49 protein-coding genes, 2 pseudogenes and 1 riboswitch are annotated in these 50,822 nt (G+C 39.1%); of the genes and pseudogenes, 20 read left to right on the top strand and 31 right to left on the bottom strand.

The window, feature by feature from the left end:
* Window positions 1–104 precede the first annotated feature (104 nt).
* The 6 genes and pseudogenes from murB to J416_RS10175 all read right to left on the bottom strand — a co-directional run bounded on the left by murB (window position 105) and on the right by J416_RS10175 (window position 9,223).
* Window positions 105–1,022: a UDP-N-acetylmuramate dehydrogenase gene (murB, locus tag J416_RS10200; protein ID WP_003470188.1), complete on the bottom strand. Its 918-nt coding sequence runs from the start codon at window positions 1,020–1,022 to the stop codon at window positions 105–107.
* A 135-nt stretch (window positions 1,023–1,157) separates the two neighbouring features.
* Window positions 1,158–2,092: pseudogene (argF, locus tag J416_RS10195) on the bottom strand (ornithine carbamoyltransferase).
* Window positions 2,089–5,325 carry a carbamoyl-phosphate synthase (glutamine-hydrolyzing) large subunit gene (carB, locus tag J416_RS10190; protein ID WP_003470186.1) on the bottom strand — a complete coding sequence of 1,079 codons (3,237 nt, stop codon included), beginning with the start codon at window positions 5,323–5,325 and terminating at the stop codon, window positions 2,089–2,091. Before carB ends, argF begins: the two are co-directional and overlap by 4 nt.
* Window positions 5,318–6,412: a carbamoyl phosphate synthase small subunit gene (locus J416_RS10185; RefSeq protein WP_003470179.1), complete on the bottom strand. Its 1,095-nt coding sequence runs from the start codon at window positions 6,410–6,412 to the stop codon at window positions 5,318–5,320. The genes carB and J416_RS10185 overlap by 8 nt, the downstream gene beginning before the upstream one ends.
* A 127-nt stretch (window positions 6,413–6,539) precedes the next feature.
* The gene (gene argH, locus J416_RS10180) at window positions 6,540–7,967 is read right to left on the bottom strand and encodes an argininosuccinate lyase (RefSeq protein ID WP_003470177.1); all 1,428 of its coding nucleotides are present in this window, start codon (window positions 7,965–7,967) and stop codon (window positions 6,540–6,542) included.
* Window positions 7,964–9,223 carry an argininosuccinate synthase gene (locus J416_RS10175; RefSeq protein ID WP_003470174.1) on the bottom strand — a complete coding sequence of 420 codons (1,260 nt, stop codon included), beginning with the start codon at window positions 9,221–9,223 and terminating at the stop codon, window positions 7,964–7,966. The genes argH and J416_RS10175 overlap by 4 nt, the downstream gene beginning before the upstream one ends.
* Before the next feature lie 277 nt (window positions 9,224–9,500).
* Here J416_RS10175 and J416_RS10170 point away from each other — a divergent pair, with 277 nt between their 5' ends.
* On the top strand, window positions 9,501–10,430 hold the full coding sequence (locus J416_RS10170; RefSeq protein WP_003470172.1) for a DUF4349 domain-containing protein: 930 nt from the start codon (window positions 9,501–9,503) through the stop codon (window positions 10,428–10,430).
* Window positions 10,431–10,496: 66 nt separating this feature from the next.
* Here J416_RS10170 and J416_RS10165 read toward each other — a convergent pair whose 3' ends face one another.
* The 10 genes from J416_RS10165 to lepB form a co-directional block, all read right to left on the bottom strand.
* Window positions 10,497–10,928: a DUF4064 domain-containing protein gene (locus tag J416_RS10165; protein WP_003470170.1), complete on the bottom strand. Its 432-nt coding sequence runs from the start codon at window positions 10,926–10,928 to the stop codon at window positions 10,497–10,499.
* A gap of 25 nt (window positions 10,929–10,953) precedes the next feature.
* Window positions 10,954–11,901: an ABC transporter permease gene (locus tag J416_RS10160; protein WP_003470141.1), complete on the bottom strand. Its 948-nt coding sequence runs from the start codon at window positions 11,899–11,901 to the stop codon at window positions 10,954–10,956.
* Entirely contained in the window at window positions 11,894–12,826 is a 933-nt protein-coding gene (locus J416_RS10155; protein WP_003470139.1) for an ABC transporter ATP-binding protein, read from the bottom strand. The genes J416_RS10160 and J416_RS10155 overlap by 8 nt, the downstream gene beginning before the upstream one ends.
* Before the next feature lie 224 nt (window positions 12,827–13,050).
* Window positions 13,051–13,842 (bottom strand): bifunctional hydroxymethylpyrimidine kinase/phosphomethylpyrimidine kinase, encoded by a 792-nt coding sequence (gene thiD / locus J416_RS10150; protein ID WP_003470136.1) that lies wholly within the window; start codon window positions 13,840–13,842, stop codon window positions 13,051–13,053.
* Window positions 13,843–13,858: 16 nt separating this feature from the next.
* Window positions 13,859–14,335 carry a DUF456 domain-containing protein gene (locus J416_RS10145; RefSeq protein ID WP_003470133.1) on the bottom strand — a complete coding sequence of 159 codons (477 nt, stop codon included), beginning with the start codon at window positions 14,333–14,335 and terminating at the stop codon, window positions 13,859–13,861.
* Between the two features lie 94 nt (window positions 14,336–14,429).
* Complete coding sequence (locus J416_RS10140) at window positions 14,430–14,951, bottom strand: type 1 glutamine amidotransferase domain-containing protein (protein ID WP_003470131.1); 522 nt, start codon at window positions 14,949–14,951, stop codon at window positions 14,430–14,432.
* A 41-nt stretch (window positions 14,952–14,992) separates the two neighbouring features.
* Window positions 14,993–15,640 (bottom strand): thiamine phosphate synthase, encoded by a 648-nt coding sequence (gene thiE / locus J416_RS10135; protein ID WP_003470128.1) that lies wholly within the window; start codon window positions 15,638–15,640, stop codon window positions 14,993–14,995.
* Complete coding sequence (gene thiM, locus J416_RS10130; protein ID WP_003470125.1) at window positions 15,637–16,431, bottom strand: hydroxyethylthiazole kinase; 795 nt, start codon at window positions 16,429–16,431, stop codon at window positions 15,637–15,639. The genes thiE and thiM overlap by 4 nt, the downstream gene beginning before the upstream one ends.
* The gene (gene thiD / locus J416_RS10125; RefSeq protein WP_003470123.1) at window positions 16,424–17,251 is read right to left on the bottom strand and encodes a bifunctional hydroxymethylpyrimidine kinase/phosphomethylpyrimidine kinase; all 828 of its coding nucleotides are present in this window, start codon (window positions 17,249–17,251) and stop codon (window positions 16,424–16,426) included. Before thiD (J416_RS10125) ends, thiM begins: the two co-directional genes overlap by 8 nt.
* A 118-nt stretch (window positions 17,252–17,369) precedes the next feature.
* Window positions 17,370–17,480, bottom strand: a riboswitch (TPP riboswitch).
* Window positions 17,481–17,532: 52 nt separating this feature from the next.
* On the bottom strand, window positions 17,533–18,081 hold the full coding sequence (lepB, locus tag J416_RS10120; protein ID WP_003470121.1) for a signal peptidase I: 549 nt from the start codon (window positions 18,079–18,081) through the stop codon (window positions 17,533–17,535).
* A 167-nt stretch (window positions 18,082–18,248) separates the two neighbouring features.
* Between lepB and J416_RS10115 the strand changes: the two genes are divergently transcribed.
* Both J416_RS10115 and J416_RS10110 read left to right on the top strand, forming a co-directional pair.
* On the top strand, window positions 18,249–19,445 hold the full coding sequence (locus tag J416_RS10115) for a CynX/NimT family MFS transporter (protein WP_003470119.1): 1,197 nt from the start codon (window positions 18,249–18,251) through the stop codon (window positions 19,443–19,445).
* Between the two features lie 83 nt (window positions 19,446–19,528).
* Window positions 19,529–19,840 carry a hypothetical protein gene (locus J416_RS10110; RefSeq protein WP_003470117.1) on the top strand — a complete coding sequence of 104 codons (312 nt, stop codon included), beginning with the start codon at window positions 19,529–19,531 and terminating at the stop codon, window positions 19,838–19,840.
* A gap of 204 nt (window positions 19,841–20,044) precedes the next feature.
* Here the strand turns inward: J416_RS10110 and J416_RS10105 are convergent, their stop codons facing one another.
* On the bottom strand, window positions 20,045–20,458 hold the full coding sequence (locus J416_RS10105; protein WP_003470115.1) for an organic hydroperoxide resistance protein: 414 nt from the start codon (window positions 20,456–20,458) through the stop codon (window positions 20,045–20,047).
* A 206-nt stretch (window positions 20,459–20,664) separates the two neighbouring features.
* On the opposite strand from J416_RS10105, the gene J416_RS10100 reads away from it, so the two are divergent.
* Window positions 20,665–21,831, top strand: a complete 1,167-nt coding sequence (locus J416_RS10100; protein ID WP_003470113.1) for an iron-containing alcohol dehydrogenase — start codon at window positions 20,665–20,667, stop codon at window positions 21,829–21,831.
* A 60-nt stretch (window positions 21,832–21,891) separates the two neighbouring features.
* On the opposite strand, the gene ytzI is transcribed toward J416_RS10100, so the two are convergent.
* From ytzI to J416_RS10085, 4 genes are all read right to left on the bottom strand, one after another.
* A complete protein-coding gene (ytzI, locus tag J416_RS15795) occupies window positions 21,892–22,047 on the bottom strand; it encodes a YtzI protein (protein ID WP_003470111.1) in 156 nt (51 codons plus the stop codon).
* 12 nt (window positions 22,048–22,059) lie between these two features.
* A complete protein-coding gene (locus tag J416_RS10095; RefSeq protein WP_040513352.1) occupies window positions 22,060–22,746 on the bottom strand; it encodes a lysozyme family protein in 687 nt (228 codons plus the stop codon).
* A 303-nt stretch (window positions 22,747–23,049) separates the two neighbouring features.
* Window positions 23,050–23,397 (bottom strand): DUF1360 domain-containing protein, encoded by a 348-nt coding sequence (locus tag J416_RS10090; protein ID WP_003470098.1) that lies wholly within the window; start codon window positions 23,395–23,397, stop codon window positions 23,050–23,052.
* Between the two features lie 88 nt (window positions 23,398–23,485).
* A complete protein-coding gene (locus tag J416_RS10085; protein WP_003470097.1) occupies window positions 23,486–24,262 on the bottom strand; it encodes an ABC transporter ATP-binding protein in 777 nt (258 codons plus the stop codon).
* A 403-nt stretch (window positions 24,263–24,665) separates the two neighbouring features.
* Here J416_RS10085 and J416_RS10080 point away from each other — a divergent pair, with 403 nt between their 5' ends.
* The 5 genes from J416_RS10080 (at window position 24,666) to J416_RS10060 (ending at window position 29,416) form a co-directional block, all read left to right on the top strand.
* Window positions 24,666–26,135, top strand: coding sequence for a catalase (locus J416_RS10080; protein ID WP_003470096.1), 1,470 nt, complete (start codon window positions 24,666–24,668; stop codon window positions 26,133–26,135).
* A gap of 380 nt (window positions 26,136–26,515) precedes the next feature.
* Complete coding sequence (ectA, locus tag J416_RS10075; RefSeq protein ID WP_003470094.1) at window positions 26,516–27,031, top strand: diaminobutyrate acetyltransferase; 516 nt, start codon at window positions 26,516–26,518, stop codon at window positions 27,029–27,031.
* Window positions 27,032–27,109: 78 nt separating this feature from the next.
* Window positions 27,110–28,378: a diaminobutyrate--2-oxoglutarate transaminase gene (gene ectB, locus J416_RS10070; RefSeq protein ID WP_003470091.1), complete on the top strand. Its 1,269-nt coding sequence runs from the start codon at window positions 27,110–27,112 to the stop codon at window positions 28,376–28,378.
* Window positions 28,379–28,421: 43 nt separating this feature from the next.
* Complete coding sequence (locus J416_RS10065; RefSeq protein ID WP_003470088.1) at window positions 28,422–28,808, top strand: ectoine synthase; 387 nt, start codon at window positions 28,422–28,424, stop codon at window positions 28,806–28,808.
* A gap of 173 nt (window positions 28,809–28,981) precedes the next feature.
* Window positions 28,982–29,416: a YueI family protein gene (locus tag J416_RS10060; RefSeq protein WP_003470085.1), complete on the top strand. Its 435-nt coding sequence runs from the start codon at window positions 28,982–28,984 to the stop codon at window positions 29,414–29,416.
* A gap of 88 nt (window positions 29,417–29,504) precedes the next feature.
* Here J416_RS10060 and J416_RS10055 read toward each other — a convergent pair whose 3' ends face one another.
* From J416_RS10055 to ilvD, 5 genes are all read right to left on the bottom strand, one after another.
* On the bottom strand, window positions 29,505–30,692 hold the full coding sequence (locus J416_RS10055) for an aminotransferase-like domain-containing protein (RefSeq protein WP_003470083.1): 1,188 nt from the start codon (window positions 30,690–30,692) through the stop codon (window positions 29,505–29,507).
* Between the two features lie 152 nt (window positions 30,693–30,844).
* Window positions 30,845–31,639, bottom strand: coding sequence for an ABC transporter ATP-binding protein (locus J416_RS10050; protein WP_003470081.1), 795 nt, complete (start codon window positions 31,637–31,639; stop codon window positions 30,845–30,847).
* Complete coding sequence (locus tag J416_RS10045) at window positions 31,632–32,633, bottom strand: ABC transporter permease (protein WP_003470079.1); 1,002 nt, start codon at window positions 32,631–32,633, stop codon at window positions 31,632–31,634. Before J416_RS10045 ends, J416_RS10050 begins: the two co-directional genes overlap by 8 nt.
* Window positions 32,634–32,716: 83 nt before the next feature.
* Window positions 32,717–33,739, bottom strand: a complete 1,023-nt coding sequence (locus J416_RS10040; RefSeq protein WP_003470077.1) for an ABC transporter substrate-binding protein — start codon at window positions 33,737–33,739, stop codon at window positions 32,717–32,719.
* A gap of 582 nt (window positions 33,740–34,321) precedes the next feature.
* A complete protein-coding gene (gene ilvD, locus J416_RS10035) occupies window positions 34,322–36,013 on the bottom strand; it encodes a dihydroxy-acid dehydratase (protein WP_003470075.1) in 1,692 nt (563 codons plus the stop codon).
* A 156-nt stretch (window positions 36,014–36,169) separates the two neighbouring features.
* On the opposite strand from ilvD, the gene J416_RS10030 reads away from it, so the two are divergent.
* Window positions 36,170–36,706 (top strand): M15 family metallopeptidase, encoded by a 537-nt coding sequence (locus tag J416_RS10030; protein ID WP_003470073.1) that lies wholly within the window; start codon window positions 36,170–36,172, stop codon window positions 36,704–36,706.
* A gap of 5 nt (window positions 36,707–36,711) precedes the next feature.
* Here the strand turns inward: J416_RS10030 and J416_RS10025 are convergent, their stop codons facing one another.
* Both J416_RS10025 and fni read right to left on the bottom strand, forming a co-directional pair.
* A complete protein-coding gene (locus J416_RS10025; RefSeq protein ID WP_003470072.1) occupies window positions 36,712–37,707 on the bottom strand; it encodes an NAD(P)/FAD-dependent oxidoreductase in 996 nt (331 codons plus the stop codon).
* A gap of 20 nt (window positions 37,708–37,727) precedes the next feature.
* Complete coding sequence (gene fni / locus J416_RS10020) at window positions 37,728–38,753, bottom strand: type 2 isopentenyl-diphosphate Delta-isomerase (RefSeq protein WP_003470071.1); 1,026 nt, start codon at window positions 38,751–38,753, stop codon at window positions 37,728–37,730.
* 157 nt (window positions 38,754–38,910) lie between these two features.
* Here fni and J416_RS16710 point away from each other — a divergent pair.
* The 8 genes and pseudogenes from J416_RS16710 to J416_RS09985 all read left to right on the top strand — a co-directional run.
* Window positions 38,911–39,057 (top strand): annotated as a pseudogene (locus tag J416_RS16710) (TetR/AcrR family transcriptional regulator); the annotation flags it as partial.
* 3 nt (window positions 39,058–39,060) lie between these two features.
* Window positions 39,061–39,735, top strand: a complete 675-nt coding sequence (locus tag J416_RS10015; RefSeq protein WP_003470070.1) for a hypothetical protein — start codon at window positions 39,061–39,063, stop codon at window positions 39,733–39,735.
* Complete coding sequence (locus J416_RS10010) at window positions 39,736–41,199, top strand: MDR family MFS transporter (protein WP_003470069.1); 1,464 nt, start codon at window positions 39,736–39,738, stop codon at window positions 41,197–41,199.
* 143 nt (window positions 41,200–41,342) lie between these two features.
* A complete protein-coding gene (locus tag J416_RS10005; protein WP_003470068.1) occupies window positions 41,343–42,245 on the top strand; it encodes a hypothetical protein in 903 nt (300 codons plus the stop codon).
* A gap of 12 nt (window positions 42,246–42,257) precedes the next feature.
* Window positions 42,258–42,926 (top strand): DUF4129 domain-containing protein, encoded by a 669-nt coding sequence (locus J416_RS10000; RefSeq protein WP_003470067.1) that lies wholly within the window; start codon window positions 42,258–42,260, stop codon window positions 42,924–42,926.
* Window positions 42,919–44,055, top strand: a complete 1,137-nt coding sequence (locus tag J416_RS09995; RefSeq protein WP_003470066.1) for a DUF4350 domain-containing protein — start codon at window positions 42,919–42,921, stop codon at window positions 44,053–44,055. Before J416_RS10000 ends, J416_RS09995 begins: the two co-directional genes overlap by 8 nt.
* Window positions 44,052–44,981 (top strand): AAA family ATPase, encoded by a 930-nt coding sequence (locus J416_RS09990; RefSeq protein WP_003470065.1) that lies wholly within the window; start codon window positions 44,052–44,054, stop codon window positions 44,979–44,981. The genes J416_RS09995 and J416_RS09990 overlap by 4 nt, the downstream gene beginning before the upstream one ends.
* Window positions 44,935–46,290 (top strand): DUF58 domain-containing protein, encoded by a 1,356-nt coding sequence (locus J416_RS09985; RefSeq protein WP_083875572.1) that lies wholly within the window; start codon window positions 44,935–44,937, stop codon window positions 46,288–46,290. Before J416_RS09990 ends, J416_RS09985 begins: the two co-directional genes overlap by 47 nt.
* On the opposite strand, the gene J416_RS09980 is transcribed toward J416_RS09985, so the two are convergent.
* Window positions 46,270–47,238 carry a stage II sporulation protein M gene (locus J416_RS09980; RefSeq protein WP_003470062.1) on the bottom strand — a complete coding sequence of 323 codons (969 nt, stop codon included), beginning with the start codon at window positions 47,236–47,238 and terminating at the stop codon, window positions 46,270–46,272. The genes J416_RS09985 and J416_RS09980 overlap by 21 nt on opposite strands.
* A gap of 100 nt (window positions 47,239–47,338) precedes the next feature.
* Between J416_RS09980 and J416_RS09975 the strand changes: the two genes are divergently transcribed.
* Window positions 47,339–48,118 carry an RDD family protein gene (locus J416_RS09975; RefSeq protein ID WP_003470059.1) on the top strand — a complete coding sequence of 260 codons (780 nt, stop codon included), beginning with the start codon at window positions 47,339–47,341 and terminating at the stop codon, window positions 48,116–48,118.
* 194 nt (window positions 48,119–48,312) lie between these two features.
* Window positions 48,313–49,041 (top strand): MerR family transcriptional regulator, encoded by a 729-nt coding sequence (locus tag J416_RS09970; protein ID WP_003470057.1) that lies wholly within the window; start codon window positions 48,313–48,315, stop codon window positions 49,039–49,041.
* Here J416_RS09970 and J416_RS09965 read toward each other — a convergent pair.
* Together J416_RS09965 and J416_RS15790 are read right to left on the bottom strand one after the other, a co-directional pair.
* Window positions 49,025–49,729 (bottom strand): CPBP family intramembrane glutamic endopeptidase, encoded by a 705-nt coding sequence (locus tag J416_RS09965; RefSeq protein ID WP_003470055.1) that lies wholly within the window; start codon window positions 49,727–49,729, stop codon window positions 49,025–49,027. The two genes, J416_RS09970 and J416_RS09965, sit on opposite strands and share 17 nt — an antisense overlap.
* A 276-nt stretch (window positions 49,730–50,005) precedes the next feature.
* On the bottom strand, window positions 50,006–50,182 hold the full coding sequence (locus J416_RS15790) for a hypothetical protein (RefSeq protein ID WP_156809571.1): 177 nt from the start codon (window positions 50,180–50,182) through the stop codon (window positions 50,006–50,008).
* Window positions 50,183–50,822: the final 640 nt, after the last annotated feature.

Here is a 50,822-nt window from a genome sequence, read left to right as displayed (position 1 = left end):
TTTTTCCGGCTTCAAGATCATTTTTCTACCTTCATGATGCTAATGATGACACTTCTTCCGGCTTCAAGATCGATTTTCTGCCTTCATTACATCATTATCAAAAATCATTTCTCATCTTCACCTAAAATTCTGACCTCTCGCTCAAGTGCAACGCCGAATTTCTCTTTCACTGTTCGCTGAACCATTTCGATGACAGAAATGTATTCAGTCGCTGTCGCATCACTTTTATTAACGATAAAACCAGCATGCTTCGTTGACACTTCCGCACCACCAACGCCCTTGCCTTGTAAGTCGCTATCTTGAATAAGTTTTCCAGCGAAGTATCCTGGAGGGCGCTTAAATACACTACCACACGAAGGATATTCGAGTGGTTGCTTCGATTCACGTCGGTTCGTTAAATCATCCATCATCGCTTTTATTTCTCTCGCATCTCCAGGTTCTAATTGAAACGTAGCTTCCAAAACAATATAACCTTTTTCCGCAATGTTGCTCGTTCGATACGCCAAATCGAACCCTTCGGCTGCGATGCGATGAACTTCACCGAAACGATCGACAACTAATGCATGCGCTAAACAATCTTTCACTTCACCACCATAAGCACCCGCATTCATATAGAGGGCACCACCGACCGTTCCGGGAATCCCACATGCAAATTCTAATCCAGTTAACGACTCATTTAGCGCGAAACGTGATGCATCAATAATTCTCGCACCACTTTGCGCTATCACTTTATTCCCATCTCGTTGAATGGTAGCAAATTTCTTCAAACTTAAAACAATACCGCGTATGCCACCATCACGAATAATCACATTCGATCCATTGCCAAGTAGTGTAAAAGGAATGTCATGCGCATTGGCGTATTTTATCACTTGTTGCACTTCATCTATCGTATCTGGTGTGACAAAAACATCCGCTTTTCCACCGAGTTTTGTATACGTATGATCTTTTAGTAATTCATCCACTGAAAAATTGGTTTCTTTTATAACATCATGCAAGTCTCTTATCACTTGTTGCTTATCCATTTGGAATCCATCCCTTATTAAGCGAATCATCTACACAATTAATCTTTATTATAGCAATAGACAAGCAAGAAGGGCAATCTCCACTCTTACACAAAAAAGCTGGACTTCTACTGTTAGAGTCCAGCGTTCCATCTTTTATCCCATTAAAGCAACCATTAATGCCTTTTGTGCATGAAGGCGATTTTCTGCTTCCTGAAAGACAACCGATTGTGGGCCATCAATAATTTCGGCAGTTACTTCTTCTCCGCGGTGAGCAGGGAGACAATGCATAAAAATCGCATCCGCTTTTGCATATACAAACAATTCTTTGTTCACTTGATAATTCCAGAATGCTCCTTCGCGTTGACTTTGTTCACTTTCTTGACCCATACTTGCCCAAACATCGGAATAAATCACATCAGCATCTTTCACAGCTTCAGTCACTTCATCTGTCACGATCACTTCGGTTCCTTCTGCAACGTCTTTTGCAACTGAGGTAATCTCAGGATTTGGCTGGTATCCTTTAGGGGCCGCAATTGAAACATCAATTCCCATCTTGCAGCACCGATCATGAGTGAATGCGCCATGTTATTACCATCGCCAATGTAGGCAAGCTTCAATCCTTCCAGTTTGCCTTTTTCTTCTTTTATCGTTTGTAAATCGGCTAACACCTGGCATGGATGGTAATCATCTGTTAACCCGTTAATCACTGGAATCGATGCATTGTCAGCCAATTCCTCTACATCTTGTTGAGAAAAGGTACGAATCATGATTCCGTCTAAATAGCCAGACAACACTTTTGCCGTGTCAGAAATCGGCTCACCACGACCTAGCTGAATATCATTAGCGCTTAAAAATAGTCCTGAACCACCTAGCTGATAGATGCCTGTTTCAAAAGATACGCGTGTACGTGTCGAAGACTTTTCAAAAATCATGCCTAGTGTTTTTCCTTTTAATGGTTCATAGACTTCGCCATTCTTGCGCTTTTGTTTGATTTGATCAGCTAATTCGAGTACATACGTTATTTCTTGTTTTGAGAAGTCTGCTAGTGTTAGCAGGCTTCTCCCCTTTAAATTTTCTTTCACACTCACCGTACGACACGCTCCTTTTGATTAACTGGGCTTTGACTTTCCCGATATTGTTGCATCGACTGCGGGAATTCAATGTCTTGATCCATGACTTGTAAATAAGATTTGAAAGTATCATTTGACGTGAAACATTTTGTATCTGACTTTAATGCCGCTTCTCGTAACTCGACATGTTGATCGCGTTCACCACTTCGATGCGTATCACATATCAATGCATAAGCCTCATCCATACACTTTTGTTTCGCTTCTGATAAGGAGACACGATTGATATTTGAGATTCCTCGATTAGCTAACTGATCGGTGGTTGCTTCGTCTGTATCAACCGTTACTGATAAGTCTTTCAATTGATCAATAACGGATGCTGTCAGCGAATCGAATGAAACAAAAATAGTATCATCTTTCGTTAGTGCCTTCATACTATTTTCTGCCCATCCGAATGCTTTCGCCATCGCTTGATCTACCGTTGACCCCATTCCAATTGCTTCACCCGTTGATTTCATCTCTGGACCTAACACAGGATCAACACCTGGCAACTTATTCGATGAGAAAATCGGCATCTTCACAGCATAATAAGGGACATCTTCATGTAAACCGAGCTTCCATCCTTGATCATCTAATGATTCACCCATTTGTACTCGTGTCGCTAGATCCACCATAGGTACACCCGTTACTTTACTCGCAATCGGAACCGTTCTTGAAGCTCGCGGATTTACCTCTAATACATACACCGTCTGTCGATCTTCACTAAGGACAAATTGGATATTCATAATTCCTTTGACATTCAATTGAGAAGAGATTTTTTGTGTATACGCTTCGATCGTTTGTTTGTGACCATCTGTCAGATTCGGCGCAGGAAAAGTAGCTACACTGTCACCTGAGTGAACACCTGCTTTTTCAGTATGTTCAAAAATGCCAGGGATTAACACATCTTTACCATCACAAATCGCATCGACTTCCACTTCGTATCCTTCAATAAACCGATCAATTAACAATGGAAAAATTCGATCATCATGGACACTCGTTTGCAGTTCAGATAAATAGTCTACAAGCTGCTGTTCATTGTACAAAATCACCATTCCTTGCCCACCGATTACATATGATGGACGCAACAAGATCGGATAACCAATTTTTTCTGCGACTGCTTTTGCGTCTTCGGTAGCCATCACAGTATCCCCTGGAATATGTGGGATATCCAAGCTTGATAGTAGCTGGTAAAATTGCTCACGGTCTTCCACAGCTGAGATAGCCTCTAATTCTGTTCCCGTGATGGAAACCCCTGCTTGTTGTAATCCTTCAGCTAAATTAATTGCTGTTTGTCCGCCAAACTGTACAAGTACACCTTGCGCTTTTTCTTTCTTTACGATGTGCAAGACGTCTTCAACGGTTAATGGTTCAAAATACAAGTGATCCGCCGTATTAAAATCCGTACTGACTGTCTCCGGATTGTTATTTACAACCACCGCATCAACGCCTTGTGCCTGCAGGGACTTAGCAGCATGAACAGAACAATAATCAAATTCTACTCCTTGTCCGATACGTATCGGTCCAGAGCCCAATACAACCATGCGTTTGTTTCCTTTTAGCGATTCGACTTCATCAAATTCATTCCAAGAACTATAAAAATAAGGGGTCTCTGCAGAGAATTCAGCCGCACAAGTATCCACCATTTTATACGAAGGGGCTAGTTTAGCTTCACTTTGTTTCTGTCGAATTTGATCCTCCGTTACATCTAACAAATTAGCTAACGTCGAATCCGCTAATCCAAATTCCTTAGCCTCTTTTAATTCGTTCGCAGTAAGATCTTGCCACTTTGTTTTCGCAATTTGTTTTTCCTTCTCTACCATCGCATGTAATTCATGTAAGAAATATTGATTAATTTGCGTAATGGAAAAAATGTCCTCCACGCTCATGCCACGTCTTAGTGCTTCTGCTACAGCAAAGATTCGTTCATCGGTCGCTTGCACTAACGCAGTTTGCAATTCTTGATCCGATTGGTTCTCTATACCTGGTAGATGAAGAGAATCAAGACCAATTTCAAGGGAACGAACGGCTTTATTAATGGCAGCAGGAAGATTTCTTGCTAACGCCATAACCTCACCCGTTGCCTTCATCTGTGTTCCAAGTAAACGATCAGCCTGAGTAAATTTATCAAACGGCCAACGAGGGATTTTTGCAGCAATATAATCAATCGCAGGTTCAAAGCTTGCATACGTATCGCCGGTAATAGGATTTTTCACCTCGTCTAGATGATAGCCTAATGCTAATTTCGCAGCGATACGGGCAATCGGATATCCTGTAGCCTTCGATGCAAGCGCACTTGAACGGCTGACACGCGGATTCACTTCAATGATAATATATTCATCACTCTCTGGATTCAAGGCAAATTGAATGTTACAGCCACCAATCACACCTAACTCGCGAATGACTCGGCAGGATGATGTACGCAACATTTGATATTGTCGATCGGTGAGCGTCTGTGACGGTGCGACAACGATACTGTCACCAGTATGCACACCAACTGGGTCGAAATTCTCCATATTGCAGACGATAATGCACGTATCATTTTCATCGCGCATAACCTCATATTCTACTTCTTTCCAACCTTTTACGCTTTGTTCAATCAAAACCTGGTTAATAGGACTGTAATGCAGTCCATTTTTGACAATGGTACGTAACTCATCTTCATTGTTTGCAATTCCGCCACCTGCACCACCTAGTGTATAGGCTGGACGTACAATCAGCGAATATCCCACTTGATTGGCAAAATCGATCGCCTCGTCAATGGAGCTTACCGATAAACTCTCAGCAATTGGCTCATTGATGTCTTTCATCATGGATTTAAAGATTTCACGGTCTTCCCCTTTTTGAATCGTTTCAAGTGGTGTACCGAGTAATGTGACGTCATATTTTTCGAGTACGCCTGCTTCATCAAGCAATACCGCCATATTTAAACCCGTTTGCCCGCCAAGGGTTGGCAAAATACCATCAGGTTGTTCTTTCTCGATAATATTCGTTATTGATTCACAGGTAAGTGGTTCTAAATATACTTTATCCGCAATATTTTCATCGGTCATGATCGTTGCAGGATTATTATTTACAAGGACCACTTCCACACCATCTTCTTTTAATGCGAGACAGGCTTGGGTTCCGGCATAATCGAATTCCGCTGCTTGCCCGATAATGATGGGACCTGATCCAATAACAAGTACTTTTTGTAACTGGTCAATCTTAGGCATGCTGCTTCTCTCCCTTAGTAATAAATTGCTGGATAAAATCTACGAATAAATGATGGGTATCAATTGGCCCCGGGTGTGCTTCCGGATGAAATTGTACGGTCATTAACGGTTTGGATTGGTGTTTTAAACCTTCGACTGATTGATCATTCACATTCACATGCGAAACATACCAATCTTTCATATTGACAGAATCATAGTCGACGACGTACCCATGATTTTGTGACGTAATCATGACTTTCCCTGATTGCAAATCTTTTACAGGATGGTTGCTTCCACGATGACCATATGGAAGTCGTTTGGTAGTTGCGCCATGAGCTAAGGCTACCAATTGATGGCCTAAACAAATGCCAAGTGTCGGATATTCCTCTGAAATATGTTTAATATTCGGTAATAAATCTGATAATGCTTTTGGATCACCAGGGCCATTGGATAGTAAAACTCCATCTGGATCAAGTGATTGAATTTCAATATATGATGTATGATAAGGAACCACTGTGACATCGCAGCCTAACGCTAATAATGATTGAGCAATTGAATGCTTATATCCAAAGTCCATGAGTACGACATGTGGCGTTGGATCATTGGCTGGCTGATCTGTTTTGAATACTTGCTTTTGTGTAACGGATACGGTCGAAACGATATCTGGATTCACAGAAGACATGTCAGGTTGATCATAAGGATCTGCAGTAATCTTGCCGTAAACCTCGCCATGTTCACGAATAATACGTGTAAGTGCCCGTGTATCAATATCTGATAATGCAGGAATCTTATGTTCATCCAGCAATTTCTGTAACGTTTGTTTTGATTCATAGTGCTCTGGATTATGACTCGCTGTCGATACAATAAAACCAGCTAAATACGGTTTTAAACTCTCATAATCAATGTCATTGCACCCATAATTTCCAATGAGTGGATATGTCATGGTCACAATTTGATCCGCATATGAGGGATCAGTCATGACTTCTTGATAACCCGTCATTGCCGTGTTAAAAACAAGTTCTCCTTCCGTTGAACGGACAGAACTTAACCATTTTCCTTCTAATACATCTCCCGTATTTAAAACAAGGTAAGCCATTTCGTCTTGCATGTTTATCCTCCTTATCTGTCAACAAGGCTATTTGTTACAGCACAATCTTTATTAATAATTATACTATATAATTTATATTTATGCACTTGTTTCGAAAAGAAAAACTTGGTCTCCCAAGTTTTTCTTTTTAGTTCTTTTTGAGTACATTTACTTTGTCGACATGCGTTTGTATCCAATGGTGTCGTTCTGATAATCGTGATTCAGCTTGATGGATTTGTTCTTCAACACGGTTTTCAGCTGTACCACCAACCACGTCACGAGCATTCACAACAGCTTTAGGTGACAGCACATCATAAATATCTTCTTCAATGGATGTTGAAAATTGTTGAAACTCTTCCATCGTTAGATCCAATAAGTATTGATTTTCTTCAATACAGTGAAGAACGACTTGACCGACAACTGCATGTGCTTCACGGAATGGAACGTCTTTGTTCACTAGATAATCCGCTAAGTCTGTCGCATTGGAAAAGTCTTCAGCGACAGCTTGATACATATTTTCCTTATGAACATGCATCGATTCAATCATTGGTGCAAATAAGGCGAGTGCCCCTTTTAACGTTTCGACTGTATCAAACATGCCTTCTTTGTCCTCTTGCATATCCTTGTTATACGCTATTGGTAATCCTTTTAATGTCGTTAGCATCGCCGTTAAATTACCATAGACACGCCCAGTTTTGCCACGGACTAATTCAGCAACATCTGGATTCTTTTTCTGTGGCATCATGCTACTTCCTGTACAAAACGCATCATCCAGCTCGATAAAATTGAATTCAGCACTTGACCATTGCACAAGTTCTTCACTTAAACGTGACATGTGCATAATCAATAAGGAAGCATTAGAGAGAAATTCAACCACAAAATCTCGATCACTAACGGCGTCTAAACTATTTTCGACAACACCATCAAAGTTTAGCTTTTCTGCTACATAATGACGATCGATTGGAAATGTTGTTCCTGCTAAAGCACCCGCTCCAAGCGGAGAACGATTGATCCGCTTGAAACTATCAATAAGTCGATCGGCATCTCTTTCAAACATCGATACATATGCCATCATATGGTGAGCGAATAAAACTGGCTGAGCACGCTGCAAATGCGTATACCCCGGCAAGATCGTATCTAAGTTTTGCTTTGCTTGTTGTTGCAACGCCTCTTGCAATTTGGAGACAAGTTCCACCAACGATACAACGGCATCTCTCAAATACAAGCGCATATCTAATGCAATTTGGTCATTGCGGCTTCTGCCAGTATGCAATTTACCACCAACAGCTCCGATTTCATCAATCAACAGCTTCTCAACATTCATATGAATATCTTCGTTGGCTTGTGTGAGTTCTGCTTCGCCTGCTTCAATTTTTTGCGCAACAACTTCCAAGCCATGCTTAATCGTTTCAGCATCTGCTTCTGGGATGATAGCACACTTGGCGAGCATCTCCACGTGTGCTAGACTCCCTTGAATATCATATTGTGCTAATTTTTGATCAAAGCTGATCGATGCGGTATATTCATCGACGAGCTCATTCGTTGGTTTTGTAAATCGTCCGCCCCAAAGTTTCATTGTTTTACAGATTCCTTTTTATCAATTTTTGTTTTTTCCATAATTGTTGCTTTATCAGCATGCACATCGTTTACAGTAGAATGTACTTTTGTCGGTAAGCCCCAAAGCTTGATAAATCCTAGTGCGGCTTCATGATCAAATTGATCCCCTTTATTATATGTGGCTAGATCAAGATCATATAATGAATTATCGGATTTACGTCCGACAACAAATGCCTGCCCTTTGTATAGTTGAACTTTCGCTACACCATTCACATAAGTTTGTGTTTCTTTAATAAATGCTTTTAGCGCATCAGTTAACTGGCTGTACCATAAGCCATCATAAATCGTTTGTTCTAACTGTTGTTCAACAATTGGTTTGAACTTACTCACTTCTCTTGGTAATGTGATTGATTCGATTTCTTTATGTGCATTGATCAATGTTATTGCTGCAGGTGCTTCATAGATTTCACGTGACTTAATACCTACTAAACGATTCTCCACATGATCAATTCTTCCAACACCATGTTTTCCAGCGATTTGGTTTAATTCAAGAATCAGCTCATCTAACGCATATGGTGTACCATTCAATGCAACTGGCTTCCCTTGTTTAAATTCAATTTCGACAACTTCTGGCTCGTTTGGTGCCTCCACTGGATCTTGCGTTAATTCGAATGCATCTTTTGGCGCTTCTGCCCACGGATCTTCTAAAATGCCACACTCATTACTACGTCCCCATAAATTTTGGTCAACACTATATGGACTATCTAAATCAATTGGAATCGGAATGCCGTTCTCTTGCGCATATTTAATTTCTTCGTCTCTTGTCATTTGCCATTCACGAACAGGTGCTACAATTTGCATATTAGGATTTAGCGCAGTAAACGCAACATCAAACCGAACTTGATCATTACCTTTACCCGTACAGCCGTGCGCTACTGCTACAGCTCCTTCTTTTTCAGCAATATCGATTAACACTTTCGAGATCAACGGACGAGAAAGCGCTGAAACTAATGGATATTTCCCTTCATACATTACATTCGCTTGCAATGCAGGGAGAACAAATTCTTCAGCAAATAGTTCTTTTGCATCTACAGAATAAGATTTAATGGCACCTACATCTAATGCTTTGTTTTTAACAAATTCTAAATCCTTACCTTCTCCCACATCTAAACCAACAGCAATGACATCAAAATTATATTTATCTTGTAGCCACTTAATGGCAACTGAAGTATCGAGTCCCCCAGAATATGCTAATACTACTTTTTCTTTACTCATATCGTTATCTCTCCTTAGTAAAATTCTCATTCGAATCTGTCTCATGGATTATTTATGTATTATTATGCACTAAAAAGTATATTAATTCAATAGTTAGGGATAAATTTTTTTAAATTTTTTTCAAAAACACCTTTTGTTCTATTTGTTATCACAAATCTAACAACTGCTATTATAGGGTTCTTTGTTTCTATTCGTTACAATGAATAAATATAAATTTGTAACCTTCTTTCCACTTACACGTCTACCTCAGTAAGAAAAGGAAAATGGAGGGAAATGAATGATGAGAAAATGGCTATTATTTTTTGTCGTCTCTTGTTTTATCGGTATAACGGCATGCTCTAATGCAGACTCTAACAAAGCAGATGAATCAACATCTGAGGATAGAGCCGCTGCGGAGAATGAACAATCAGGGTTTCAGGAAAGTAACAGTAGTAACTCGAATTCACAGGCATTAAATAACAATCAAATGGAGGAAGAAGCAGCATCAGACACAGAATCATCGAACACAGAAGAAATGAATGTGTCCGATCGAAAAATTGTCTATAATGCTTCACTGCAATTAGAAACCGAAAGCTATTCAGATACCGTTTCGTTTATTGAAGAACAAACCAATCAATCAAATGGTTATATCGTATCATCGAACTCGACATCGCATGAAGAAGATCAAAAACGAGGATCGATGACAGTACGTGTTCCATCTAATAAATTTCAGCCATTTTTACAAGTGATTGAAGATGGCGATATCCGTGTCGTTAATCAATCCACAAGTGGTGAGGATGTCACGGAGGAATACGTTGATTTAGAGAGTCGTCTTGAAGCAAAAAAGGTCGTCGAAGAACGATTACTAGCCTTCATGGAAGAAGCAGATGATACAGAGAATTTGCTTAACATTTCTTCTGACCTTGCAGATGTACAAGAGGAAATCGAACAGTTGACCGGAAAATTAAATTACTTAGATAATCAAGCATCTTATGCCACCGTCACCTTTTCAATTACGGAGAAAAATATTGAAGTAACCAATGTACAAGATGAATCATTAAGCACATGGGAAAGGACTAAAGAACAGTTCACAAAAAGTATTAATGCACTACTCTCTGGGGCATCAGGTATCTTCATCTTTTTTGTCGGTAACGCGCCCATCTTCTTGTTAATTATTTTTGTGGGAGGACTTGCTTACTGGATCATCCGTCGCCGATTGAAAAAATAACACATTAAAATCCCAGTAACCTCCTTTTCTATGGAGGACTGGGATTTTAACATGGATATCGATGATTTAGTAGTTTTCTAGTGCTGCTTCTGGTTTTTTCTTACGCACAAGTCCCATAATTCCAGCGATTACATAGAAAATACCTGCAAAGATAGCACCACCAAAAGTAATCACTGTCGTCAAAGCACCGACGATAATCAAAATGATGCTAGCCGGCTTTGGCTTATTATCACCTTTAAATAGTACCATTGCCACAATACCAAGCGCCACGCAAATTAACGAGCCAACAATTATGATTGTGCCACCAACACCCATAAATTGCATAAACAAATCTGGGTCAATGGTTTGACCACCTTCAATAGCCGGGTTATTTTGTAAAGATTGTTCAATAAACTCCTCATTATTTTGAAGTATTAAGAACATGACACCAAAAAATCCGAATAATCCATAAACAAATGCACCAATAATCGCAAGTACCACTTCTGCTGTTCTCTTCATTTTATACCTCTCCTTTTTTCGTCATTTAGTGTCCAGCTACATCTCGTTTCGTGAAAGCAAACCAAGATGCCAATAAAAACACCACATAGTAAGTCAGCAACACGATCACTGAAAAAGTAAGCGTCATTCCTTCAATCATCGGTTGACCTGGCCCGAAATATGGCTGTAAATCAATATTTGCAAATAAAATAAACTTCGCCCAATCGTATTCCGAAAGATATATTACAACCGAGGCCCCCGCAAACATAAGGAAAATTGTGAGTCCAATGGCCATGGCGCTATTACGAAACAATGAGGAAATCATAAATGCTAACGTAGCCATTATGACTAACTCTACCAAAATTAAACCATATTGTGAAAGGATTTCTTTGACAATATTCACTTGCTCCCATTCATTCCCACTCAATTGTACCATTGATGGAGATAAGCCATTAATACCAAATAGTAAAGAGCCTAAGATCATCGCAAAGAGGAACATGAATACAAACATAGATAACGTCGTGATCATAATCGTTATATATTTCGACAGCCAGATTTTCGTCCGCGATATCGGTCGAATGAATAATAATTTAATCGTTCCCCATCGAAATTCTCCAGCAATGAGTCCAGAAGCTATGATTACCATAAACAAACTAAGCATGAAACCTAGCATAGAGAATTCTGAAGTAAATGCCCAAGCATCATAAGGCTGTGGTTTAATATCTTGTTCTAAATAGTAATTATTCTTATTAATGGAATTCTCATGAATAGCAAATTCGCTTTCTTCCATCTCAGCTTGTAATTGCTCATTTTCAGCTTGCAATTCCGCTCGCCAATCATTACCATACCCTTCTGTATCTACATCACCGAAAATGGCGGTGATCATTCCAGCTAATATGATAATACTCGCAAGAATGATATACATCGACCAAGTAGAGAATCGTGAATAAAGTTTGACTTGTTCATTTTTTAGTAACGATAAAAAGTTAAGCAATGGTATTCTCTCCAATCACATCAAAGAATTTATCTTCTAAACTAGATGATTTCGTCGTCACTTCATACACATTCACTTGGTCTTGCACTAAACCTTTCACAATCTCTGGAATAGTTTCCTTGGTTACTGACATAGATAACTTATCATGATGAACAACTACCTCAAGTTCATGGTGTTTTTCGATAACCGCTTTGGCTTTATCTACTGGCTCTACTTCTAGCCATACTTCCACACGTTCGTCTTTTTCAGTTGAGTTTTGTACTTCTTCTACGGTAACAAGCTCACCATTTTTTATAATACTGATTCGGTCACACATCAGTTCAATTTCTGACAATAAGTGACTCGAAACGATCACAGCGACTTGTTCTTGTTCGGCTAACCGTCGAATATATTGTCTGATTTCACGAATCCCAGCTGGGTCTAATCCGTTCGTCGGTTCATCTAAAATTAATACGGATGGCCTATGTAATAACGCTTGCGCAATCCCCATCCGCTGACGCATACCTAATGAATATTTACCAACCTTCTCCTTCATTGCCTTTTCGAGACCGACTAACGAAACTACTTCACGTATCCGCTCATCCGTTATCCCATTCATCATGCGCGCATAATGTTTTAAATTTTTCCACCCATTCATAAATGGATACATTTCTGGATTTTCCACAATGGCGCCAACGTGTTGAATCGCTCCTTTGAAGTCGTTTTTTACACTGGTTCCATTAATCTTAACGTCTCCACTCGTAATTTTCATTAACCCGACCATCATACGAATCGTTGTCGTTTTCCCTGCGCCATTAGGACCTAAAAACCCAAACACTTCACCAGGATAAATTGAAAAGCTTAAATTCTTAATGATTTGCTTCTTACCAATACTTTTGTATAAATTGACCAACTCCATGGCTGGTTGCATAACTTCCACCTCCATTTTTTTATCCCCTTCTTATTACGTAGAAAAATATGGAGAAGTTTCATTTTTTGCTTGATTTTTTTATCATTTTCCATTACGATAAAATACATAACAACTTATGTCATAAAACTTTACATAAGTGGACGTAAAGTAGTTTAAGTACTACTATAGTTGTTATCTATCTTATTTGTTCTTTCTTTATTTTAGCGATTGCAGATGATGCAATCGCTCTTTTTTTATTCTTATGAGTACATTCTCTTCGCTGCATGATTCACTGATCCAATACCCTCGCCAAAATTAAGTGCATATTGAATGGCATACCATACATATGATTTGCTAATATCCACAGCTTCCGAGATTGTCTTTCCTTTCGCAAGTTCCGCCGCTAGACATGAAGCAAAACTACACCCCGCACCACTAGTGTGAATGGTATGTACCGGAGAAGAGTGAAACAGTTGCACTCGTTCACCATCGTATAATACATCAATGGCCTCATCCTCGATTCGACCACCTTTCACAATTACATAAGTCGAACCAAACTGGTATAGCGCTTTTGCATCTTCAATCAATTCTGCTTTTGTTTGAGACGGATGTTTATCTAACAATTTCGCCGCCTCATATCGATTCGGCGTCATAATGGTCGCTCTTGGCAGTAACAGTTGTTTCATCGTTTGAATTGCCTCATTTTCTAACAACTGCGACCCCATTTTTCCAATCATGACCGGATCGACGACGACATGAGGTACTGGATAATGATCGATTAGTTGAACAACCTTTTCGATAATGTCGGCCGAAAATAACATACCCGTTTTAATCGTATCGACGCCTACCATCTCCGTTGCCGCATAAAATTGTGCCTCAATCTCTTCTAATGGCCGTAGGAAAATGCCTTGCTCTGTTGTTTGGTTATTCGCCACGGTCGCCGTTATGACACTCATTCCGTAGACGTTACGTTCTTGAAATGTTTTTAAATCTGCTTGGATTCCAGCACTACCCTGACTGGCAGCACCAGCTATCGTTAATAAACGCTTCACGAACAACACCTCGATGTTAAATTACGATCAAAAACCAAATAATCATGATCAATTGAATAATGATTTTGGCGAATGTTCCACCTAAAAATCCTAACAATGAGCCAAAAGCGGCTCGAATGGCTTGATCGCTTGTTTTCTTCTGCAATAACTCAGTCACACAAACAAAAATGAAGGGAACAATAATAATCCCTACTGGCGGCATCATAAATGAGCCAATAATCACCCCTAGAGCCGCCATCCATTCCCCTTTTTTGCTGCCACCAAATTTTTTAACGAAATAACTATTCGCAATGATATCAGCCAAAATGACGATAACTGTTAATATGCCCATTGCTATCCAAAAGGACCAACCAATCGATGAAGTCGCTAATAAAAATTGGTAAATAAAAAACCCAATCCAAATAACGAGCACCGACGGAATAATAGGAAAGACGACACCGACAAAAGCAAGTACAAAACAAACAACAATCAATAGCCACCACAATATATCCATGCTTAACCTCCTATTTTGGATTCCAGTGCAATCACAATCAAACTTCCAAACAAGAAAAAGCACCTTGTGTGATGTGACAAGATGCTTCTGAATATTATTCCGCTAATTGGTCCGCAAAAGCCTTCACATATGGTGGTAAATCAGGCGGACGACGACTCGAGATGATGTGACCATCCGTAACAACGGCTTCATCACTCCACATTGCACCAGCATTCGTCATGTCATCTTTAATACCTGGCGTGCTCGTGACTTTCTTTCCACGTAAAATACCTGCTGAAATTAACACCCAGCCAGCATGACAAATTTGTCCGATCGGCTTTTGTGTTTCATTCATGTGGCGAACCATATCAAGAACTTCCGGATAGCGGCGTAATTTATCTGGTGCCCAGCCTCCTGGTACTAAAATCGCATCATAATCACTGGCTTGTATATCACCAAAAGCGTAATCCGATTCAGCTGGTACACCATATTTTCCGTCATACTTTTTGTTTGCTTCTTTGCCAACAAGATGAACGGTAGCACCTTCTTCTTGTAAACGTAGTATCGGGTACCACAATTCAAGATCTTCAAAATCTTCTTCGACTAAGGCAATCACTTTTTTATTCGATAGACGCAAGGATCATACCTCCTTCATTAGGTTATTCCTAGTGTATCAAATTACATTCCCTGATGAAAATACGATGCATGCCGCGCAAAAGCTTGTGTCGCTTGCATCGGTTTTTCTGACTGACTAATCGCAGAAATGATTGATACACCGTCAGCTCCTACCTTCATTAAAGGGATGACATCAGTCAGTTGTATTCCACCAATCGCCACAATGGGGATACTTGGTGCCACAGCACGAATCTGTTTAACTCCGCTAAGACCAATCGGGCGCTTGGCATCTTTTTTTGTATTTGTGCCAAAGATCGGACCTACACCAATATAATCCGCTCCATCTGCAACCGCCTTCTCTGCCTCAGATTGATTTGTCGCCGACACACCAACAATCCAATCTTCTGGGCACCGTTTCTTAATATCGGTGATTGACATATCATCTTGACCTACATGAACGCCATCTGCACCAATATCTAAAGCAAGCGATACATCATCATTAACGATAAAAGGCACGTTATAACGATGGCATAATTCCTTCATCTGTTGAGCTAATGTTACTTTCACATCGGCTTGTAAGGCATGATCACCTTTTTCCCGAAATTGGAATAGTGTCACACCACCTTGTAACGCTTCCTCTAAAACAATGAGCGGATCTCGATCAGTATTATTACTTCCTAAAATAAAATATACTTGTAGTAACTCTTTCATACATGATCACCTTGACCGATGAATTGCTTTGAAAGCCTTATATGCTTTTCGACATCTTGCCCAGACACTTGATGCAATTGGTCGAGTAACGCGATTTGAAATTGACCTGGATGTCGGGCTTGCTCAGTTGCGCGTTCTGCTGCTATTCCATAAAATCCAACTGCATTTGCTGCAGAAAATAGTGTTTGTTCAACTGCTAAGAATGATGCAATGACAGATGATAGTAAGCAACCTGACCCTGTCACTTTCGTCAGCATTGCATCTCCATTTGAGATAGTCATTTTTTCATGATCATCAATTAACACATCTGTTTCTCCAGTGATTGCCAATGGCACGTTCAATATCTCATATGCCTTGGAAGCTAGAGCTACGCCATCCACTCCTTCTGCACCATCAACACCTTTAACATCCATTGTAATACCAGCTAAACTTGCGACCTCTCCTGCATTGCCTCGAATCATTTGTATATCGACTTCATCTAAAATTCTTCGAGCAGATTCCGTTCGAAACGAAGTAGCACCAACACCTACTGGGTCTAACACGATGGGTGTGCCTGCGCGATTTGCAGCTTTTCCTGCTATAATCATCGCTTCAATTTGTTCAGCGGTTAATGTCCCAATATTCAATACGAGCGCATTCGCTACAGTAGCCATCTCTTCTACCTCTTCTTTCGCATGCGCCATGACGGGTGCAGCACCAAGTGCATATAAGCCATTCGCCGTAAAATTCATCACCACTTGATTCGTAATATGATGAACTAATGGCTGTTTTTTACGTACAGATTCAATCATGTAAAGACCTCCTTTGTCCAGGTACATCTAATAAGCGATAGCCCCAATGGTTCGTTGGTCCATTTCCTTTGCCCAATTCCAAAGAATATTCAATCGCATCGGTAATATATTGCTTCGCTAAAGCAACAGACTCTTTAACAGACTTTCCTTTTGCCAGCTCGGCTGTAATCACCGCAGAAAACGTGCAACCAGTGCCATGTGTGTGTTTCGTATCAATACGCTTTGACTTAAAATAGTCAAAAGAATTCCCATCATACAACACATCTAGCGCTTCACCATCTAAATGCCCGCCTTTGACAACAGCAGCACCCGCTCCTAATTCAGTAACAATCGTGTTTGCCGCCTTTTCAGCATCGTTCGTATGACGAATGGGAAAACCGACTAAAAACTCCGCTTCAGGCACGTTAGGGGTAACTACCGCCGATAATGGAAGCAATACGTCACGAACCATTGCACGAGAGGATTCTTCCATTAACGTATCACCACTTTTGGCTACCATTACTGGATCGATCACGTAAGGAACAGAGGAATGTTCAAGTTTACGAGCAAGCAATTCCATCATTTCAACCGTTGCGATCATTCCTGTTTTTATCGCCTGCGGATGAATATCTTCCCACACCGCATCGAATTGTTTTTCTATAAAATGGACTGGTAAATTCTCTACGTCTTTCACACCTAAAGTATTTTGTGCTACAACAGACGTAATCACACTCATTCCATAAACTTCTCTCTCCTGAAACGTTTTTAAATCGGCTTGGATACCAGCTCCTCCTGAAGGATCCGTTCCGGCAATTGTTAAAGCTGTCGGTATCGATTTCACTAGCGATCTCCCCTCTCTCAGAAATTGACTGTTTTAAAACAAAAAACCGCTTCACTTATTAAAAGTGGAGCGGTTGTCGCTACATAGATTAATGACTCATGGTCATGTGTAAACATGTACTATTCAACCTCCACTTTCCTCCGCTGGTATTAACCAGTTCAGGTTCAAAGGGACCAAGAATCAAATACTAATTCTTATCTCAGCCTTTTCGGCGCCCCTAGCGGACTATTTATCATTGTTATGTTCACTAAAACACGAATTTTGAGAAAAGTCAAAGAAAATCAGTCAATCATGCCAAATGTATCTAATGGCCAAATGCGGAATTTCACATCACCAATAATCGCTTCTTGGTCAATATAACCAAACTTTCGACTATCCTTGCTCACTCGTCGATTATCACCTAATACAAAATACTTTCCCTCTGGTACAACTTCGTGCTGTGTAACATCATCTAATTCAAAATCTCTTGTTAAAACTTGTCCCTCTGGAATATGACTTTTCAATTCTTGCAAATACGGTTCTTCATATGTCTCACCATTAATATAAAGTTGATCGTTTCTCATCTCAACACGATCACCTGGTACACCAATCACTCGTTTCACATAATTATCATTGGTATCTGGTGCCTTAAAAGCAATCTCATCAAAACGGTTAATTTCACTGATTTTACTTAAGATAATCCGATCGCCATCTTCTAAATTCGGCATCATCGATTCTCCTTTGACAATCGATGGGGTAATAAGAAATTGACGGCAGATAAGCACGATAATAAGCGCTACAGCAAGTGCTTTTAACCATGAAAAAAGTTCAGCTAAAAATTTATTCTTCATTCAGTTTCAGTCCTTATTATAGTGTCATTTTGCGGATTTCACTTTCATTTCTATTATGTTAATCTAATATGGGTATTCAGTATGTATATGTCGATGTCACTTACTTATTTTAACATATTATACGATGGATATGTCAGATAAAAATAAAGAAAATAGGGTGAAAATATATGGTAACAAGCAAGAAAACCACTCAACTTTCAATCTTTATATTTATTTTGGGGATTATCTTACTCGCTTTTAATTTACGACCAGCCATTACAGCTGTAGGTCCAATTATTGCAACCATTCGAGATGACTTAGCCCTCGACAACTGGAATGCCGGTCTTATTACTAGTCTCCCGTTACTTGCATTTAGTTTCATGTCACCGATTGCTCCGCGGATTGCGAATCGATTGGGAAATGAGCGAACATTATTATTTGGACTATTGATCCTCTTAGCTGGAATTGTGATTCGACTTGTTACGAGCTTGTTCTTTCTTTACATGGGAACAATTTTTGCAGGAATTGGAATCGCGATTATCAATGTGATTTTGCCGAGTTTAATCAAGGCTAATTTCCCTAACAAAATCGGCTTGATGACAGGTATGTACACAACGAGTATGTCTATTCTTGCTGCCACAGCTTCTGGCCTTAGCGTTCCTTTGACGAATTTGTTTCATCATCATTGGGAATGGTCACTCGGTAGTTGGGGACTGTTAACCGTTCTTGGAATTATTGTATGGACGATAGCTATGAGATATGCTCCTGCCAAAAATGACGTTACATTATTTGAACCAAGTGCAAAGAAAATGTTCTGTTCAAAAGTTGCATGGCAAGTGACGTTATTTATGGGATTACAGTCATTTTTATTTTACGTGACGATCTCTTGGCTGCCCGAAATCTTACAAGCAGATGGTTTTTCAGCGAACACAGCTGGGTGGTTTGTTGCTTATATGCAATTTATTAGCCTTCCAGCTACGTTTATCACACCGATTATTGCTGGTAAATTACCGAATCAACAACCTGTCGTCTTCGTCTTCGGATTGGTAGGAGTGATCGGATATACAGGCTTACTTTTTTCACACGGTTGGCTTATCACAGTGATTTTAGTAACATTGATCGGTTTTACGTTAGGTGCCAGCATCAGTCTCGCTTTAGCATTGTTAGGATTACGCACAACAAATGCACGACAAGCCGCAGAATTATCCGGCATGGCTCAATCATTCGGCTATTTACTGGCTTCAGTTGGCCCTATGTTGATCGGCTTTTTGTTTGATATAACATCAACTTGGCAATCTTCCATTGTGACGATTATTTTCATTACCTGCACAATGACTCTTTTTGGACTTGCTGCTGGCAGAAATAAATATGTAATCCATTCGTAACGTCATCATATTTTCAATCTCTTTTCATAGAATGAATGGAAGAGTATAATGAATATTGTAGGTTATAGAAGGGGGATGATGCATTGAAACGAAACATTGTCCTTCTCGTTTTGATTACGAGTATTTTTTCTTTTCATCTGTTGTCAGAAAATCATATGATACAGGCCAATCCTATTGATCACTCTGTCATGGAGTTATCTATAGGCAATGAAAACTTAACGACAGATGGCGACGGAAAAGATACAGGAGATGTCTTGAACGAGTTTCTGACTGGATTATCGTTTGTTAGTTTATGTTTATCTTCACTTTTTCTAACGTTTATACCCATTATATATCGTTATCTCGTCCCTATTTTTTATCAGTCGAGTTATCTCATTTCACCTTCTTATTCTTAGAAAAATAATAGAATAAGGAGGGAGAAGCTTATGTTATGGATTCGAATGATTATGATTGGCATGTTTTCGGCTACAGCATCAGTCTATCTATTTTTCAAGGCATAGAACTATTCCACGCATTTACTGATTATTTCCACAATAAACAATCATGACGAATAGCCATGAAAAAAGCACACCGAAATATTCGGTGTGCTTTTTATCGCTTTATACTGCTTTTGGTTTTAATTCAACTTCAATATTTCCTCTTGTCGCTTTGGAGTATGGGCAGAAGTCGTGTGCATCATTTGCTAGTTCTTCCGCTTCTTCTTGAGAAACGCCCTTAATTTCGATATTTAAAACAACGCCAAGTTTAAAGCCATTGTCGCTCTCGTCTTTGATCAAGCTTACTTCAGCTGTTGTTGTTGATTCGATGTCTTTCTTTTTCTTAGATGCCATTAAATTTAGCGCGCCATCATAGCAAGCTGAATAGCCTGCAGCAAACAGTTGCTCTGGGTTCGAACCAGATTCTTTGCTGGCACCATCAACTAAGTTTACATCAACCAATCCGTCATCTGACTTTACATGACCTTCGCGGCCACCTTGTGCAGTTGCTTTCGATGTGAAAATTACGTTGCTCATGAAATCCACTCCTTTTTCCTAAATATAAACCTATTTGTGACTCTATATTATATTCTATCAATACTATTCCTTTTCTTCCAAATAATTAAACCTCATTTAGGTAAAAATAATTCTACGTTCTGCTACAAACAGATTGCTTTACACATGTATCAATTCTTGCCATATTTAAATAGGACGTTATTTTAATGAAAATAGGAGGTTTTCTCATGGAGAACTTTGCTTTTTATAATCCAACGAAACTCTACTTTGGTTCGGATCAAATTGAACAATTAAAACATGAAATTGAACAATATGGACAAAATATTTTGATGGTCTATGGTGGCGGAAGCATCAAGCGGAATGGATTGTATGATGAAGTCACTAACATCTTAAAAGACGCTGGTAAACATATTTTTGAATTAAGCGGTGTGGAACCAAATCCGCGTGTGACAACTGCACGTAAAGGAATTGAGCTATGCAAAAGTGAGAATATTGACTTTATTTTAGCCGTAGGTGGTGGTAGTACGATTGATTGTACGAAGGCCATTGCAGCCGGTGCCGTAACAGATGCTGATATTTGGGACATTGTAACGAAAAAAGAACAAGCAACTGGTTCTTTACCATTTGGCACGATCTTAACACTTGCGGCCACTGGATCAGAAATGAACGCTGGATCGGTAATCACAAATTGGGAAACAAAAGAAAAACATGGATGGGGCAGTCCTTACTCCTTCCCAGCTTTCTCAATTTTAGATCCAGCTTATACAAAATCAGTGCCTGAACACCAAACGGTTTACGGCATGGTCGATATTATGTCTCATGCGCTCGAACATTATTTCCATCATGAAGAAAATACTTTATTACAAGACCGCATGGTAGAAGGAATACTGCAAACCGTTATTGAAACAGCACCAAAACTACTCGAAGATTTAGAAAACGAAACACACCGTGCTACGATTCTTTACAACGGAACAATGGCTTTAAATGGCATGGTGAATATGGGATATAAAGGCGATTGGGCGACACATAACCTTGAACATGCCGTATCAGCCGTACATGACATCCCTCACGGCGGCGGTTTAGCCATCCTATTCCCACATTGGATGGAATATGCCATCGATGAAAACGTGGATCGTTTTAAACAACTAGCTGTTCGCGTGTTTGATGTGGATACAGAAGGAAAATCAGATAAAGAAATCGGCCTTGAAGGTATTCAAAAACTTCGCGATTTTTGGAACAGTCTTGGTGCGCCTTCATCACTCGGCGATTATGACATCACAGAAGATTCCATTCCTGAAATGGCAGACCGAACCGTGATCGCCAGAGACCAATTTGGCAACTTTAAGTCCTTGAATCGAGAGGATGCCGTCGCTATTTATCAAAAAGCACTTTAAATTGAGCATTCAAATCAAAAGCCTTTACAAGACTCCGAATCGATCTTGTAAAGGCTTTTGTTATTTGTCTTCGTCTTTCTTCTTTTCCTCTTCGTTCTGTTCATCTGGGTGTGGATCCACCGTCTGGTTAAAACTATAACCTTTATTTATTGTAAATAATGTGGCTCCTAACACAAAAATGATTACAGCAAGACAAACGATAAAAATGACCCACATACGAATCACACCTCAATTCTCTTCGGGTATTTTTGGTATTCGAATCGGACGAACATCCTCATCCACTGCTTTCTTTGCTTCTGGATAATAATCGAGTACAGATTGCACATACAAAATATCACCATAACAAGCTCGGTACGGTTCTGCTTCTTCGCGAATGCAACTGTAGTTTCCCGTATCTTTCACATCTTGATATTTTTCCTGAGAAAATGCAATGGCTAATTCTTTTGTATAATTCCCACCACGTTCTTGAACATAATCAATAAAACCAGCGCCAAAATTGTACGATTGTAAGGTTAATAGTACATCTTCATTTGTTTTCTCAAGTACGTTAACAAAATAACGAACGCCTTGTTCAATGGATAATGAAGGATCATCTATACAACCGACTTCCCCACAATAACTTTCAGACGCTTGCATCGGATCATTTCCTCTACCGGCCGATTCCTGCATCATGAGTGCCAAAATTACACCCGTATACTCCTCGCGATCATAACTTTTTAATGCCGCTTGCACATCTTCTTTATATTGCAAGACATTCTCCGTTAACCGCTTTTCATCTGGCATGATTGTCGTTTGCCATTGATGATGATAGAACCAAACAATCAATACGAGCACACCAGCTATAAGTACACCGATCTTGATGATGGTAAAAATCACATCTAACCCTTTCGTTTGCTTCTTCCGCAATCGGAACATTCCCCTTTAAATGATATCTGCCCGAACCTTGTAACGAATATAGCATAACATAGACTAACCCTTTTATCATTTCGTATACAACACATAACTACATTCATCGATATCATCTTTTGAAACAAGGGACAGTTCCGCTTTACGTAAATATAAAATCGGTGCTCATACACCGATTAAACTGGGATATTCTATAAAGGAGCGATCGAGATGCAAGCACATGAGCATACGAAGAAAAAAGTAAAAAAAACAAGAAGAAAGAAATCCTGCGGTTGTGGTAAAAAAGCGAAGTTACGAGAGCTAAGTTAATACCTAGAGAAAATAACCGACCATGACCTCGATGATGGAAGCAACAGCGGCAATCGCAAGTACCAATATAATAGGAAGAAAAATGACTGGAACATAATAAAAACCAGCTAATAGTAATAGCGACATCCACATCCCAAAGCACCAGTGGCATGTCAACAGTTCTCCAACCCAGCGCTTCCATCCTTTTTCTCTTACATATATCGTCTCTTCGATACTTCCGTCAGCTAGTGTTTGTTCTTCTACTTCAATAAATGGCGTACGAATGAAAGCCGTAATTTTATCGTAAAGCACTAGCCGTGTCAGTCGAAACGTAGCTAGACACAATAATACAAACGAAAACACCGGTATCACGTCACCACTCCCTCTCTCATCATTTATTTTATGAAAGAGAGATGAAAAACATGCTGATGTTTGACTCTTTATATCTTTTCAGTATAGCCTATGTTCGCCGTAAAACAGGGCGCTGATGTTGCCATGATACATCTACATCTTTTTCAAAAAATTGACTCAATCGTTTCGCATGTATCATTTCCTCACGCTGCCCTTTAGCAAACACTTTCCCATTCTTTAATAATAATATCTTATGATAGATCGGAATCACTTCTTCCACGTGATGCGTTACAAATATAACTGCCGGAGCTTGTTCACTGTTCGCAATCCGTTCCATCGCTTCTAGTAGTTCTTCCCTTGCAATAAAATCTAACCCGTTTGTTGGCTCATCCAATATTAATAATTTTGGATCTCCCATTAAAGCCCTTGCAATCAATGTTCGTTGCTTCTCACCCTGTGATAAAGTTCGAAAGGGACGATTCCCATATTCCCAACAACCGAGTTCTTTTAACAAGTCTTGCGCCCGATTTCTCATTTCATCTGTCGGTGTCTGATATAAGCCAATCGATGAGAAGCCACCACTCAACACCACATGATAAGCGGTGTCTGATCCACTCATTCGTTCCTTTAATGACGCTGAAACAAACCCAATTTGTTGCCGTAAACGTTCACCTAATACATCACGGCCAAATTTTTTATCAACCACTTCCACTTCACCTGTGGTTGGGAAATAATACGCATTAAGCATATGTAATAATGCAGATTTGCCTGCACCATTTAATCCTAATAACGCCCAATGCTCTCCATGATGTATCTTCCAATTGATATCGCGTAATAACCAATTGCCATCCTTTTTTAAGCTAACATTTTCTAGATTTACGATCATAAGCGTCACCCCTCGTTCATAGTATACCTTTTTTCTATAATAAGAAAAAAGGAACAAATTTTCATTTATGTATTGAAAATGATTCTCATTATCATTATAATAAAGATAGCACATAACGATGTGCACCAAAGCATTCCCTATTCTCTATCTTTTGTTACCCCCAATCAACAAAAGTAGAATCTTTCATGAGAGAGAAGTCGACTTCTCTCTCTATTTTTTGTGATATCTAATGGCAGATCAAAGGAAGCTTTCACTATATGCTTAGCAAAAGTCTTCTTTTCTTTTTCACAAATTTTATTTAAAATTATTATAAATAAATATTGATTTTTATAAAACTTGTATTATAATAGCAGATGTAGGATTTTTAAGAGAAAACTACATGTAAAGGAGAGGTGCATTGTAAATGAGTAATGAAAAAAAATATTTGACCACCGCATCTGGCGCTCCAGTTGGGGATAACCAAAACTCAATTACAGCCGGTCAACGTGGCCCAACATTAATTCAAGACGTACATTTATTAGAAAAATTAGCTCACTTTAACCGCGAGCGTGTACCAGAGCGTGTTGTTCACGCGAAAGGTGCGGGTGCTCATGGTTATTTTGAAGTAACAAACGACGTATCAAAATATACAAAAGCAGATTTTCTTTCTGAAGTTGGAAAACAAACACCAATGTTCATTCGCTTCTCTACTGTTGCTGGTGAATTAGGTTCTGCCGATACGGTACGTGACCCTCGCGGTTTTGCCGTGAAGTTCTATACAGATGAAGGAAATTACGATTTAGTCGGAAATAACACGCCTGTATTCTTTATTCGTGATGCGATTAAGTTCCCAGACTTTATCCATACACAAAAGCGTAATCCGCAAACTCATTTGAAAGATAAAAACGCCGTATGGGATTTCTGGAGTCTATCACCAGAGTCATTACATCAAATTACTTGGTTACACTCTGATCGTGGTATTCCAGCTACATTACGCCATACAAATGGTTACGGAAGTCACACCTTTAAATGGGTGAACAAAGACGGCGAAGAATTTTATGTCAAATATCATTTCAAAACAGATCAAGGCATTAAAAACTTAGATCCGAAAGTAGCTGATGAATTAGCTGGTACAAATCCAGATTATCATACCGAAGATCTATTTAACGCAATTGAAGAGGGCAACTATCCTTCTTGGACATTAAAAGTACAAATTATGCCAAAAGAAGAGGCGAAAGATTATCGTTACGATCCATTCGACGTAACAAAAGTTTGGCCACATGCTGATTACCCATTAATTGAAGTCGGTAAAATGGTATTAAACAAAAACCCTGAGAACTATTTCGCTGAAGTTGAACAAGCTGCATTCTCACCTGCTCACTTTGTTCCTGGTATTGAAGCATCTCCAGACAAGATGTTACAAGGTCGCTTGTTCTCTTATTCTGATGCACACCGTTATCGTATCGGTGCCAATCATGAATCGCTACCGATTAACCGCCCAGTATCACCGGTTAACAATTATCAGCGCGATGGTTTCATGAGTCATGACAGTAATGGTGGAAGTGCCATCAACTATGAGCCAAATAGTTATGATGAAGCACCGAAAGAAACACCAGAAAACAAAACAACACCATTTGAGGTAGAAGGCTTCGCTGACAGTGTACCTTATGACAGTGATGACCATTATTCTCAGCCAAGAGCACTGTTCCGTGACGTTATGGATGATGGTGAGCGTGATCGCCTCATGCAAAACTTTGCTGACCATATGAGTGCTGTTACGCGCGAAGGCATCATTGAACGTCAACTTGAAAACTTCTATCACGTAGCCCCTGAACTAGCAGAAGGTGTGGCTAAAAAATTAGGTGTAGAAGTTCCAGCTCATCTGAAAAAATAACCTTTATTATGAACCCGAGTGTCCTTTATCGCACGCTCGGGTTTTTTATATTTTCATTTATAAAGTTTGAAATATTCTATAATTTGATAATACTTACATTTCACTGATGAGATGACTAGGTAAAATATACAGGCAAATTTTGCTCATTTGAAAGAATACCTAACAATATCGAAGGATTTATAATCTGCTCTCTATTGTTTGTCTCTCAGCATAACTGAGCGACAATAAAACAGATTAATCAAGCTAAAAGCGGTTTGCGGTTCTTGTCTGTTTTATTTATTATTATAAATGTGCTCATAATCATGAGAAACGTAATAGAAATCGCTTCATCATTGTATATAAATACAACTATTACGGTTCAAACGAGAAAGGAGACAAACGTGATTACTACGAAAAACAACGATTCGCCAACCGAAGATGTTGTTTTGTCACATCCGACGAAGGAAGACGGAGCAGGTATGTGGGAACTAGTGATGGAATCAACGCTAGATACCAACTCTCCATACAAGTACATCTTACTTAGTGAATACTTTCAAGATACTTGTGTGGTGGCAAAACAAAATAACAAAGTGGTTGGGTTTATTACCGCTTTTATCCCTCCCCAAAAACCCAATACAGTTTTCGTATGGCAAGTAGGCGTCGATGCCTCACAACGAGGGAAAGGCATCGCATCAAAAATGTTAAACTATTTGCTCGAAAGTCATGCATGCAAAAACGTCAACTATTGTGAGGCCACGATTACACCTTCAAATCGTGCATCTCAGTCATTATTCCAGAAATTAGCACGAGATTATGATACAGACTTTACATCCGCTGAATTTTTTACCGAGGATGTTTTTCCAGGTGAAGGACATGAAGAGGAATTATTATTCACCATTGGACCACTGAATAAGTAAAGAAAGAACAAGTAAGTTAGATAGATTACGTGAAATATGAGTTTGATATACAATAAATTTCTAGGAGGAACAAAATACATGAGTAAAGATTTGGATATGATTAGTCAACATGAATCGGTGGTAGCCAGCTATATTCGCAGTTTCCCTACCGTATTTACAAAGACAAAGAAACATAAGATGTGGGACGAAAACGGGAAAGAATATATTGACTTCTTCTCAGGAGCAGGCGCACTGAATTACGGCCATAATGATGACCATATGAAACAAAAACTAATTGACTATATTACCAACGACGGAATCACTCACTCCTTAGATATGGCTTCTGATGCAAAAGCTGACTTCTTGAAAAAATTTGATGATGTCATTTTGAAACCACGTGATTTGGATTATAAAGTAATGTTTCCTGGACCAACTGGAACAAACACAGTTGAAAGTGCCTTAAAACTTGCACGTAAAGTAACAGGACGTACAGATATTATCAGTTTCACGGGCGGTTTCCATGGCATGACCATTGGTTCACTATCCGTTACCGGTAACTCCATGAAACGTCAAGGTGCCGGTATCCCGCTACAAAATACAGTAACGATGGCATATGACAATTACGTTGATCAAGATACCGTTGAATATCTTGAACGTTTTCTAGAAGATAACGGAAGTGGTGTTGCCATTCCAGCAGCAATGATTGTTGAAACGGTACAAGGCGAAGGCGGAATTAATGCAGCTCGTTTTGAATGGTTGAAAAAGATCGAGCAAGTTTGTAAACGTTGGGGCATTCTGCTTATTATTGATGATGTGCAAGCAGGTATCGGACGTACTGGCTCATTCTTTAGCTTTGAAGCAGCTGGTATTAAACCAGATATCATTTGCCTTTCCAAATCATTAAGTGGTTATGGCTTACCATTAGCGGTTACACTGATTAAACCTGAATTAGACATTTGGAAGCCAGGCGAGCATAATGGTACTTTCCGTGGCAATAATCACGCATTTGTTACAGCTACCGCAGCGTTAGACTATTGGAAAGATGATTCATTTGAAAAAGAAATCCATGAAAAATCAGAAATCACTTATAATTTCTTGCAACGTCTCGTATCAGAATATCCTGAGCTTAAAGGTGAAGTTCGAGGCCGTGGACTAATGGTCGGTATCGCTTCTGAAGCAGATGGTTTATCTGAGCAGATTGCGGAAGAATGCTTTAACCGTGGTCTAATTATGGAAACAGCAGGGCCAAATGATGAAGTATTTAAATTATTCCCTGCATTAAACATTCCAAAAGACGACCTTCAAAAAGGTTTAAATATTATTGAAGAAAGCATTAAAGCTCTTGTTAAAAATCCAGTAACAAACTAATAATCGATACAACTTTATACCATGTCATAGGAGGAGAAACAGAATGAAAGTCGTTAAACTAGAAGACGTACTAGGAACTGAACATGACGTAGACGGAGGAAATTGGGTCAGTCGCCGTCTCATTATGAAAAAAGATCAGATGGGCTACTCTGTCAATGATACAATTATTAAAGCAGGAACAGAAACCCATATTTGGTATAAGAATCATTTGGAATCTGTATATTGCATCGAAGGCGAAGGTGAAGTAGTCACACTAAGTGATAATAAAGTATGGCCGATCACAAAAGACACGCTTTATGCATTAGATGAACACGATGAGCACTTACTTCGCGCCAAGACAGACATGCGTATGATTTGCGTATTTAACCCGCCTCTATCTGGTAAAGAAGTACACGATGAAAATGGTGTATACCCAGTTGATGAGGACTAATGACACTTAGGCTTTGATAACAACCCCATTATCAATAGCCCTGCATAACATTTCTTATCCTGAAAGCTCTCGGCATTGCTGGGAGCTTTTTTATATGCGCTTCTTTCGCATGAACAAGCTTTCATCATGTATACTACACAATAGATGAGCATCCAAAGATTGAGGTGGAATGAATGGCCAAAAAAGAAATCGATGATTATTTACAAGAAGGGATTTATGGACGTAGAGAATTAAATCCAGATGAACGAAAAGCTTATCTCGGTACGCTTCGTGAAAGAATTGTGCTCGTTCTAAAACAATCAGAAGTGCGCGGTAAAAAAGGTCTCCGCGCGATAGAGCAAACCCTACAACAACATCCTAATGCTCGAATGCTTATGAATGGGCATATGAGTTTTCGTTTCTTTAAACCCTATCGAAACATAGCCAACCAATATAACATCTCCTACACATCGGTTTCGAACCAAGAAGCAAAAAGCGATTACGGCATTGTAATCACATTAGACAGCGCCATTGAAAAAGAAAATATTTTCCTCAATGAAGACAAGCCAAGAACACGACGGAACTCCGAAGAAAAAAAGTCTTGGTGGAAAAAATTACTTGGTTTCTAAACGTACACAACATGTTAATCATATTCATCTGTTACAATCGTCCATACAACAGAAACTCCACTTCAAACAAAATGAAGTGGAGCAATTTTTATGCATGGACCTTATAATCTTCTAATACTTGAACGAATTTTCTCATTCCTTCTTCGATTACATCTGGTGTAGCATTCGTAAAGTTTAACCGTAATGTATTTTGCTTCGGATGATTTACATAAAACGGAGCACCAGGAACAAATGCGACCCCTGCTTCTACCGCTTTATCTAATAGTTGAGTTGTATTGATTTCTTCTGGTAATGTAACCCAGAAAAACATTCCGCCTTTTGGTTCAATATACGTTAAACCTTCCATATCAACTTCATCAAGTAAACGTTTCATAACAAGCATCCGTTGATAATAGGTATCGCGAATTAATTGAATATGAGCTTCTAAGTCAAAGTCTTCTAATAAATGAACGAAAGCATGTTGGCTAATGGAATTCGTATGCAAATCAGTCGCTTGCTTAGCTTGTGCCATTATGCGGATAATCTGATGTGGTCCAACAATCCAACCCATTCGAACAGCGGGTACAACTGTTTTGGAAAATGTACTAGTATATAAAACGAGATCTTGATCATCCATCGATGCAATTGAAGGTGGCGCTCCTTCTTGATCAAATTGAAGCTCGCCATATGGATCATCTTCAAATATGACGACATGATATTTTTGTGCTAATGCTAATAGCTGCTTACGTCGTTTTAGCGACCATACTTTTCCTGTAGGATTGGAGTACGTTGGGACTACATAGATACATTTTGGGCGAAGTCTTTGAATTTTCTCTTCTAAATCGGCAATCACCATGCCATCTTCATCAGCATCGACTGGAACGACATCTGTTTCATATGTTTCGAACACTTGTAGTGCAGCCAAGTAAGTTGGATTTTCCGTTAAAATGACATCTCCTTGATTAAACATGACATTAGAAAATAGATCAATGGCCTGCTGACTCCCTGATGTAATTAAAATATCTTCAATTGGTCGGTCAAGGCCTTTCTGTTTCATACGTTCTGCTATTGCTTTCCGCAAGGCAGGGACACCTTCTGTTTCTCCATATTGCAACGTTTTTGGATTCGTTGTAATGGCTTTATGGAAAGCTTGATCAACAGCTTCTACAGGAAATAACTTCTCTTCTGGCAAGCCACCGGCAAAAGAGATGATATTACCTTGGTTAATCACCTTTAAAATATCACGAACAGCTGACGACTTTAGATACTTTACTCGTTCAGAAAAACCATATTTCATTTCACTTCGACCCTTTCGTCCAATATTCTTTCTTAAGAAAGGCTGTTTTCCATCGCCTATATGCTCATCATCTATTGCGTCAAATAATAACCACTTTTTAGAAAGCAGCGTTAGGAAAAGACAGTTGCTCTTTCAAGCAACTGCCTCACGTTTTACCCAAGTACTGCTCGATCATTCGCCATTTGTTTTCCTCGTATACGTTGAAATTCATGTAATAATTGCTCAATTGTTAATTCTTTTTTCTTCTCTCCCGACACTTCTAAAATGATTTGTCCCTTATCCATCATGATCAGCCGGTTACCTAGATCTAACGCCTGTTGCATATTGTGCGTCACCATTAATGTTGTTAAGTCAAACTGCTCAACTACTTGTTTTGTGATATTTGTAATCAATTCCGCTCGTGAAGGATCGAGTGCAGCAGTGTGCTCATCTAATAATAAAATATTTGGTTCCGTAAATGTCGCCATTAATAAAGACAAAGCTTGGCGTTCACCGCCTGATAATAAACCAACTTGTGCATTTAAACGATTTTCTAAGCCAAGTTGCAAGGTCTCCAAATGTTCTTTAAACAATGATTTTCGACTTTTACTAACCCCTTTTTTCAACGTACGCTTCTTATTACGCGCGTATGCCATGGCTAAGTTCTCTTCAATCGTCATTGACGGAGCCGTCCCCGCTACAGGATCCTGAAACACACGCCCAATATATTGCGAACGTTTATATTCCGGTAACATCGTCACATCTTGATCCGCAACCGTAATGGAACCCACATCAGGCTTCAACGTACCAGATATAATATTCATTAATGTTGATTTTCCTGCACCGTTACTGCCAATGACAGTGACAAAATCACCTTTATCTAATTGCAAATCAACTTGTTGTAATGCGTTTTTCTCATCTAATGTCCCTTCATTAAACGTCAAGGTGGCATCTTGTATGTTAAGCATTGTTTGCCCCCTTTCTTCTTGCCAGTTCGGCTTGTTTCCTCCGTTTTCGTCTTGCTTCTCGTTGTGAAATGATGATTTTCGGTGCAATAAGTGCAATAATTACTAATAGGGCTGTAATTAATTTCATATCACCTGTTTCTAAAAAGTCAGCACGTAAAGCAAATGTTACAACAATGCGATATAGGACCGCACCAATAATCACAGCAAGTGTTGTTCTGAAAATCGTTTTCGTTCCAATCAGCGCTTCGCCGATAATAACGGAAGCTAAGCCGATGACAATCATACCGATGCCCATACTCACATCTGCAAATCCGGTATACTGTGAAACGAGTGCTCCTGAGAGCGCGACAAAAGCATTGGATATACCTACCCCTAGTATTGTTAGAGTGTCAGTATTAGCAGAAAAGCTACGAATCATCTTTTCATTATCACCCGTCGCTCGCAAAGCTAAGCCAACTTCAGTTTTCAAGAAATAATCGGTTATAAATTTAATACAAAACGTTACGATCGTCATTATGATTAATACGGCCCATGTACTCGGTACAGATTCCAAGCCTAACCATGTTAAAATACTGTTCAATGCTTGATCAATACCAAGATTTCCCCAAAAACCTTCCACTTGGTTAAACACGGTAGATTCGTTTAATAAGGCGACGTTGGGTTTTCCCATAATACGTAAATTTAATGAATATAACGCAATCATCATTAATATTCCTGATAATAAAGGATTAATCTTCCCTTTCGTATTTAAAATTCCCGTCACAATACCTGCTAGAAAACCTGCAAGTATAGCAAAGCATGTAGCGAATACTGGCGGAACACCATTCACAATTGAAATCGCTGCAACGCCACCACCTGTTACAAAACTCCCGTCAACTGTTAAGTCAGGGAAATCTAAAATACGAAACGTAAGATAAACGCCTAAAGCCATTAGTGCGTAGATAATACCTGATTCTAATGCACCAAAAAGTGAGATAAAAAAACCATCAAACATATACGTTCTCCCTTTCTTCTACCTTTCCTTGTGAGAAAACCTCGACATTTTCAACATGCGAAATAATGTCGAGGTTTATCCTGTTATTCTCCTGTTGTCTCTACTATTTCTGCTTCTTCTTCCCAAGATTCATCCCATTCAATTCCTTGGGCTTCAGCAGCATCTTGATTTATATACAGATTGATTTCTGGTGGATATTCTACTGCAATATCAGCTGGATTTGAGTCTCCAGTTAAAATTTCAACAGCCATTTCTCCTGTCCGATAACCAATATCATAGTATTCAAAACCGTAGGCGAGGAAACCACCCCGTTCAACGGAGTCAGGCTCACCAACAAACAATGGCATTCCTTGTTCTTCTGCAGTACCAATCACGGCTTCTAGCCCCGAAACAACGGTGTTATCTGTAATAATATAGAAAACATCCGCTTCACCTACAAGCGAAGAGGCTGCTTGGTTAACTTCAGCAGAGTTTGATACGGTACGTTCTGCTGTGCTAAGACTCGTGCCTTCTACGGCTTCATTCACAATATCGATTTGTGTTACCGAGTTGGCCTCACCCGCACTGTAAATTAAACCAATCGTTGACCCTTCAAAATTTTCATCGATAAAATCAACTGTTTGACGAATCGCATCTGGATGCAAGTCTCTCACACCGGTAACGTTTCCGCCTGGATTCTCCATGGATTCTACTAATTCAGTTTTGACCGGATCTGTTACGGATGTAAATAGAATTGGGATATCACTTGTTGCTTGTAACGCACTTTGCGCACTTGGTGTTGAATTTGCAAAAATCAAGTCCACACCATCAGCAACAAAATTATTAGCAATTGTGCTGGCGTTATTTTGATCGTTTTGTGCGTTTTGGAAATCATATTCTACATTCAATCCTGCTTCATCAATCGCTGCTTGAAAGCCTTCATAAGCAGCATCAAGTGATGGATGTTCAACAATTTGTGTTGCACCAATGGTATACGTTTCTTCAGATGTAGCATCCCCATCAGTTGAGTCACTCGAATTTCCTGCTTCTTCTCCGGATGAACCACAAGCCATAAGGATGGCACCTAAGAGAACGAAGGATAATAAAAATAAAAAATGCTTTCTCATATTGAAACCCCCAAATTATTTTTTTATTCCAAATTTTCAAACATTTACGTTACATTATAGCATATGTTCTCAAGCATCGGTATATCTTTTTACCGATTTTCTAGACATACGAAAGTGATGGAAACTCTTAAACGAAAAGGCGCTGATACTTTGCAAGCAATTAGGATAAGGGGCGCCATTACTGAGAAATCTGTCGTTCGTGATGTCAGGATTTTCTGGTAAATCACATATTACTGGGAAATCACCATGCCATTATAGTGAGGTTTCCCGGTAATTCGCATATTACTGGGAAATCAGTATATCATTATGATGAGATTTCCTGGTAATTCGCATATTACTGGGAAATCAGCATGTCATTATAGCGAGGTTTCCCAGTAATATGCAGATCAATTTATTTTTCATGCAAACAAACGCTCTTCCCCCCTCTTGTTTGACGTCAATCATTCTCCATCATTCCATTGACAAAGCAATTCCACGCTCAACGCCAGCACAATAAAAAATACAAACAATTATCTTACATACTAATGGAGTGTAACCAAAAAAAGGTTGTCCCTATGTAGGAGACAACCTTTTCTTGATTATTTATTGATCGTTACGATTGATGTAGTCGGTGACCGCACCTTGAGAAGAGCAAGATACGTTATGCGCATATTTGCCAAGAACACCTTTTTTATAAAGCGCTGGCGCTTCCCAATTCTGACGTCTTCTTTCCATTTCTTCATCCGATACATCCATCGACAGTTCCTTCTGTTCGGAATCAATGGTTACTAAGTCGCCTTCTTCTAAGAACGCAATGGGACCACCCACTTGTGCTTCTGGTGCGATATGGCCAACAACTAAGCCATGAGTACCGCCAGAGAAACGACCGTCTGTCAGTAATGCTACTTTTTCGCCTAAGCCTTTCCCTACTAAAATTGAGGATATGGACAACATTTCTGGCATTCCTGGTCCACCTTTTGGCCCGACGTGGCGAATTACGAGCACATCACCTTCATTAATTTCATTATTCATTACAGCATTCGTTGCGTCTTCTTCTGTATTGAATACACGAGCTGGTCCCGTATGGCGCTTCACTTTAATACCAGATACTTTTGCCACCGAACCATTTGGAGATAAGTTACCTTTTAAGACAACCAACGGGCCATCTTCACGATATGGGTTACTGAATGGACGAATGACTTCTTGTCCTTCTTCAAGTCCTTCAACATCCGCATAGTTTTCTGCAATCGTCTTACCTGTAACAGTTAAACAATCACCGTGTAAGTAACCATGGTCAAGCAATAATTTCATAACAGCTGGAACGCCGCCTACTTTGTGCAAGTCTTCCATCACATATTTTCCGCTTGGCTTTAGGTCTGCAAGATGCGGTACTTTTTCTTGTAGACGGTTAAAATCATCCATCGTCACATCTACTTGAGCAGCATTAGCAATCGCTAATAAGTGAAGAATCGCATTTGTCGATCCACCTAGAGCCATGACAACAGTAATCGCATTTTCAAACGCTTCTTTAGTTAAGATATCTTTTGGATAGATTCCCTGTTCTAACAAACGATAAGCTGCTTCACCTGCTTCACGGCAGTCGTCTGCTTTTGAAGGAGATTCGGCTGGATTCGATGAACTTCCTGGTAAACTCATACCTAGTGCTTCAACAGCAGTCGCCATCGTGTTTGCCGTGTACATACCACCGCAAGAGCCAGCACCAGGGCAAGCCGCACATTCAATACCATGAAGTTCTTTATCACTAATTACATCGTTATTATGTTTTCCAACACCTTCGAAAACGGACACGATGTCTAATTTTTCACCATTTCGATAACCTGGTGCAATCGTACCACCGTAAACGAATACCGCTGGCACGTCTGAACGAGCGATCGAAATTAAACAACCAGGAATATTTTTGTCACAGCCACCAATCGCCACATAAGCGTCAAGGTTTTCTGCGCCTACTACTGTTTCAATTGAGTCAGCAATCACATCGCGACTTGGCAGTGAATAACGCATACCTGAAGTCCCCATTGAAATACCATCTGATACAGTGATTGTATTGAAAATCAATGGTACACCACCAGCTTCTTCAGCACCATTTTTCGCATTAATGGCAAGATCGTCTAAGTGTACGTTACAAGGGGTGACTTCACTCCACGTGCTTGCTACCCCAATCATTGGTTTTTTAAAATCTTCATCTGTTACACCAACAGCACGCAACATGGCACGGTTCGGTGCACGCTTTGGATCATCAAATACATTACTTTTTATCCGAAGATCTTTCCCCATTGCATATGCCTCCCTATTCTTGTCCCATTTTAAAAATTTATAATTTTCTGTACATTTTGGATTAAGAAATCGAAAAATTTCTTTCTTAATATGCATATAGTATCATAGATTATAAAAATACGGAATCATTCTTGCTCGTTTGAAAGGATAAAAATCATGAAACGTCATCCAATACTGTTTATCATCATTATTGTAATTGCATCCGTCCTCTTCTATCAATGGATGTTGCATCAAAAATACGCTGAACGACCAATGCCTACAGAATTACATCCAAAAGTTGGACAAGCGACTGAAAAACTGATCAAACAATCTGAAGATATTGGTATCTCCATTATTATTACCGATGGCCTTCGCTCAGTGGAAGAGCAAAATGCGATTTATGAGCAAGGTCGGTCACAAGAAGGAAAAATCGTTACTTATGCGAAAGGTGGCGAATCCTATCACAACTATGGTCTGGCTGTCGATTTTGCGCTTGAACCTTCTGACGGTCAAGTAATTTGGGATACCGAATATGATGGCAACAGTAATGGTCAAAGTGACTGGATGGAAGTCGTTGACATCGCAAAATCACTCGGTTTTAGCTGGGGTGGTGATTTTTCCCGTTTTAAAGATTACCCCCATTTGCAAATGGATTTCGGATTAAGTATACGAGAATTGCAAAAAGGAAAACGCCCCAAAGATGTGATGGACTAAAGACGTCAGTTTCGATAAATAACGGTGCTATATAATTGCTCAGTCGCTTTTGGATCGATCGATTGATGTGCTCGATTGACGGCTGTAATCGCCTCAGTATAGCCTGAAGCAATAAGATTTGTTTTCCCTTCATACTGGACAATATCACCAGCCGCAAAGATACCAGCTACGTTCGTAGCCATATCTCCTTTTACAGGGATACGCCCTTTTTCGATTGTAACGCCCCAATCAGCAAATGGTGTCTGCTGTAATTCAAGGCCATGAAATGTTACGATTTCATCAGCTTCGATCGTAACGATTTGTTGATCTTTATCAAGCAATTGTACGTATTCCAATTGCTCATCGACAACCTGTAAGTCCGTTAACGAGGATTGAAAATAAACCGTCACATGACTATCGAGTAATGCTTGAAGATCTGCATCTTTTACTTGATGGAATGTCTCATTCGGGTTAACGACTGTCACTGAAGATGCCTGATCCTTCAAATACAAAGCCCAACCGACGCCCACTTTATTATCTGATGCGATCACAACTCGTTTATTATGATAACGTTCTTTATGCATCAAATGGCTCGCTACTTGCTGACGGAATGTGGGATGAGGTAATGCTTCCCATTCTGGTGCTGTTTTCGTATGAAATGTACCATTTCCTGTCGCTAACAACACCGCTTTCGAGTAATGATCTCTACCTTCACTTGATCGCAGTCGAAAATCATCTGTGCGCTTTTCAATGTTTTCGATCCATTCCCCTGTTATCATCACTGGTTCATGCCGTCTCGCTTGATCAATCATACGGTAGACGAGGGATTCACCAAAGATATCAGGGAAACCTCCCACATCATAAATACGTTTTTCCGGGAAGAACTGCATCACTTTTCCACCAAATTCGGATTGAGACTCAATGACTTTCACACTCATACCACGCATCGAAGCATAATAAGTCGCGAAAAGTCCGGTGGTCCCGCCACCAATCACCGTTAAATCAAAAATATCTTCTGCCATTGTCTATCCTCTCCCTTATTCTACCCTAACAAACGGTCAGTTGTTTGTAATTGCTGAATGGTTCCGGCACCAATGCCAAACATAATCATACGTAGTTCCCATTCTCTTATTTCCATCCACTCTAGAAGGGCATCATAAGAATGCATCGATTGTTTTAACACCGAACGAGCAAATCCGACATGATCAGCACCTAATGCCAGCGCTTTAGCTGCATCCAGTCCATCTCGAATCCCGCCGCTTGCCATCACCTTCTGATTCGGAACACTTCGATTCGCTTCCACAATACAAGAGGCCGTGGGGTTTCCCCAACTTGCGAGCGCTTCTGCTGCTTGTTTTTTTATTCTTTCTTTTGAACGTAATTTTTCGACTTGGCTCCATGAAGTGCCACCAGCCCCTGCAACGTCAATAAATGAAACGCCAACATCAGTTAGCTTCTTGGCAATTTCACCATCAATCCCGAAACCTACTTCTTTTACGCCAACAGGAACATCAAGTGCTTGGCATAATTGTTCGATTTTCAGTAACAAATGTGCGAAATTCGTATCTCCTTCTGGTTGAATAACTTCTTGAATGGAGTTCAAATGTAACACAAACGCATCTGCTTCCGTCCACTCTAAAATTTGTTTACACTGATCAACAGTAAATCCGTAATTGAGTTGAACAGCCCCGATGTTCGCAATAATTGGAATACTAGGAGCGTATGTACGAATTTGAAAAGACGAGCGAAAATGCTCACTTTCCATCATCACTCTAGTTGACCCCAGCGCAAAAATCCACCCTCTCTCCTCAGCCGCTTGAGCAAGATGACGGTTAATCGTTTCCGCCAAAGCTGCACCACCTGTCATGGAACTAATAAGAAACGGTGTCTTGATGTCACGTTGTAAAAAGGTTGTCGTTAGATCGATTTGCTGAAAGTCAAGCTCAGGTAATGCGTTATGACGAAATTGATAGCGTTCCAAACCATTCGTGACTTGATCACCTTCTACTTCATCTGTTAAACACCATTCGATATGTTCTGCCTTTCTGCGATGGATTGAATCGGACATGTTTTCACCTCTTTAATTATCCATTATATCGTGTTCAAGAAGAAAATGCATGTGTTGATAAACAGTCATTTATCGTTGACTTTTATCTGGTTATTTTATAGAATATTTACCTGTGACCAATTAGTCAAATTTATATACCGTTTAGTCAGAAGGTGGTATTATTTCGAAAAAAGATGAAATTATTCGCGTAGCTTTACAATTATTTTCAGAAAAAGGCTATAAAGAAACATCTGTTCAGCAAATAGCCGATGCAGCAGACGTATCTAAAGGAGGTTTTTACACTTATTTTCCATCTAAAACAGCTCTAATGACTGAAATGCTTAAAGCTTATCAAAATCATATCGTCGAGCAATCACAGCAAATATACGAATTAAACAATCCAAGTTTAGCTAGTTATATTCAATTTGAGCTCGAGGCTTGGATGGAACACCAATCATTCTTTAATGTATTTTTGAAAGAATTTCCACCGAAAGAAAATGAGGAGATCACTTCTTTAATGAAACAAATGCAATCACATCTGTCAGATATTCATAAAGAAATGTTTTATCGTGTATACGGCGAAAAGATTACTCCTTATTTAACAGATCTGAAAATTATGTTCGAAGGCATCATGAAGGAATATCATATATATTTCGCTGTCCATAACAAAGAAATCGAACCTACATTAATCAGTCATTGGATTGCTGATAATTTCGATGCGATGGTTCAACAACTAGAGGGAAAAGATCCATTGCTTTCACCGGAACATCCAGAGAAAATCGATGACATCTTCAGTCGCATCCAGACATTAATCCATGACAATTTAAAAGGAAAAGAACAAACCGAACAATTCGAAGCACTCCAGCTACTCAAGGACGAGTACAACAAAGCACAACCGAATCGTGTCTGTTTAGAGGCATTGCTACAATTTATGAAAAAGCACAAGCTGATTCAAATAGAACTGATCAAATTAGAACGCCTATTCCAACGGGAGGGAATATAATTGGAAGAAACAAATCATTTCGAAAAAGTAAAAAAAGGTCCGATGCTTGCGATTATGCTCGTCGGTGCATTCATGGGACTCTTAAATGAAACATTACTAGCAACAGCATTACCAAGTATTATGGATTATTTTGATATCCAACGTAACGAGGTACAATGGCTTACGACAGCATTTCTATTAACTAACGGCGTCATGATACCGATATCTGCCTTTTTAATTGAACGATTTTCGACAAGACAATTATTTATTACAGCGTTAAGTATTTTTGCCACAGGGACATTGGTAGCTACCCTTTCAAACACATTCTGGTTATTACTGATCGCAAGGGTCATACAGGCTGGTGGTTCAGGGATCATGTTACCATTACTTATGACAGTGATGCTTACAGTGATTCCTATTGAACGACGCGGTGCGGCAATGGGGACAGTTGGTATCGTCATTTCCTTCGCACCAGCTATTGGACCAACACTTTCTGGTTGGTTGCTCGAATTTGTGGAATGGAGAGGGCTTTTCTATGTCGTATTACCAATCGCTGCGATTGCGATTATTGGTGCTTCTATCTTCACAAAGAATGTCACGAAGCTCACTTATCCAAAGATCGATATTCTGTCAATCATTCTATCTTCCTTAGGATTTGGTGGGCTATTGTATGGATTTAGTAGCTTTGGCGGAGGTCACAGTGCAGAAGCAACAAGTGATTTTAGTTGGTTATCAGTAGGTATCATCGCTGCTAGTGCGATTATCTTAACCCTATTTATTCTCCGTCAAATGAAAATGGAACACCCGATGCTTGAATTTCGCGTGTTTAAAAACCCCATTTTCACTTTAGCCATCATTATTACAATGATTGTACTCATGGCATTAATTGGTGCTGAAACCATGTTGCCATTATATATGCAAGACACACGCGGGTTTAGTGCATTAGAATCTGGTTTAATGTTACTCCCTGGTGCAGTCGTTATGGGGATTATGTCACCAATTACAGGTGCGTTATTTGACAAATTCGGTGCTAAGTGGCTCGCATTCTCTGGTTTAGCGATTGTTTCTGTCACAACTTTTTTCTTTACCAACTTATCCATGGATACACCATACGCATTTCTCGTCGTGATTTATGCTATACGCATGTTCGGTTTATCCTTAACGATGATGCCTGTCATGACCGCTGGGCTTAACCAATTACCTGAGTCATGGCACCCACACGGCTCAGCAATGGCGAATACCATGCAACAAGTATCAGCTTCAATCGGTACTGCGATATTAGTCGCCGTCATGACAAGTCGGGCAAGTTCACAGATGGAAGGTGTAAATCCGGCTCAGATAACGACTGAAGTGGTCAATCAAGCGAATCTATCAGGTTATAATACAGCATTTTGGCTGGCTACCTTATTATCAGTCGCAGGTTTAGTATTATCATTATTTTTAACGACGAAAGCATCTGAAAAAGCGAAACAAGAAGCCGCCTAACAGGCTAGATTTTCACCCCTGTCCCATCACCAATCCATCGTTGGGACAGGGATTTTATTTGAATTGAAATTTTTTACACAAAACCTCCCAAAACATGTTAAAATGACCTATGTATGCACAATTTTATACAGGAGGATACCTTTATGAAAACGACACAGCCTTTAGACTTTGGTGAAATTTTAGATCAGACATTTCGAATAACCAAAAATCATTTCGGGCGCTTATTTATGATTGCCTTTTTGCTGATGTTTCCGGTGTATGTGATTCAAGCGGTGGCATCCTATATTGGTGGCAGAAGCATTATCATGAGCGCAGATCCATCAGACAGTTTGATCAACCAAATTACACAAAATATCGATTCTTTGGGAGCAGCCACTTCGCAACAAAATATAAATGTCATCATCTCATCGTTATTATCGATCATCGTTATCCCTATTGTAGTTGGCGCAACGGTATATGCCGTCAAACATGCGAGAGAAGGCGAACCCTTTACCGTAAAAGGGATGATCAAAAAAGCATTGCCCCGGTATTGGCCGATGTTTTTTAGCTTACTCTTAGTTTCTCTCATTCTTACTGGTATTTTGATCGTCTATATGTTGCTTATCGTCGGCGTCATACTAGGAAATCCTACCAATCCTCTCGCTGGTGTATTTTTTGCTTTTTTCTTTGGTATAGGATTGATCTTCGGTCTTGGTTTATTGTTTACACGATGGAGCATGTTCCTGCCTGCCGTATTGTTTGAAAAAGTGGCTCCAGGTTTTACGAAAAGCTGGCGCTTGACCAAAAAACAAACGTGGAAGTTCTTTGGTTTATTTATTATTTTAGCATTAATCACCTATTTCATTAGTTCTATCTTAACCATTCCTATCGTATTTTTAGGAAATAGTGTATTATCCAATTTTTTAAGCAACCTTCTTACGATGATTACGAACATTATCTTGACTGTCGGATTTGCAGTGATGTTCTTTGATGCGCGCTTGCGTCAAGAAGCCACTGATCTACAAGAAATGATTAATCAATATGATACGAAAGAACAACCAAATTAGAGGAGATTGTGAATGAGCAATGACAATGCAAAAGAAAAGTTAATCGAGATTACCGAGCGCGAGGAATACCAAGTCTATTATGAAGATCATCGCAGTTTTCTAGAACGGATTTGGAATCAAGTGACTTCTTGGTTAAATAACCTTTTGTCTCAAATGTTCGACTCATTTGAAGCAGGTTCTACTGCGGGATCGACCATCGTCTATACCATTATTGGCGTATTGGTACTTGCTTTCATGATTGGACTTGTTCTTCTCACCACGAACATCATTCGTAAACAACAAGTGAGGCGTCAACGGCCTTTTCAATCAACAGCCGAACTAGAATGGGACTATAAAAAGCATTTACATGCAGGCAAAGAAGCCATGGACAACGAAAGATATCGTGTAGCTACCCGCCATTTCTTTTTGGCGTTGTTATTACAATTAGATACTAAACAGCTGGTAAAAGCGAAGAAATGGAAGACAAATTGGGACTATTTTGATGAAATTCGTCACACCAATCAAACATTAGCAGATGATTTCGATCAATTGGCCCTATTTTTTGACCGGGTGACATATGGTGAACAATCGACTACCTTATCTTCCATTCAAGACTATTACGAGAAAATCTTAAATAAAATAGAAGAAATCGACCGTATTCGTGAACCGAAAGGCAATGAAGGAGGAATCACCAATGACTAACTTATTCAAAAAAAACGGGTGGTTATGGATATTATTCCTCTTTCTTTTTATCATATTTATTAGCCTATTTTCGACAAGTTCACCACCGAAAGAATATCCGGCATATATGACTGAATCTCCATCCCCAACTGGAACGAAAGCAATCTATACGTATTTAAAAGAAGAAAATATAACAGCGACCATTGAAGAAACGTCGCCACTCCATCTGGCAAATACAGATCAAAACCAATTACGTATATTAATTGATCCACCGATCTTAACCAATGAGGATGAGTTAGACGGATACAAGGAATATATACAAGCCGGAAATCAATTAGTCGTCTTAAAGGAAAATCCAGATGGTTGGATGAATATCAACGCATCTCCTTTTCAAAGTTTTGAGATGCAAGCAGAAGAAACGTATGAACTACAAGGAAATAATGAGAAATACGAAGCGATCAGCTATTCAAACATTCGTCTCGAACATCATGAGACTGATACCATTTTATTAAAAGACGAATACGGGACCATTGGGCTGAAACGGGCCATAGGTGAAGGTAGCTTAATTGTCATCACCGAACCACAATGGAGTATGAATCAACATATTACAAAAACAGATCATGCTGAAATACTTTTAGATACGATTCACTTTCAATCAGCAGAACAAGTGATTTTTGATCAATATAAGCACGTACAGAGTCCCCTTTCATCAGTATCCGTATATCCTGATTGGACATATGTCATTCTTATTGAAGGCATATTGCTGACCATTTTATGGTTATGGTTCCGTGGAAAGCGATTCGGTCCAATATACCCAGTACGAGAGGAAACTGTCCGCTTCAGTGATGAACGCATTCGTGCACTAGCAAAGTGGTATCGTAAAGGAAAGAATTATCAAACCGCACTTCATGATCAAGCCCATTATTTCAAAGAAACAGTAAAAATGAAATATGGTGTTTCTTTTCACAGAAGTTGGCATGAACGTTTCACCTATTTAGCTGGTAAAATCGAAGGCTACTCAAGCGAAGAACTGGAGTCAATCGCCGACAAAATGGAGCAATTGCTTCAAAAAGAATCGATTCATAAACAAGAATTTGTCTACTGGTCGAAAAAAATTGATAATCTGCAGAAAGAGGTGGAAGCAAGATGAGTGAAACCATTGCATCTTTACTCACACAATACGACAAACGAATATTAGGCCAACGAAAAAATTTACGTTTATTATTAACAGCCGCGCTTGCTGGAGGGCATGTTTTAATTGAAGGCGTACCTGGTACAGGCAAAACACAAATGGTCAAAACCTTAGCCAAACTATTCAGTGGGGATTTTCAACGAATCCAATTCACACCTGACCTATTGCCAAGCGATATTACGGGAAGCGCGATTTATAACATGAAAGAGCAGGACTTCCAAACATTAAAAGGTCCGATTTTTACCCATGTATTATTAGCTGATGAAATCAACCGTACACCTGCTAAAACGCAAGCGGCCTTGTTAGAAGCTATGGAAGAACAACAAGTCACCATTCAAGGTGAAACTTATCCATTACCGGATTTCTTTTTTGTTGCCGCCACACAGAATCCAATTGAATTCGAAGGGACCTACCCTTTACCTGAAGCACAACAAGATCGTTTTGTCTTTAAATTACAAATTGATTTTCCTGATCTAGCAGAAGAAACACAAGTGTTACAACAAGTCATCCATGAACAAAATGAACCTGTTAACTTAGAACCGATCTTCTCATTGGAAAATGTAGAGAAAGTAAAATCACAAGTCCAAGCAGTCACATTAACGGATAAAATTGCTGATTACATCACACAGATTGTCCGCAAAACAAGAGAAATGGAACATATTCAACACGGCGCTAGTACACGCGCAGCCATTGCCATCGCTAAAACAGCACAAGCATGGGCCTATTTAGATGACCGCGATTACGTAACGCCTGATGATGTAAAAAACGTGGCATTACCGAGCTTGCGCCATAGAATCCAATTATCTCCTTATGCAGAACTGGAGGGTTCCGATATCGATGAAACGATTCAAGAATTGGTGGGATCGGTTACTGTTCCGAGATAGAGGAATCGTACCGACGAAAAAACTATTAATCTTATATTCTGCATTCACAGCGATCCTTTTCCTTCTATCATTCTGGCGGTTTTCATGGGTGTTTTTACTTATATCAACCGCTATCGTGATCGCTGTCAGTACAGCTGATTTGTTTCTTTCCCCACACAAAAACGAGTGGTCAGTAAAAAGAACGAGTCCTAGGGAAACGGAACGGTATCAAGGTGAACAACTATCGATTACTGTGACCAATCATTCTGCGTTCTCAATGCATGTACGTTTTGTCGATGACTTGCCACGTTCATTTCAACCATCGTATCCGAACAATATTTTCATTCCGAAGCAACGAGCGGCTACGATTGAATACCAAGTGTGGCCACAAGTACGTGGCAAATACTCGATAAACTACTTATATATTCGTTATACAAGTATGATCGGGCTATGGGAAAAGCAAGTCACGATTTCACAACCTGATACCATTAAAGTGATTCCCAACCTTTCCGAAACGAAACGGTATCTAGCAAGTGCGCAAACGTATCTGTTACACGAAGGATTAAAAATTCGGAAAATGAAAAGTGGCACTGGTGAATTTTCTAAAGTGCGAAATTATGTCGTTGGTGATGATCCACGAAAAATTAATTGGCGCCAGTCGGCAAAATTCCAAGAAATTATGACTAATGAATTTGAACCTGAACACGGAAAACATATTACGATTTGCATTGATTGCGGACGAATGATGGGCGTGGAATTAGAAGAAGGAAATCGCTTGGAAAAATCAGTGGAAGCTGCGATCACATTAGCAGCTGCAGCATTAGACAATGGTGATTATGTAGCAGTGGTCGTTTTTTCAAAAGAAATTCAAGCTGTTGCACCAGCTGGAAAAGGGTTGCAACATCTAGATACCATTTTACAAACCATTTATGCGGTACAAGTCGATGCACAGGAATCAAATTATCCATTAGCCATACAGTACGCACAAACGCTTCAACAAAAACGCAGTATGATTGTATTGTTTAGCGATGTCGCAACATTTGTTCATGAAGACCACCATTTATTTTACATGAAACAATTACGCAAACGTCATTTATTCCTCATGTTAGGAATTGAAGACCGTTTGTTACAAAAAACAATAAGCCAGACACCAGAGACAACGGCGATTGCCATGCGAAAAAGCATTGCACAGAAACAATATCTGTACCAAAAACAAGTGATGACAAAATGGGAAAAACACGGACTCCCTATGCTGGAAGCCCCTGCTGATCAATTAGCGGTAACTGCTGTTTCCCATTATATTCAAACATTAAACCGTGGACTGTTGTAATTGCTTTCGCTTTAATAAGAAATGACCCACGACCATATAAACCATTAGTCCAAGACCCGTGATTACAGCAACTGCATATTTCATCTCAAGTGATAAATCTGCGGGCGTTATGTATCCTTCAATAATGCCCGCTATCACAAATAACGGAATGGTTCCGAGTAACATTTGAACCGAACGAATCGTTTGAGCTTTTAGTTGATACATTCTAGATACATTGCCTGGTACAAACAGTTTGTATCCCATAAGTAATCCAGCACCGCCTGCAATGAAAATGGCCATCAACTCAATGACACCGTGCGGGACAATATAGGCCCAAAAACTGTAAGAATGGCCATGATTCCAATACATACCTGCGAGTGCTCCAACTAAAATGCCATTGTATATCAACACATAAGTCGTCAAAAGTCCGAATGTAATGCCACCTGCAAAAGCTAAAATAGCTACTCGAATGTTATTTGTCATAATCTGCGTTGACATAACCGGGGCATTAACCGCTTGAGGATCTTCCCCAAGTTGTTCCGGTTCAACGCCTTGCACCATTTCTTCAGGCAAAATGCCATACAGGTGCAACGGATTGTCGACGACAGCAAAAAAACTGGCTACACCACCTAAGCAAAAAAGTAACATCGCAACCATAATGGCTTTCCATTGATCAAGCAACAATCCGACAAATTTGCTACTAAAAAAGGTGTACAACTGCTTCCAGGAAGATTGTTGCGAAGAATATAATGTATTATGTGCATACGCAACCATTTGATTCAAATGTTGCGTAACATTCTCGTTCGGAAAGTACGTTTGCGCATAAGACAAATGTTGTGTCACTTTCTGATACACATGATGAAATTCATCGATCGTCTCGCTCGATGGTTTCTTCTTCATTTTATTCGTTAATCGTTGTAATGCGTCCCATTCGGAACGATGTTGTTTAATAAATTGATTCAGCTTCATTGAACATCACCTTATGTTGTATGATACATCTATTATACTCAATCATCGCTTGAAAATATAGGTGTTTGGAATAATTTAACTAAAAAGAGAGAGGGATTCGATGGAACAGGAACAGTTACAGGTCAAAACGCCTGAATATGTTTCACTACAATTTCAAACAGCTGGATTAGGATCACGTGCCACAGCTGCCATAATCGATTATAGCATTTTATATTTCTTTCAATTTTTATTATTTTTGTTACTATTTTTCGTTATGATTGATCCAATGATCTCATCGGATATGAGTTCATGGATATTCGTATTCATGATCATCTTACTTTTTGTGATTAATTTCGGCTATTTTATCTTTAGCGAATACTTTTGGGCAGGTCGTACAGTTGGAAAACGATTATTAGGGATTCGTGTCATACAAGAAAATGGTCACCGTATCACCTTCTTATCCAGCATCATTCGTAATTTTATGCGTCTGATTGATAGTTTACCAACAGCATATCTGATTGGGATATTGCTTGTCTTTCTACATTCGAAACATAAACGTTTAGGTGATATAACAGCTGGAACCATTGTGATTCATGAACACCAACGAAAGAAACATAACAAAGTGGACAAATTCATCCAAGAAAAAGGTTGGAGCAAAGAACAATTGTCGATTGATCATTATCAGCGCCAGAAGATAGATTATCACGATTGGCAACTATTGCAGACCTATTGTCAACGATTGATCACATTATCTCTCGATCAAAAAGAATCATTGACACAACAGGTCGGTCGTATTTTGCTGCCAAAAATCAATCGAGAACCCGATCAGTTACCTATCGATCAGCAAGAAGCAATGCTATTTATTCTTTATTTACACCTTAGAGAAGAGTGGGAATATTGATGTAGAAATGAGATCATGATAACCGTTTTTATACGAAGTGTTTTCTCAGAAATAAGTAAAACTGCGAAACAATAATACTTTCTACTTAGACATTTATCCTACAAACGTATGAAACAATGAATTTACATTAACGAAAAAGACAGTTAACTTAATAATTATCATTAGGAAAAATCTATCGTTATGGAGAGATCACCATGTATATATCAAGCGGGGAATTAGCCAAGCGGTTCAAAGTTTCAATTAGGACCATCAGATATTATGATCAGATCGGTCTGGTTCGTCCATCAAAACTAGGCGAAGGCGGAAAACGTTTCTATTCAGCAGAAGACTGTTTAATCTTTGAAAAGGTTATGCTACTTAAATCCCTTTCTCTACCACTCGAAGAGATTAAAAAGATTATAAAAGAGCAGTCGATACAGAACATACTATTAGCTCATAAATCATATTTAGAAGAACAATTATCTCACATACAAAAATCCATTTCACATACAGTTTCTTTGCTTCACATTCTTAAACTAGAAGATACAATAAATTGGGAAGATTTAATCTCACTCATTGTCCCATCAGAGCAGACTAGATCATGGAGCTCGTTTTTTTCTTTTGATGAGCAAGAAACATTACATGAAAGGTTGCCGAAATTAGAGAATGATAACTCATCTACAAGAAAATGGATCAATATAATTAAGCGGATTGAATTATGCATAAAAAACGAGGTCTCTCCAGCATCCGAACAGGCTAAACTGATTATAGAAGACATGGATATTCTTTCAGAGGAAACGTTTCAAGGGGATCAAAACTTGATGGCGAAATTTTGGGAAATACGTCGCTCTCAAAAATCTTCAAATGAACTAAATTTATATCCTATAAAACCAGAAATTATAGATTTTATCGAAGAAGCTTATGCCATCATCCAAGGGCAGTAAGGATGATGGCAAGTCCATTAAATGTTGCATGTATTATCATTGCTGGAATAATGGAACCTGATTTTTCATATGTCCATGCAAATACAATACCTGATATGAAATTTATTGGTAATGTATTAAAAGTTGGAATATGAACGATCATAAAAATAAATGAGCTACCTAACATGCTTATAAGTATACCAAATTTACTACGTAAGAATCGATAAAGGAATCCACGATAAAATATTTCTTCATATAACGGTGAAATAATTGCTGCAGATACAAAACCGATTAAGAAGTTAAGTAGAGTCATTCTTGACTGAAGGCTATCAGTTTTGGTATTCTCTGATCCAACTTCTAAAAGGGCATCCATGACAACAACTATTGCGATGCTCGTCACAATGACTACCACTGTCCAACCAAAGATGGCCCCCCAATATTTATTTGAGAACTTCTTCAGACCGACTTCTTCCCAACTAAGATTATGTGGCTTCATTGCAATGATATAAAGCCCGAACATAAAAATGAATGACATAATCAGTCCGACTATTGTCCCCGAATACAGATCATTTTGTAGAACATGTAACAAATATTCTTTTAACAGATACTCTATAAAGATGGGCACTATCACTAATACTAATGTTAGTAGTTTGAGTAATTCTTTCCAGGTCCAAGGTGATTTTAGAAAGAACGATTCGTGATTATTCATGTAAATTACCTCCTTACTTTATAGAGTAAGAGGTGACGTTACGTTACCTGCAAGCTTTTTTTAAGAAAATCTAAATACATTTATAAATTATTTACTAACAACACTTACAAAAATTATGTTGAAGCGAATCAGCAAAAAAGACAAAAATGTTTTAAAAATCCTCATACATCACGCGTTCCCCTATCTGTTAAAGCACTGTAATACAAATAACCTCCTGAATACTATATTCAGGAGGTTTTATTTCATCTAGCCTAGTGTATTGGACTAGTTCGTTGTTTATCTCATTGACTTACCAGCTATAACTGGCTCTACTTGCGCTTGCTGTTCTGCCTCGAAATTCATTTCTACTTTTAGTTTTTTTCTGCGGTCTGCGATTTTTTGCCCAACAGATAAAACTAGAAAAGTGAGCAGAATAGTTAGTGTAACCATGTATAAAGAAAGTACCATAGCCAACTATCCCCTTTCCTTAAAAAATTTATTCAATTATTAGTGAATTCACTTATATAGTACCATATTTTATCGATTTGTAAATATATTTTATGAAATTCTTTTAAATACTTATACATTCTCCATATTTGCATTATATGCTTTAAAATTGATTATGTTCAGTAAAAACTGATAATACAGCATTTTTATAAATCACTTGAATAAATATTCGGTTTTCGTAAAATTTTCAGAAAATGATTCGTCACCTGTCTGCTCGCATCATGTACATTGCGCAATTCTTCCACTATCGAACTATACAAATGAATAATCAATTGAAAAACTATGCAAAATGGAAAAATAGGCAAAAACCGCCCCAATCGTTTGTGAATCAATAAACGTATCTTTTCAAAACATGAGAAGATACATGTAAACGTCATGTCTAATCAGCTTGTGATGTGTGTTTACGTACGTTTATCCTGCAAACAGCTTCATCTATATTAACTATTTGCAGGATAAATGAATATTTAATGCAAACAGATGCTTTCAAATCTCTTATTCGACGCATATATTGATTTTCCGTGCAAACAGCTACTTTCACTTCTCTTATTCGACGCATATATTGATTTTCTGTGCAAACAGCTACTTTCACTGATTAAGTCCGTAAAAT

The organism is Gracilibacillus halophilus YIM-C55.5 (assembly GCF_000359605.1).
Classification (GTDB): domain Bacteria; phylum Bacillota; class Bacilli; order Bacillales; family Amphibacillaceae; genus Gracilibacillus; species Gracilibacillus halophilus.
Note: the sequence above shows the minus strand (reverse complement) of the source record. Positions and strands in the feature narration are given on the sequence as shown.

Excerpts from the sequence above, each read along its gene's own strand:
- thiM (WP_003470125.1), bottom strand. The coding sequence starts at position 16,431 with ATGATTGAATCTGTACGTAAAAAACAGCCATTAGTTCATCATATTACG.
- J416_RS10065 (WP_003470088.1), top strand. The coding sequence starts at position 28,422 with ATGAAAGTCGTTAAACTAGAAGACGTACTAGGAACTGAACATGACGTA.
- J416_RS10040 (WP_003470077.1), bottom strand. The coding sequence starts at position 33,739 with ATGAGAAAGCATTTTTTATTTTTATTATCCTTCGTTCTCTTAGGTGCC.
- ytzI (WP_003470111.1), bottom strand. The coding sequence starts at position 22,047 with ATGTGGGTCATTTTTATCGTTTGTCTTGCTGTAATCATTTTTGTGTTA.
- J416_RS10105 (WP_003470115.1), bottom strand. The coding sequence starts at position 20,458 with ATGAGCAACGTAATTTTCACATCGAAAGCAACTGCACAAGGTGGCCGC.
- thiE (WP_003470128.1), bottom strand. The coding sequence starts at position 15,640 with ATGAAAGAGTTACTACAAGTATATTTTATTTTAGGAAGTAATAATACT.
- ilvD (WP_003470075.1), bottom strand. The coding sequence starts at position 36,013 with ATGGGGAAAGATCTTCGGATAAAAAGTAATGTATTTGATGATCCAAAG.
- ectB (WP_003470091.1), top strand. The coding sequence starts at position 27,110 with ATGAGTAAAGATTTGGATATGATTAGTCAACATGAATCGGTGGTAGCC.
- J416_RS10155 (WP_003470139.1), bottom strand. The coding sequence starts at position 12,826 with ATGGAGGTGGAAGTTATGCAACCAGCCATGGAGTTGGTCAATTTATAC.
- J416_RS10060 (WP_003470085.1), top strand. The coding sequence starts at position 28,982 with ATGGCCAAAAAAGAAATCGATGATTATTTACAAGAAGGGATTTATGGA.
- fni (WP_003470071.1), bottom strand. The coding sequence starts at position 38,753 with ATGTCCGATTCAATCCATCGCAGAAAGGCAGAACATATCGAATGGTGT.
- J416_RS10095 (WP_040513352.1), bottom strand. The coding sequence starts at position 22,746 with ATGTTCCGATTGCGGAAGAAGCAAACGAAAGGGTTAGATGTGATTTTT.
- J416_RS10005 (WP_003470068.1), top strand. The coding sequence starts at position 41,343 with ATGAAAACGACACAGCCTTTAGACTTTGGTGAAATTTTAGATCAGACA.
- J416_RS10000 (WP_003470067.1), top strand. The coding sequence starts at position 42,258 with ATGAGCAATGACAATGCAAAAGAAAAGTTAATCGAGATTACCGAGCGC.
- J416_RS10175 (WP_003470174.1), bottom strand. The coding sequence starts at position 9,223 with ATGAGTAAAGAAAAAGTAGTATTAGCATATTCTGGGGGACTCGATACT.
- J416_RS10030 (WP_003470073.1), top strand. The coding sequence starts at position 36,170 with ATGAAACGTCATCCAATACTGTTTATCATCATTATTGTAATTGCATCC.
- J416_RS10055 (WP_003470083.1), bottom strand. The coding sequence starts at position 30,692 with ATGAAATATGGTTTTTCTGAACGAGTAAAGTATCTAAAGTCGTCAGCT.
- J416_RS10050 (WP_003470081.1), bottom strand. The coding sequence starts at position 31,639 with ATGCTTAACATACAAGATGCCACCTTGACGTTTAATGAAGGGACATTA.
- J416_RS10185 (WP_003470179.1), bottom strand. The coding sequence starts at position 6,412 with ATGCAAGACGAAATGGCTTACCTTGTTTTAAATACGGGAGATGTATTA.
- murB (WP_003470188.1), bottom strand. The coding sequence starts at position 1,022 with ATGGATAAGCAACAAGTGATAAGAGACTTGCATGATGTTATAAAAGAA.
- J416_RS10115 (WP_003470119.1), top strand. The coding sequence starts at position 18,249 with ATGGTAACAAGCAAGAAAACCACTCAACTTTCAATCTTTATATTTATT.
- J416_RS09985 (WP_083875572.1), top strand. The coding sequence starts at position 44,935 with ATGAAACGATTCAAGAATTGGTGGGATCGGTTACTGTTCCGAGATAGA.
- J416_RS10085 (WP_003470097.1), bottom strand. The coding sequence starts at position 24,262 with ATGATCGTAAATCTAGAAAATGTTAGCTTAAAAAAGGATGGCAATTGG.
- J416_RS10100 (WP_003470113.1), top strand. The coding sequence starts at position 20,665 with ATGGAGAACTTTGCTTTTTATAATCCAACGAAACTCTACTTTGGTTCG.
- J416_RS09990 (WP_003470065.1), top strand. The coding sequence starts at position 44,052 with ATGAGTGAAACCATTGCATCTTTACTCACACAATACGACAAACGAATA.
- J416_RS10080 (WP_003470096.1), top strand. The coding sequence starts at position 24,666 with ATGAGTAATGAAAAAAAATATTTGACCACCGCATCTGGCGCTCCAGTT.
- J416_RS10025 (WP_003470072.1), bottom strand. The coding sequence starts at position 37,707 with ATGGCAGAAGATATTTTTGATTTAACGGTGATTGGTGGCGGGACCACC.
- carB (WP_003470186.1), bottom strand. The coding sequence starts at position 5,325 with ATGCCTAAGATTGACCAGTTACAAAAAGTACTTGTTATTGGATCAGGT.
- J416_RS10145 (WP_003470133.1), bottom strand. The coding sequence starts at position 14,335 with ATGGATATATTGTGGTGGCTATTGATTGTTGTTTGTTTTGTACTTGCT.
- J416_RS10045 (WP_003470079.1), bottom strand. The coding sequence starts at position 32,633 with ATGTTTGATGGTTTTTTTATCTCACTTTTTGGTGCATTAGAATCAGGT.
- lepB (WP_003470121.1), bottom strand. The coding sequence starts at position 18,081 with ATGAAGAATAAATTTTTAGCTGAACTTTTTTCATGGTTAAAAGCACTT.
- J416_RS10015 (WP_003470070.1), top strand. The coding sequence starts at position 39,061 with ATGACTGAAATGCTTAAAGCTTATCAAAATCATATCGTCGAGCAATCA.
- J416_RS09965 (WP_003470055.1), bottom strand. The coding sequence starts at position 49,729 with ATGAATAATCACGAATCGTTCTTTCTAAAATCACCTTGGACCTGGAAA.
- J416_RS09995 (WP_003470066.1), top strand. The coding sequence starts at position 42,919 with ATGACTAACTTATTCAAAAAAAACGGGTGGTTATGGATATTATTCCTC.
- argH (WP_003470177.1), bottom strand. The coding sequence starts at position 7,967 with ATGAAACTTTGGGGCGGACGATTTACAAAACCAACGAATGAGCTCGTC.
- J416_RS09980 (WP_003470062.1), bottom strand. The coding sequence starts at position 47,238 with ATGAAGCTGAATCAATTTATTAAACAACATCGTTCCGAATGGGACGCA.
- J416_RS09970 (WP_003470057.1), top strand. The coding sequence starts at position 48,313 with ATGTATATATCAAGCGGGGAATTAGCCAAGCGGTTCAAAGTTTCAATT.
- J416_RS09975 (WP_003470059.1), top strand. The coding sequence starts at position 47,339 with ATGGAACAGGAACAGTTACAGGTCAAAACGCCTGAATATGTTTCACTA.
- J416_RS10170 (WP_003470172.1), top strand. The coding sequence starts at position 9,501 with ATGATGAGAAAATGGCTATTATTTTTTGTCGTCTCTTGTTTTATCGGT.
- J416_RS10165 (WP_003470170.1), bottom strand. The coding sequence starts at position 10,928 with ATGAAGAGAACAGCAGAAGTGGTACTTGCGATTATTGGTGCATTTGTT.